This window comes from Clostridium sp. MSTE9, from assembly GCF_000277625.1.
GTDB classification, from domain to species: domain Bacteria; phylum Bacillota; class Clostridia; order Oscillospirales; family Acutalibacteraceae; genus Faecalispora; species Faecalispora jeddahensis.
In genome coordinates this window covers 1-56,195 of sequence record NZ_AKFU01000041.1, presented here as the reverse complement: position 1 = coordinate 56,195, position 56,195 = coordinate 1, and the positions used below count along the sequence as shown (strand labels likewise).

At 51.8% G+C, this 56,195-nt stretch carries 59 protein-coding genes, 3 tRNA genes and 1 rRNA gene (1 of these 63 running past the window's edge); 37 read left to right on the top strand and 26 right to left on the bottom strand.

What is annotated here, in order from left to right; genetic code table 11:
• The 5 genes from HMPREF1141_RS12580 to HMPREF1141_RS12560 all read left to right on the top strand — a co-directional run.
• Positions 1–686, top strand: the 3' portion of a protein-coding gene (locus HMPREF1141_RS12580) for an ATP-binding cassette domain-containing protein (RefSeq protein ID WP_009064875.1). It extends 280 nt beyond the left edge of the window; the window shows 686 of its 966 coding nt (coding positions 281–966); the start codon falls outside the window, past its left edge; the stop codon is at positions 684–686.
• A complete protein-coding gene (locus HMPREF1141_RS12575) occupies positions 683–1,387 on the top strand; it encodes an ABC transporter permease (protein WP_009064873.1) in 705 nt (234 codons plus the stop codon). Before HMPREF1141_RS12580 ends, HMPREF1141_RS12575 begins: the two co-directional genes overlap by 4 nt.
• 16 nt (positions 1,388–1,403) lie before the next feature.
• Positions 1,404–3,137 carry a Gldg family protein gene (locus HMPREF1141_RS12570; RefSeq protein ID WP_009064858.1) on the top strand — a complete coding sequence of 578 codons (1,734 nt, stop codon included), beginning with the start codon at positions 1,404–1,406 and terminating at the stop codon, positions 3,135–3,137.
• Positions 3,138–3,139: 2 nt separating this feature from the next.
• Positions 3,140–4,615 carry a DUF4340 domain-containing protein gene (locus HMPREF1141_RS12565; protein WP_009064869.1) on the top strand — a complete coding sequence of 492 codons (1,476 nt, stop codon included), beginning with the start codon at positions 3,140–3,142 and terminating at the stop codon, positions 4,613–4,615.
• A 136-nt stretch (positions 4,616–4,751) separates the two neighbouring features.
• Positions 4,752–5,291: a GNAT family N-acetyltransferase gene (locus HMPREF1141_RS12560; protein ID WP_009064912.1), complete on the top strand. Its 540-nt coding sequence runs from the start codon at positions 4,752–4,754 to the stop codon at positions 5,289–5,291.
• Positions 5,292–5,418: 127 nt separating this feature from the next.
• Here HMPREF1141_RS12560 and HMPREF1141_RS12555 read toward each other — a convergent pair whose 3' ends face one another.
• Both HMPREF1141_RS12555 and HMPREF1141_RS12550 read right to left on the bottom strand, forming a co-directional pair.
• Complete coding sequence (locus HMPREF1141_RS12555) at positions 5,419–6,072, bottom strand: lysozyme inhibitor LprI family protein (protein ID WP_035317102.1); 654 nt, start codon at positions 6,070–6,072, stop codon at positions 5,419–5,421.
• Between the two features lie 126 nt (positions 6,073–6,198).
• A complete protein-coding gene (locus HMPREF1141_RS12550; RefSeq protein WP_009064932.1) occupies positions 6,199–7,041 on the bottom strand; it encodes a M14 family metallocarboxypeptidase in 843 nt (280 codons plus the stop codon).
• A 248-nt stretch (positions 7,042–7,289) separates the two neighbouring features.
• On the opposite strand from HMPREF1141_RS12550, the gene HMPREF1141_RS12545 reads away from it, so the two are divergent.
• On the top strand, positions 7,290–7,859 hold the full coding sequence (locus tag HMPREF1141_RS12545; RefSeq protein ID WP_009064842.1) for an NUDIX hydrolase: 570 nt from the start codon (positions 7,290–7,292) through the stop codon (positions 7,857–7,859).
• Positions 7,860–8,066: 207 nt separating this feature from the next.
• On the opposite strand, the gene HMPREF1141_RS12540 is transcribed toward HMPREF1141_RS12545, so the two are convergent.
• The 3 genes from HMPREF1141_RS12540 to HMPREF1141_RS12530 form a co-directional block, all read right to left on the bottom strand.
• Entirely contained in the window at positions 8,067–9,212 is a 1,146-nt protein-coding gene (locus HMPREF1141_RS12540) for an aldo/keto reductase (protein ID WP_009064941.1), read from the bottom strand.
• A gap of 271 nt (positions 9,213–9,483) precedes the next feature.
• A complete protein-coding gene (locus tag HMPREF1141_RS12535) occupies positions 9,484–10,815 on the bottom strand; it encodes a TRAP transporter large permease subunit (protein ID WP_009064968.1) in 1,332 nt (443 codons plus the stop codon).
• Between the two features lie 138 nt (positions 10,816–10,953).
• Complete coding sequence (locus HMPREF1141_RS12530; RefSeq protein WP_035317092.1) at positions 10,954–12,546, bottom strand: D-aminoacylase; 1,593 nt, start codon at positions 12,544–12,546, stop codon at positions 10,954–10,956.
• 755 nt (positions 12,547–13,301) lie between these two features.
• Here HMPREF1141_RS12530 and HMPREF1141_RS12525 point away from each other — a divergent pair.
• Complete coding sequence (locus tag HMPREF1141_RS12525; RefSeq protein ID WP_009064904.1) at positions 13,302–14,039, top strand: DUF3870 domain-containing protein; 738 nt, start codon at positions 13,302–13,304, stop codon at positions 14,037–14,039.
• On the opposite strand, the gene HMPREF1141_RS12520 is transcribed toward HMPREF1141_RS12525, so the two are convergent.
• The 12 genes from HMPREF1141_RS12520 to dnaA all read right to left on the bottom strand — a co-directional run bounded on the left by HMPREF1141_RS12520 (position 14,028) and on the right by dnaA (position 26,662).
• The gene (locus HMPREF1141_RS12520) at positions 14,028–14,981 is read right to left on the bottom strand and encodes an alpha/beta hydrolase (RefSeq protein ID WP_242824609.1); all 954 of its coding nucleotides are present in this window, start codon (positions 14,979–14,981) and stop codon (positions 14,028–14,030) included. The two genes, HMPREF1141_RS12525 and HMPREF1141_RS12520, sit on opposite strands and share 12 nt — an antisense overlap.
• A gap of 423 nt (positions 14,982–15,404) precedes the next feature.
• The gene (gyrA, locus tag HMPREF1141_RS12515; RefSeq protein WP_009064945.1) at positions 15,405–17,957 is read right to left on the bottom strand and encodes a DNA gyrase subunit A; all 2,553 of its coding nucleotides are present in this window, start codon (positions 17,955–17,957) and stop codon (positions 15,405–15,407) included.
• Positions 17,958–18,518 carry a YcxB family protein gene (locus HMPREF1141_RS12510; protein ID WP_009064952.1) on the bottom strand — a complete coding sequence of 187 codons (561 nt, stop codon included), beginning with the start codon at positions 18,516–18,518 and terminating at the stop codon, positions 17,958–17,960.
• On the bottom strand, positions 18,515–19,093 hold the full coding sequence (locus tag HMPREF1141_RS12505; RefSeq protein ID WP_009064851.1) for a YcxB family protein: 579 nt from the start codon (positions 19,091–19,093) through the stop codon (positions 18,515–18,517). The genes HMPREF1141_RS12510 and HMPREF1141_RS12505 overlap by 4 nt, the downstream gene beginning before the upstream one ends.
• Before the next feature lie 50 nt (positions 19,094–19,143).
• Positions 19,144–19,782, bottom strand: coding sequence for a hypothetical protein (locus HMPREF1141_RS12500; protein ID WP_009064937.1), 639 nt, complete (start codon positions 19,780–19,782; stop codon positions 19,144–19,146).
• A 56-nt stretch (positions 19,783–19,838) separates the two neighbouring features.
• Positions 19,839–21,782: a DNA topoisomerase (ATP-hydrolyzing) subunit B gene (gyrB, locus tag HMPREF1141_RS12495; protein WP_009064885.1), complete on the bottom strand. Its 1,944-nt coding sequence runs from the start codon at positions 21,780–21,782 to the stop codon at positions 19,839–19,841.
• Positions 21,783–21,818: 36 nt separating this feature from the next.
• Positions 21,819–22,229, bottom strand: a complete 411-nt coding sequence (locus HMPREF1141_RS12490; protein ID WP_009064930.1) for a hypothetical protein — start codon at positions 22,227–22,229, stop codon at positions 21,819–21,821.
• A gap of 48 nt (positions 22,230–22,277) precedes the next feature.
• Positions 22,278–22,550, bottom strand: a complete 273-nt coding sequence (locus HMPREF1141_RS12485) for an extracellular matrix/biofilm biosynthesis regulator RemA family protein (protein ID WP_009064926.1) — start codon at positions 22,548–22,550, stop codon at positions 22,278–22,280.
• 11 nt (positions 22,551–22,561) lie between these two features.
• Complete coding sequence (gene recF / locus HMPREF1141_RS12480) at positions 22,562–23,665, bottom strand: DNA replication/repair protein RecF (RefSeq protein ID WP_009064962.1); 1,104 nt, start codon at positions 23,663–23,665, stop codon at positions 22,562–22,564.
• Positions 23,662–23,874: an RNA-binding S4 domain-containing protein gene (locus HMPREF1141_RS12475; protein ID WP_009064943.1), complete on the bottom strand. Its 213-nt coding sequence runs from the start codon at positions 23,872–23,874 to the stop codon at positions 23,662–23,664. The genes recF and HMPREF1141_RS12475 overlap by 4 nt, the downstream gene beginning before the upstream one ends.
• 16 nt (positions 23,875–23,890) lie before the next feature.
• Positions 23,891–24,997: a DNA polymerase III subunit beta gene (dnaN, locus tag HMPREF1141_RS12470; RefSeq protein WP_009064971.1), complete on the bottom strand. Its 1,107-nt coding sequence runs from the start codon at positions 24,995–24,997 to the stop codon at positions 23,891–23,893.
• A 339-nt stretch (positions 24,998–25,336) separates the two neighbouring features.
• A complete protein-coding gene (gene dnaA, locus HMPREF1141_RS12465) occupies positions 25,337–26,662 on the bottom strand; it encodes a chromosomal replication initiator protein DnaA (protein WP_009064867.1) in 1,326 nt (441 codons plus the stop codon).
• Positions 26,663–27,296: 634 nt separating this feature from the next.
• Between dnaA and rpmH the strand changes: the two genes are divergently transcribed.
• From rpmH to HMPREF1141_RS12400, 14 genes are all read left to right on the top strand, one after another.
• Complete coding sequence (gene rpmH / locus HMPREF1141_RS12460; RefSeq protein WP_009064849.1) at positions 27,297–27,431, top strand: 50S ribosomal protein L34; 135 nt, start codon at positions 27,297–27,299, stop codon at positions 27,429–27,431.
• A gap of 83 nt (positions 27,432–27,514) precedes the next feature.
• Positions 27,515–27,850, top strand: a complete 336-nt coding sequence (rnpA, locus tag HMPREF1141_RS12455; RefSeq protein WP_009064964.1) for a ribonuclease P protein component — start codon at positions 27,515–27,517, stop codon at positions 27,848–27,850.
• Positions 27,847–28,104 carry a membrane protein insertion efficiency factor YidD gene (yidD, locus tag HMPREF1141_RS12450; protein WP_009064839.1) on the top strand — a complete coding sequence of 86 codons (258 nt, stop codon included), beginning with the start codon at positions 27,847–27,849 and terminating at the stop codon, positions 28,102–28,104. Before rnpA ends, yidD begins: the two co-directional genes overlap by 4 nt.
• A 116-nt stretch (positions 28,105–28,220) precedes the next feature.
• Positions 28,221–29,330, top strand: coding sequence for a YidC/Oxa1 family membrane protein insertase (locus tag HMPREF1141_RS12445; RefSeq protein ID WP_009064857.1), 1,110 nt, complete (start codon positions 28,221–28,223; stop codon positions 29,328–29,330).
• Positions 29,331–29,363: 33 nt separating this feature from the next.
• Complete coding sequence (gene jag, locus HMPREF1141_RS12440; protein WP_009064844.1) at positions 29,364–30,242, top strand: RNA-binding cell elongation regulator Jag/EloR; 879 nt, start codon at positions 29,364–29,366, stop codon at positions 30,240–30,242.
• 77 nt (positions 30,243–30,319) lie between these two features.
• Positions 30,320–31,705, top strand: coding sequence for a tRNA uridine-5-carboxymethylaminomethyl(34) synthesis GTPase MnmE (gene mnmE / locus HMPREF1141_RS12435; RefSeq protein ID WP_009064889.1), 1,386 nt, complete (start codon positions 30,320–30,322; stop codon positions 31,703–31,705).
• Positions 31,706–31,814: 109 nt separating this feature from the next.
• On the top strand, positions 31,815–33,701 hold the full coding sequence (gene mnmG, locus HMPREF1141_RS12430) for a tRNA uridine-5-carboxymethylaminomethyl(34) synthesis enzyme MnmG (protein ID WP_009064900.1): 1,887 nt from the start codon (positions 31,815–31,817) through the stop codon (positions 33,699–33,701).
• Entirely contained in the window at positions 33,701–34,411 is a 711-nt protein-coding gene (rsmG, locus tag HMPREF1141_RS12425; protein ID WP_035317091.1) for a 16S rRNA (guanine(527)-N(7))-methyltransferase RsmG, read from the top strand. The genes mnmG and rsmG overlap by 1 nt, the downstream gene beginning before the upstream one ends.
• A gap of 108 nt (positions 34,412–34,519) precedes the next feature.
• The gene (locus HMPREF1141_RS12420) at positions 34,520–35,344 is read left to right on the top strand and encodes a ParB/RepB/Spo0J family partition protein (RefSeq protein WP_009064905.1); all 825 of its coding nucleotides are present in this window, start codon (positions 34,520–34,522) and stop codon (positions 35,342–35,344) included.
• 613 nt (positions 35,345–35,957) lie between these two features.
• Positions 35,958–36,182: a hypothetical protein gene (locus HMPREF1141_RS17390; RefSeq protein ID WP_009064895.1), complete on the top strand. Its 225-nt coding sequence runs from the start codon at positions 35,958–35,960 to the stop codon at positions 36,180–36,182.
• A gap of 108 nt (positions 36,183–36,290) precedes the next feature.
• A complete protein-coding gene (locus HMPREF1141_RS12415) occupies positions 36,291–37,073 on the top strand; it encodes an AAA family ATPase (RefSeq protein ID WP_009064920.1) in 783 nt (260 codons plus the stop codon).
• Positions 37,070–37,933, top strand: coding sequence for a ParB/RepB/Spo0J family partition protein (locus tag HMPREF1141_RS12410; RefSeq protein ID WP_009064916.1), 864 nt, complete (start codon positions 37,070–37,072; stop codon positions 37,931–37,933). Before HMPREF1141_RS12415 ends, HMPREF1141_RS12410 begins: the two co-directional genes overlap by 4 nt.
• Positions 37,934–37,978: 45 nt before the next feature.
• Positions 37,979–39,271, top strand: coding sequence for a serine--tRNA ligase (gene serS, locus HMPREF1141_RS12405; RefSeq protein WP_009064960.1), 1,293 nt, complete (start codon positions 37,979–37,981; stop codon positions 39,269–39,271).
• Between the two features lie 125 nt (positions 39,272–39,396).
• Positions 39,397–40,125, top strand: coding sequence for an acyl-ACP thioesterase domain-containing protein (locus HMPREF1141_RS12400; RefSeq protein ID WP_009064910.1), 729 nt, complete (start codon positions 39,397–39,399; stop codon positions 40,123–40,125).
• Positions 40,126–40,217: 92 nt separating this feature from the next.
• Here HMPREF1141_RS12400 and HMPREF1141_RS16915 read toward each other — a convergent pair whose 3' ends face one another.
• Entirely contained in the window at positions 40,218–40,931 is a 714-nt protein-coding gene (locus tag HMPREF1141_RS16915; RefSeq protein ID WP_009064928.1) for a hypothetical protein, read from the bottom strand.
• A 238-nt stretch (positions 40,932–41,169) separates the two neighbouring features.
• Between HMPREF1141_RS16915 and HMPREF1141_RS12390 the strand changes: the two genes are divergently transcribed.
• The 8 genes from HMPREF1141_RS12390 to HMPREF1141_RS12360 all read left to right on the top strand — a co-directional run bounded on the left by HMPREF1141_RS12390 (position 41,170) and on the right by HMPREF1141_RS12360 (position 43,759).
• Positions 41,170–41,246, top strand: a tRNA-Met gene (locus HMPREF1141_RS12390).
• Positions 41,247–41,248: 2 nt separating this feature from the next.
• Positions 41,249–41,323: transfer RNA gene (locus tag HMPREF1141_RS12385), tRNA-Glu, on the top strand.
• Between the two features lie 44 nt (positions 41,324–41,367).
• Positions 41,368–41,444 (top strand) — tRNA-Val (locus tag HMPREF1141_RS12380).
• 146 nt (positions 41,445–41,590) lie between these two features.
• On the top strand, positions 41,591–42,100 hold the full coding sequence (locus HMPREF1141_RS12375) for a hypothetical protein (protein WP_009064902.1): 510 nt from the start codon (positions 41,591–41,593) through the stop codon (positions 42,098–42,100).
• Between the two features lie 11 nt (positions 42,101–42,111).
• A complete protein-coding gene (locus HMPREF1141_RS17385; protein WP_155863628.1) occupies positions 42,112–42,336 on the top strand; it encodes a hypothetical protein in 225 nt (74 codons plus the stop codon).
• 171 nt (positions 42,337–42,507) lie between these two features.
• Positions 42,508–42,921, top strand: coding sequence for a DUF1801 domain-containing protein (locus HMPREF1141_RS12370; protein ID WP_035317089.1), 414 nt, complete (start codon positions 42,508–42,510; stop codon positions 42,919–42,921).
• Complete coding sequence (locus HMPREF1141_RS12365; protein WP_009064855.1) at positions 42,918–43,205, top strand: DUF1905 domain-containing protein; 288 nt, start codon at positions 42,918–42,920, stop codon at positions 43,203–43,205. The genes HMPREF1141_RS12370 and HMPREF1141_RS12365 overlap by 4 nt, the downstream gene beginning before the upstream one ends.
• Before the next feature lie 83 nt (positions 43,206–43,288).
• Entirely contained in the window at positions 43,289–43,759 is a 471-nt protein-coding gene (locus HMPREF1141_RS12360) for a VOC family protein (protein ID WP_009064882.1), read from the top strand.
• A 54-nt stretch (positions 43,760–43,813) separates the two neighbouring features.
• Here the strand turns inward: HMPREF1141_RS12360 and HMPREF1141_RS12355 are convergent, their stop codons facing one another.
• Positions 43,814–44,278 (bottom strand): DMT family transporter, encoded by a 465-nt coding sequence (locus tag HMPREF1141_RS12355; RefSeq protein WP_009064924.1) that lies wholly within the window; start codon positions 44,276–44,278, stop codon positions 43,814–43,816.
• A gap of 16 nt (positions 44,279–44,294) precedes the next feature.
• A complete protein-coding gene (locus HMPREF1141_RS12350; protein ID WP_009064881.1) occupies positions 44,295–44,717 on the bottom strand; it encodes a DMT family transporter in 423 nt (140 codons plus the stop codon).
• Positions 44,718–44,811: 94 nt separating this feature from the next.
• Here HMPREF1141_RS12350 and HMPREF1141_RS12345 point away from each other — a divergent pair, with 94 nt between their 5' ends.
• The 6 genes from HMPREF1141_RS12345 (at position 44,812) to HMPREF1141_RS12320 (ending at position 50,148) form a co-directional block, all read left to right on the top strand.
• Complete coding sequence (locus tag HMPREF1141_RS12345; protein WP_009064897.1) at positions 44,812–45,486, top strand: cyclic nucleotide-binding domain-containing protein; 675 nt, start codon at positions 44,812–44,814, stop codon at positions 45,484–45,486.
• 172 nt (positions 45,487–45,658) lie between these two features.
• Positions 45,659–46,252: a TetR/AcrR family transcriptional regulator gene (locus tag HMPREF1141_RS12340; RefSeq protein WP_009064950.1), complete on the top strand. Its 594-nt coding sequence runs from the start codon at positions 45,659–45,661 to the stop codon at positions 46,250–46,252.
• Positions 46,253–46,309: 57 nt separating this feature from the next.
• On the top strand, positions 46,310–46,948 hold the full coding sequence (locus HMPREF1141_RS12335) for an alpha/beta fold hydrolase (protein ID WP_009064939.1): 639 nt from the start codon (positions 46,310–46,312) through the stop codon (positions 46,946–46,948).
• Positions 46,949–47,026: 78 nt separating this feature from the next.
• The gene (locus HMPREF1141_RS12330) at positions 47,027–47,542 is read left to right on the top strand and encodes a hypothetical protein (RefSeq protein WP_009064935.1); all 516 of its coding nucleotides are present in this window, start codon (positions 47,027–47,029) and stop codon (positions 47,540–47,542) included.
• A 794-nt stretch (positions 47,543–48,336) separates the two neighbouring features.
• Complete coding sequence (locus HMPREF1141_RS12325) at positions 48,337–49,614, top strand: MFS transporter (RefSeq protein ID WP_242824608.1); 1,278 nt, start codon at positions 48,337–48,339, stop codon at positions 49,612–49,614.
• Positions 49,615–49,722: 108 nt separating this feature from the next.
• Complete coding sequence (locus HMPREF1141_RS12320; RefSeq protein WP_009064891.1) at positions 49,723–50,148, top strand: EamA family transporter; 426 nt, start codon at positions 49,723–49,725, stop codon at positions 50,146–50,148.
• Between the two features lie 40 nt (positions 50,149–50,188).
• On the opposite strand, the gene HMPREF1141_RS12315 is transcribed toward HMPREF1141_RS12320, so the two are convergent.
• Positions 50,189–50,773 carry a SpaA isopeptide-forming pilin-related protein gene (locus HMPREF1141_RS12315; protein WP_009064914.1) on the bottom strand — a complete coding sequence of 195 codons (585 nt, stop codon included), beginning with the start codon at positions 50,771–50,773 and terminating at the stop codon, positions 50,189–50,191.
• 1,148 nt (positions 50,774–51,921) lie between these two features.
• On the opposite strand from HMPREF1141_RS12315, the gene HMPREF1141_RS12310 reads away from it, so the two are divergent.
• Positions 51,922–52,452: a hypothetical protein gene (locus tag HMPREF1141_RS12310; protein ID WP_009064871.1), complete on the top strand. Its 531-nt coding sequence runs from the start codon at positions 51,922–51,924 to the stop codon at positions 52,450–52,452.
• A 105-nt stretch (positions 52,453–52,557) separates the two neighbouring features.
• Here HMPREF1141_RS12310 and HMPREF1141_RS12305 read toward each other — a convergent pair whose 3' ends face one another.
• The 5 genes from HMPREF1141_RS12305 to sleB form a co-directional block, all read right to left on the bottom strand.
• Positions 52,558–53,112, bottom strand: coding sequence for a hypothetical protein (locus tag HMPREF1141_RS12305; RefSeq protein ID WP_009064887.1), 555 nt, complete (start codon positions 53,110–53,112; stop codon positions 52,558–52,560).
• Positions 53,113–53,150: 38 nt separating this feature from the next.
• Positions 53,151–53,666: a hypothetical protein gene (locus HMPREF1141_RS12300; RefSeq protein WP_009064853.1), complete on the bottom strand. Its 516-nt coding sequence runs from the start codon at positions 53,664–53,666 to the stop codon at positions 53,151–53,153.
• Between the two features lie 187 nt (positions 53,667–53,853).
• A complete protein-coding gene (locus HMPREF1141_RS12295) occupies positions 53,854–54,039 on the bottom strand; it encodes a hypothetical protein (RefSeq protein ID WP_009064877.1) in 186 nt (61 codons plus the stop codon).
• 186 nt (positions 54,040–54,225) lie between these two features.
• Positions 54,226–54,516 carry a hypothetical protein gene (locus HMPREF1141_RS12290; RefSeq protein WP_009064860.1) on the bottom strand — a complete coding sequence of 97 codons (291 nt, stop codon included), beginning with the start codon at positions 54,514–54,516 and terminating at the stop codon, positions 54,226–54,228.
• Between the two features lie 344 nt (positions 54,517–54,860).
• Positions 54,861–55,616, bottom strand: coding sequence for a spore cortex-lytic enzyme (gene sleB / locus HMPREF1141_RS12285; RefSeq protein WP_009064918.1), 756 nt, complete (start codon positions 55,614–55,616; stop codon positions 54,861–54,863).
• Between the two features lie 494 nt (positions 55,617–56,110).
• Here sleB and HMPREF1141_RS12280 point away from each other — a divergent pair.
• A 16S ribosomal RNA gene (locus HMPREF1141_RS12280) occupies positions 56,111–56,195 on the top strand; the annotation flags it as partial.

Sequence of the window (56,195 nt, the reverse complement as noted above, 5' to 3'; positions counted from 1 at the left end):
ACCTGAATTTTATGTACGAGCTGAAAAAGGTATCTTTGCCGCGCGAAAAACACATCAAAGAAATCTGTGCTCTCGTGAAGATTGAGGATGTGTATTCCCGGCTGATTGGCAACCTGTCGAAGGGCTACCGCCAGAGAGTCGGCATTGCACAGGCGCTTCTGGGGAACCCGCCCGTACTGATTCTGGACGAACCCACCGTCGGGCTTGACCCCAAGCAGATCATCGAGATCCGCAATCTGATCAAAAAGCTTGGCGATAATCACACCGTCATTTTGAGCTCGCATATTCTTTCTGAGGTGCAGGCTGTGTGCGAACGCATTCTGGTCATCAACCAGGGCCGCATTGTGGCGGACGGCTCGCCCGACACGCTTTCGCACCAGATGACCGGCAACCACAAGCTGCTGGTTCGCCTGGAGGGCCGCGAAGCCGAGCTGAAACAGGGCTTGAAAACGCTGCACAAGGTCAAAGAGGTTCAGCCGCTGGGCGAAAAGGAACCCGGCGTATTTGAATTTACCGTAGAGGGCGAGCCAGGGGCCGACCTGCGCCGCGACCTGTTCGCGCTGGCCTCTCGAAAAGGCTGGCCGATTCTTTCACTGCGCACGAACGACCTGACCCTTGAGGAGGTCTTCCTGCGCCTGACCGACGGACAGGCCGCGGCCGCACAGAAGGAGGGAGAAAGCGCATGAGAGCAATTTTCAAGCGGGAGCTGAGATCGTACTTTTCTTCTCCCATCGGCTATGTGTGTGTGGCGGTGCTTCTCGCGTTGTTCGGATTTTATTACGCGATGGTGATGAATTCCCGTTCCAGCTCTTATATTACCAGCGTTTACGGCACCATGTTCATCTGGTGCATGATGATCGTCCCGATTCTGACGATGCGCTCCATGAGTGAGGACCGCCGCAACAAAACCGACCAGGCATTGCTGACCGCCCCCGTGGGCGTGACAGGCATCGTGATGGGCAAATTCCTGGCCTGCGTGAGCGTGTTCGGCATTGCGCTGCTCGGCAGCCTGCTGCCCGCTCTCGTCATTTCGTTTGTGTCGTCGCTCAACTGGGTCACGGTGCTCGGCACGGTATTCGGTGCGCTGCTGTACGGCGGCGCCATGATTTCGATCGGCGTGTTCATCTCGAGTTTGACCCAAAGCCAGATCATCTCCGCAATCGGCACGTTTGCCGCTTCGATGTTCCTGCTGATCGTCGACCAGCTTTCCGGTTCCGTTTCGAATGCGGTCATCGCCAAACTGATTGGCTGGATTTCGTTTAACAGCAGATACACCCCCTTCACCACAGGGGTATTCAATGTATCCAGCATTGTGTTTTTCCTGAGCGTTGCAGCGGTATTTTTGTTCTTTACCGCACGGCGCCTCGAAAGCCGCCGCTGGAACTGAAGGGAGGCCGATCGGAATGAGTGAAGAAAAAAAGACTCCGCAGGACGCGGAGGAAACCATAGAGCAGGGCACCCCGGCAGAGGAGACACAGATTCCTGCACAGGAGGCCGAATCCGCTCCAGAAGCGGAGCAGCAGCCGGAAGAGCAAACCGCAGAAGAGGCCGTGATGACAGAGGATGCGGCCGAAGACGAAGCAGAACCGGAAGAAGATGCCCTTTCCACAGAAGAGGAGCAGAACGAACCCCCGCGGCATACCTTCGGCAACGTGCTTTCGTCGCAGAAAATACGCCGCCGCGGTATTTCCACCGTGTTTACCGCTGTGTTCCTTGCGGTGATCATCCTGCTCAACGTGATTGTATCCATGCTGAGCACGCGGTTCCCCTCCATCAACCTCGATCTCTCCGCACAGAAAACCAACTCTTTGACGGAAGACGCGCTGAAAGTGGTCGACGCGGTCAAACTGCCTACCACCATCACAATTCTGGGGCCGGAGGCCGATGTGCGCGACAACGTGCTGTATTCCGGCTACGGCTTCAATTACAGCCAGGTCGCCGTGCTGTCCGATAAGATCAAGGAGCGCAACTCCAATATTACAGTCAAATACATTGACCTCGACAAGAACCCGACCTACGCTTCGGAGCTTGGCGAAACGAACCTGACAGCTGGCTGTGTTGTCGTCAGCACCGAAAAACGCCACCGCGTGCTGCAGATCACCGATCTGTTCAGCCAGCAGACCGATTACACCACCGGGGCTGCCAGCACCTATTCCATGGTGGGCACCGCGCTCGCCTCGGCAATCAGCCAGGTGAACAGCGAGAAGCTTCCGGTCATCGCCTTTGCGACGGGCCACGATGAAATTTACGACACCACGGCTCTGCAGAGCGTGCTGAAAAACGCCAGCTTTGAAACCGTGAGCTTCAATATGCTGACAGACGAGATCCCCGCGAATGCCCAGATGGTGATGCTGGCGTCACCCGCGACCGACTACACGCCGCAGGAGCTGAAAAAGTTGGATACGTTCCTTGAGAACAACAAGCTGGCCGCCGACCGCTCCCTGCTGATCACCTTCTACCCCAGCCAGGAGGCCCTGCCGAATCTTTCCTCCTTCTTAAAGGAATGGGGGATTGAGGTTCCCCGCGCAATGGTCGTCGAACGCGACCAGAGCCACGTTGCGCAGTCCGATGTTTCCTTCATCCTGACACAGACCAATGTGGATTCTACCATCACCCTGAATTCCCAGTCTACGCAATACGACAACGTCGTGATGCCGCAATCCAGCCCGATCAATCTGCTGTTCACCTCGCGCGACGGCGTTACCACCCATACGCTGGCACAGTCGTATGACACCTCGTATCTGGTGGATTCCAGTTCGACCGAGGAAACCGTGAAAAACGCAAAGCAGCAGGCTTATACCACGGTGGCGCTGGCACAGAAGAATTTGTCGCTGGACGGAACGATCTATAAGCAGAACGTGATCGTTGCGGGCAGCTCGCCTATGTTTGCCGAGGGAGTCATCAACGCTTCGGCCTACGGCAACGGCAAATATGTCACCGATCTGGCTCGCTACGCCACGGGAGAAACCGATTCCAACACCGGGATTCTCGTCACGCCGGTGCAGACGAATCAGGTGGATATCAACCTTTCACAGGCCGCAAGCGTGATTCTCGGCTTCGGCGTGTTTACCATTCTGATCCCCCTCTGCGTTCTGGCGGCGGGCTTCGTCGTTTTCCTGAAGAGGAGGCACCTGTAAATATGAAACACACTACTAGAAATCTACTGGTGACGGCGGCGGTGCTCGTCGTGCTGGGCGGCGCCTTCGCCGCTTTGAAGCTGACCGAGAAGGAGCCGGAAACGGCTTCTTCCGCAGCCGACGATACCGCGATCAGCCTGCTCTCCAAACAAATTGAGGACGTGCAGTCGATGCAGGTCAAAAATAAAAACGGCGGCTTTGTGATCGTACCCAAAACGACGACCGAAAGCGCCGCCTCCGGCACCTCCTCCACCCACACCACCTATACGGTGCAGGGGCTGGAGGGCCTTCCCCTGTATGAAACCGCGGCAGAAAACGTGGTAAAGGACGGTTTCAGCCTGGTCGCGTCCAAAAACGTGGGTTCTGTAAGCAGCCTTAAGGACTATGGCCTGGATAACCCCACCGCTGAGGTACAGGTAAATTTTAAGGACGGCACGAGCTTCGATTATCTGCTGGGCAATGAAGCAGCCGGTTCCGATGGCTACTACATGGCCGGGAAAGACTCCGACAACGTCTATGTCGTATCCGTTGACGGCGGCATGTTCAACGGCGTCAAGGATTTTGTGCAGAAAGAGCTGTACTCCCTCACGGACGCCAGCAGCGGGCAGGAAACCCCCGCCATTGACTTTATTTCACTCAACAGTACCCATCTGGGCGAACAGCTGAACATTACCAGCAAAAACAGCTCGGTCACCGTTTCGGACGGGAAACAGAGCGTATCGGTGGACGATACCCAGTATTCTACCCTGGCCACTGCCATCTCGACCGTAACGGCGGATGAGGTAACGGCAATTCACCCCACAGCAGAGCAGATCAAGCAGTACGGATTGGATACGCCCTCCATGACGCTGTCGTTTACAGCCGACAAACACTCGCATACGCTGAAGGCCGGCAACACGGAAAACGGGATGCGGTATATCATGGCCGACAACATCGACGCCATCTTCGGCATCAAGGAGGAGACCGCTTCCATCTGGGCTACGGCGACGCTATTCAGTCTGCGCAGTAAATTTGTTCAGATCCCCAACATTATCGATGTCAGCGGACTGGACGTAACAGCGGACAGCAAGACGTATACGTTTGAAAAGGCCCGTACGAAAAATACCTCAAAATCCACCGAAGACAGCGAGGTCTACGATTATACCGTCACCTGCAACGGCAAGGCGGTCACGTATGAGCCGAACTTCCAGAAGTATTACCAGAACGTTGTGGCGGTGCAGCTTCTGGAGGAGGCAAATGCGGATTCCGACGGCGTGGCAAACGCCATGAACGGCCAGCCGGCCTACACGGTGCGCTTCCGCTTTTACGATGCTGCCAAAAAGCCGGTCACGGTACAGTATTATATCGTCGGCGACCGGCGTTACCTGGCGGTTGTAGATAACGTTCCCCTGGGGCTTGTAACCGAGACAAACGTCACCGGCCTGATCGCAGACACCGCCACCGTTGCCGAAAACGGCGTGGTGCAGGCAGGGCTGTAAGCGCAGAAAACGGATCGTTCCTTCACTTGGAAAGCAATTTGATGCTGAAATGTTTGTTTGGTGCCCATTTTTAAAAAGGAATCAGACAAATTGCCTTCTTTCCGCAACATTCCTAATAAGGAAGGGAGCTGCCGCTATGGAGTTTAGAAAAGCGCGGGCAGGGGATTTTCCCAGCGTAAAAAATCTGTACACAGAGGTTATCAATGAGCTTGACAGAACCATCAATTACCCAAAGTGGGTAAACGGGCTGTATCCCTCCGAACCCCTTTTCATTGGGGCAATCGAAAAAGGTTGGCTGTTTTTACTGACCGACAGGGAAGACGTGATCGGCTCCGTCATTTTAAATTGTTTCCCTACCGGCGAATACCCTACCATCACATGGCAGCGGGAGCTTGCGCCGGAACAGGTTCTGAATATTCACACGTTTGCTATCCATCCCCATTTTTCCGGCAAAGGCGTGGGCAGCAAAATGATCGGGGCGATCAAGGAATACGCGAAGCAGGACGGGTATCAATCCATTCGGCTGGAGGTATTTCGGGGCAATGATCCGGCAAGGCGCCTGTATGAAAAAAATGATTTTGCTTTTGTTGATACGGTAGATATCGGAGACAGCATTTATCGGCAGCTCGGAATCAAAGACGTCAATATCTTCGACCTTTACGAGTTCGTTTTATAATACAAAAATTATTTTTCTGCTGCTCGTAAAAACATTCTGCTGATGCAGATTGGCTGAGACCCACAAAAAAACCAGCCTGCGGTTTGTTCTCTTCACCGCAGGCTGGTTTTTTATATAAGGAAAGAAATTACTTTTTCGCGGAATAGGCATAAGTGAATTTTGCGTCATGTGTATACAGGTTCTTGTAGATCGCGGCGGCGCGTTCCCTGTAGAATTCCATGGTCTCGCCGGAAGCCTCCAGTTGTGCCATCGCTCCCGCGCTCTGTGCCTTTTCAGTGATTTTTTTCAAATCATCAGGCGTGCCCTTTACCCATTTTTCCTGGCGGTTCTGGTAGCTCTTCTTTTTACTATCGGGAGCCTTTGCCAGCAGCTTCTTGTAGCCGGAATCGATTTCCGTCTGCCAGAGCTTTGTGTACTTTTCATTGACCTTGATCATGTCGGCGGTAGAGGTAGCCTTTTCCATCTCGGCCAGATACGCCTTGTCGATCGGGTTGTTTACGAACAGCTTGTTGAACTCTTTGTTGCTCGTAACGATATTCTTCAAAGAGGTCGCCTTATCATCCGGGCCGGACGACGCCGCAGACGATGTGCCGGACGACGACGATGCTGCCGAAGACGGGGAACTGGACGACGCTTTTGACGGCGCCTGAGATTCCGGCGCAGACAGCGTCGGTTCCGACGCGAGGGACGATGTGTCCTCCGGAGTCTTATTACACCCAAAAAATACCGAAAAAACCATTATCGAAGCGATCAGCAATGATGCTGTTTTCATTTTCTTCATCACCATGACATCCTTTCCAAAGTAAATTTCCAAACGCTTCTCGTTTTGGTGGCAAATTTACTTTACCATAACATCCTCTATCTTGCAATCACACAAACCTGAAAAAAATCTTACTAGAATCTTAAGCTACAAATGGAGCGCCAAAACCAGCATTGGTTCCAGCTGTTGATAGATCGGCTCAAATTGTTCAATCGGCAGCGGATTTTCGCCCATGCCAACCTCCACCGTGAACGCGGGGCGCCGCAGGCAGTCGATAAACCAGTCCTTAAAGCCGCCGCCCACTGCCAGACCCTCCGGCTTTGCCACCTGGTATCTCGCCGCGTCGGCCATCCTTTGCGCCATCTCCAGCGAGCAGGGTGGGGTATGTTCTCCAAAATCATAATAAATCACTTCGCCCTGGCTGTGAAACGCCAGCGCCTGGCAAAAGCAATGCCGTCGGCACAGATGGGTCATCGCGGCGGTTTCCGGTTCGCTTTCCGGGCAGGGTCCGCCATAGCGCGTAGGACCGGGCCCAGTGATGCCGGATTCAATCTCCAGCTCGCGCAGTTCACACCATCCGGCATCAAAATTGTGGTTGATGTCTACGCCGCGGGCGTTGGCCTGCCACCGCTTTTCCGGATTGCACAGCTGAATCGCCACTCCGTCGGGATTCACGCAGGGAATGATGCAAAGCCCTCGTTTCTGCAGCAGCGCTGTCACGTCTTCGCCGGCCAGCGGTACGTGGTCACGCAGCGCCTCACATAATCCGCGGGCAAACCGCAGCAAAATCATCGTGGTGATCCATTCCATTCCGTGAAACGCGCCCGCAAACAGTACCCTTTCCGCAGAGGTACCGACCGAAAACGAAAAAATCTGCCGGCTGCACACGCTGCATCCAATTGAACCCACCCTCGCAAACGGAAATCTTCCCAGCTCCTGCATTTGCTGCTTTAAAATACAATAATCCGGCGGCATGAGCTGCTGCTCCATCGTATGACCCCCTTTTTTCTGGTAATTCCAGTATAAGCGACGCTCCGCCAAAAACTTTGTCGCAGGCAGGCCGATCAGATTTGATTCTATGGAAAAGATCCGCTATAATAAAAAGAAAGTTCTTCGCGGCTGAGAGAGCATGATAAGCACATGTATCAAGTGTTTTTTAAAAAGGATCTTCGCAGCCATTATCATGCTATCATCAATAGAAAGTACAGGCGCCAAACAGGCTATGGAGGGATTCATCAATGAAGCTTTCAGAAAAAACCTTACAGCAGGAATATCGCTATCGGGGCAAAATCGTCAATCTGCGGGTTGACCAGGCTCTGCTCGAAAATGGCGCCACCGCGCTGCGCGAGGTAGTGGAGCATCCGGGCGGCGTATGCGTCGGCGCGCTGACGGAGAAAAATGAGCTGCTGTTTGTACGGCAGTTCCGCTACCCTTACGGAGAGGTGGTAACGGAGCTCCCCGCCGGAAAGCTGGAACGCGGAGAAGACCCTTTGGAAGCCGGGAAACGGGAGCTGCTGGAGGAAACGGGAGTCATTGGAAAGGATTACCAGTTTCTGGGTGATTTATACCCGTCGCCGGGCTACTGCGATGAAATTATCCGGCTTTATTTCTGCCGTGTGGATACCATCGGGCAGAGCCGCCCGGATGAGGGCGAGTTCTTGGAGGCGGAGCGCATTCCGCTGGAGCAGGCCGTACAGCTGGTGCTGGAAAACAAGCTGCCCGACGCGAAAACCCAGACGATTATTTTAAAGATCGATGCGCTGCTGCGCGCCGGAAAACTATCATACCAATCTAAAATCGAAAGCTGAAAGGTCAAGCCTGTTTTCCCCGCCTTCGGCGGGGAAAACAGGCGATTCACAATTCCATTCTTTTATATAGAGACCTTCATCAAACAAAAAAGTTTTCCACGAAACCCGGGTAATTCGTGGAAAACTTTTTCGTTTCTTTATTCTGTTTCGCTTCTATCGCAGAAAAAACTGCAAGGAATTGCTACGTCTGCGTTTTGCTTGCCGTATTTAAGCAGATTGTGTTTCAAACACATTCGCTACCTTCCGCAGCCACTTTGTGATCTCGATATGCTGGGGACAGCTCTGCTCACACTTCTTGCACCCGATGCAATCCGAGGCTTTGCCGAAGGTTTTGGTCATGTTGGTATAGTACAGCTCGTTGATCGTCCACCGGTTGGGATCACCGGTGCGGAGTTTCTCACGGTTATCCATATTATACATGGAAAAGTATTTGGGAATCGCAATGTTCTTGGGACACCCTTTCACACAGTATTCGCAGGCCGTACAGGGGATCGCGATCGTTTCCTGAATGGATTTGACCACCTGATGCAAAAGTGCCTGCTCGTCCTCGCTCAGCGGCTCGAAATTCTGCATATAGCCCGTGTTGTCGAGCAGCTGCTCCATGTTGGACATTCCGCTCAGCACCATCATTACACCCTCCAGGCCGGCGGCAAAACGAATAGCCCACGACGGCAGCGACTGCTCCGGTTGATGCTCCTTTAAAAGCTGCTCCGCCCGCTCCGGCAGCGCGGCAAGCATTCCACCCTTCACAGGCTCCATGACGATGACCGGCTTGCCGTGCTTTCGCGCTACCTCCCAGCACCGACGTGACTGGACGCTCTGGCTTTCCCAGTCCATATAGTTGATCTGCAGCTGAACAAACTCAGTCTCTGGGTGCGCGGTCAAAATTTCATCCAGCAGCTCCGGCGTATCGTGGAAGGAAAATCCCATATGACGGATTTTCCCTTCTTCCTTTTTCTTTTGGACAAACGCAAAGCTGTCGAACCGTTTGACCGCCTCATAATAGGATACGTTCAAATTGTGCAGCAGATAATAATCAAAATACTCCACGCCGCAGTTTTCCAGCTGTTCCTCAAAAATCCGCTCCTGATCGCCCTCGTTTTTCAGGAACATGGACGGCAGCTTTGTCGCAAGAGTAAATTTGCTTCTGTCGTGCCGTTTCACCAGCGTTTCGCGGATTGCCTTTTCACTTTGCCCGCCGTGATACATATAAGCCGTATCGAAATAAGTAAAGCCTCTCTCCAGAAAAGCGTCCACCATCTGATTCACAGCGTCCAGGTCGATGCTGGCCGGATCGTTTTGGTCCTTCAGAGGCAAGCGCATTAATCCAAAGCCCAGTTTTTTTGTAGCCATACGAACAACCCCCTGTTGATTTTCTGATTCCAAGGAGGAAGGCGCACCGGAACACCGTGCCTGTCTTCCGCCTGTTTTTGTGATTGTAACCTCAGTATACTATATAGAGTGTACTCTAAGTCAAGTATTGTGAAAAAGGAATTTTGCGATGGGCTGAGCCTGTACGCCCATCGCGCAGCGGCAGACGAAAGAGCCGCGGGAATGATCCCGCGGCTCTTCCTGTAGGAGAAATTTTTAGAATGGCTGTTTTGAACCATGAAAAGGAATCGGCTTATGTTAGAATCATCGGCCCGATAAACGCCCAGATCAGGATGAACACCACAACGGTCCCCGAAGCGATCCACGAGGCCTGGAGCATCTCTTTGGTGTTGTTGGAGTGCGCGATGCCAAGCTGGCCGATCATATTGGTGGTGGGGTACACGGAGCCGGTCAGGCGGGTTGCCGCCAGAATCGAGATTGCGAACATGCTCATCGGCAGGCCCGCAGAGATTGCCGCCGCGCCGAACATCTCGGCGATGATCTTGATTTCCGCCACGGCTGCCGCTTCAATCCCGAAGCCGCCGACAACGGACGCGATCAGCATGACCGCAGTGGGGCTGTCGCCCGCGACATTGCCCAGCAGATTCGAAAGCGCGTCAAAGCCGCCGCCAAGCGTTACCAGGTTCAGCAGGACATCGATGGTGACGAACACAACAAACATATGCGCCTGGCTCGCGATGCCCTTACACAATGAGCCAACGGCATGGTCGATGTCGATGCGCGCGAACAAGCTGATGACAACCGCCAGCAGGATCATCACGATCAGAGCGTAGTTGGTTCCCTGCTTGGTCATGATTCCGTACGCGACCAGCAGCACAAAGGAAGCCAAAAACGCGATGGTGGTCAGGCGCTCTTTGGGGGTGATCACGATATCGTCCAGATTCGTGATGCCGTCGCCAAGCTCATATTTTTCTTTGCCCTCGGTGCGCTTCTGGGTACGCTTTACCGCAAACCACATGCCGCCCAGCCAGAAAAGGGAGAATGGAATCGCCGCGCCGATCATCAGCTGGCCGTAAGAAAGGTTTGTCACTTCCATCGTGATGAGGGTCACGCCGGTCAGCGGCCCTAACATCAGGCCGATTTCACCGGATACCTTAAACAGAGCTGCCACCACGGTAGGGGTGATGCCGAGCGACGCCATAACCGGGATCATGATGGGGGCGATGACCGCATTACCGCCGCCGAGTGTTCCCAGCAGGCCGCAGATGAGAATGGAACAGATGATCAGTGCGATTTTTGCCTTCGTCTGCGTGTTCACGCCGATGCCCTTGACGATCCAGTACACCAGCGTGTGGGTGACTCTGGTTTCCGTCATCAGCACACCAAGCCCGGCGCCGGTCATGATGATGACACCGATCAGCGCCGTGGTCGAGCCAAGGCTTTGCGCAAAGGCTGCGGCCAGCATTTTCAGGTCCTGGCCCATCATGATTGCCGCGATGGCAATACCCACGATGATACCAGAGGTGTTGTCTTTCCCCATGAACACCATTACGATGTAAATGACCAGGGGAATCAGTGCCAGCAGGGATGGGGCGGAAAACAGTGCCCAACTACCCATTTCCATAAAATATACCTCCTTCTATTCTGATGCCATATCGGCAATGGATGGAATGAGAAAAAGCAGGATGGTCGCTTTCAAACCATGTTAACAATGGATAGGGTTCTGAAACGAACAGAACGCTTCTTTACCGCAATACCATATTTATGTTGTGTGCAGAAGAATTTTTCCGGATTTGGAAGCGGTGCGTTCACCATTTTTCAGGGCCGGAACGCCGCCGACAATCACATGGGTAATCCCTGCCGGCTTTTGAATGGAATCGAGATAGGTACAGCGATCCTCTACGGCGTTTTCGTCAAAAACGGTAATATCCGCCGCCTTGCCCGGCGCGATCACGCCGCGGTCGGTAAGGCCGAGGATTTCTGCAGACAGTCCGGTCATCTTGTATACCGCGTCCTCCAGCGGCATCAGCCGATGCTCTCGCACCGTCTGGAGGAAACGGGGGAAGGTGCCATAGCTGCGTGGGTGCACCTTCACATCCATTACAGCGCTGTCGAACGGATAGTTGACGCCGTCGCTGCCCACCGCGATACGCATATCCTTCATAATACGGAGCATATCCTCCTGGTTCAGACAGAAATAGTTGCAGGCCACGGTGCCCTGGCTCTTTACCAGGCAGCGGGCCGCCGCTTCCTCGGGCGGGCAGCCCAGAAGCTTTGAAAGCTCTGCCAGATTTCTGCCGTTGGCTTCGGGCATACGGTCCATGGTAGAAACGATCATCACCGCCTCGGCTCCACCGCGATTCTCCATTTCGGCGCGGATTTCGGAAAGAAGCTGGGGAGTCGGCTCCACAAGCCGCTCCACCAGCCTTTGCACGCCGCCGTCGAACGCCCACTTGGGGCAAAGCGCCGTTAAACTGGTGGATGTGGCGGTGTACGGGTACTGGTCGCAGGTGATGGTAAGGCCCTCTGCGCGGGCATCCTCCAGTTTTTGGAGCAGCTCTTCCGCGCGCCCCCACTGCGGTTTTCCCATCAGCTTCAAATGTGAAATCTGCAGGTGTACGCCGGAGCGGCGGGTCATCTCGAGCATTTCGTCCACGGCCTCAAAGATCCGCGGGCCCTCACTGCGCATATGTACCGAAACAATGCCGTTGTGACGTTTTACGACCTTGGCCAGGGCCGCCATTTCATCTAGCTTGCCAAAGCTGCTCGGCGGGTAAATCAGCCCCAGCGACATGCCGAATGCACCTCGCTCCATCTCGCGGTCGAGCACCTGCTCCATCTGTTCCAGCTCCGCCGGTTCGGGATCGCGTAGTCCAAAGCCCATTACGCTGCCGCGCAGCGTACCGTGGCCAATGAGCATGCCGTAGTTGATCGACGGCGGCGCCTGTTCGGCCCGTTTGGCCACATCCGAAACAGAATCCTCGCGCAGCTCAAGGGCTCCCATCGGGACTGCCAGAGCCCCCTGATAATAGCGATTGATTTCTTCGCGGTACCGGTCGTTGCTCGGGATGGTGGAAATCCCGCAGTTGCCGGTAATTTCGAGCGTCACCCCCTGGAACAGCTTTGCCTGCGGCTCAAAATCCTGAATCAGCGGGCTTGCGTCGGAGTGCGTGTGAATATCGATAAACCCGGGCGCGACAATTTGCCCCTGTACATCCAGCACTTCCTTTGCTTCGCCCTCGAACCGCTCGCAGACAGCTACGATCACCCCGTCCTCCATGCAGATATCCGCCCACTTCGGTTTGGCACGCGTACCGTCTGCCAGTATCCCGTTCTTGATCACCAGATCATACAAAACCAAAACACCTCCTGTCAATTGTTTGGCGTCGGGCTTTCGCACCGCACGCCTGATCCCGCACAAGCAAGCTTATTAAAAAAGGCTAAGCTCTATTCCTTGCCGGGTTGGATGGTCCAATGTTCCCTCAGGCATCGAAAATTTTGTCTTGCTTTGTGCCGTGGGGTTATTATCATGGCGGCATGCCAGGATATTCCAAATAAGAACGCAAAAGGACCCTAACAGTTACAAAATAAATTGCAACGCATTAGGATCCTTTTTACTTTGAAACCGGGGGAAACCCGATCTCTGTAAATCAAATCATTTGCCTTTTTCAGTCATGATTTAGTTGTGTGTGGTTTGCCGTCCATCCGAAAAAACTCAAACCGAAAAGGTTGTTTCGGACTCCTCATTCCGAATGGGCGGCAGGAGCGTGGAAAAAATTTTTCAATAGAAGTCTTGCATATATTAATACCACAGTTGAATCACGCCGTCAATACTTAATCAATCATTTCGTATGAAGTATCAATAAATTATTGTTAAGCTTCAAAATATAACGCATTTTATCTAAAAAAATCAATATTATTAATCACAACTAACTTTATGACTAATCTATGAATGAATTTTACATTTCTGTAACTTTCATTTCGCGTGCTGACAGCGCTGTTCAGAATGCCCTGTGCGGCGATTGACTTTGCCCCTTTCATATGCTACCCTAAAAGCAGTTTAGGCCCGTAAAGCGTTCACAGGCGGCCATTTGAAAGGCAGGGAACAGGATGAAAAAAACCAACGGCCTGGTATACGTAACCGGGGTGGCAAGACCTACGCCGGAAAATCCGATTGCCGTTAATTACGACCGGCTTCTGGTGATTTTGATCTTTGAACCGGAAACCGGCGAGATCGTAGACGCAGAGGTAAACATGATCTGCAGTACCACCCGCAATTTTATAAAAAGCCTGCTCGTCGGCTACTGTTTGTATTCAGACATTCCGCAGATCATGGAAAATATTCAAAGCCGGTACTGGGGCCTTTCCCGCCGCGCGCTGATCGTATGCATGAAGGACGCGCTGGCAAAAGTGACCGACCGGCTGCGGCAGATGGGCCGTGAGGATCTTTTAAAAGGGAACGAAGGAAAGAAGGGAATCGTTGTGCAGCACAGAGAAGACACGATCTGCGTAGTGGGTTTTTCCAAAGCCGTCAATAAGAACCCTATTGTCATCGGCAACCAGCTTCTGATCGGCTCATTCCTGATCAAAACGACCACCGGTGAGATTCTGGACGTGCAGTTCAACACCATCTGTCCCAAAACCTCTGAATTTTTATCGCACCTGATTCTGGGCCTGAGCTTTTACACAGAGCTGGAGGAGATGATTCGGCGGATTCAGGACCAGTACTGGGAGGATTCCAACCGCGCAGTGATTACGATTCTGCGGGACGCGAACAATAAAGTGCTCAACTGGAAGCTGGAAAACGAAAAGAAGCGAGCAGGGCTCTCTGTGGATTCAACCCGCTGATAGAGATTTGCATGCAGACAGAAATACATCCGGATGTTCATAGTGAATATCGTGCCCGGACTTTCTATTGATTCTCTTGCAATTTGCGACCATGCTCTGAATCTGGTTGGCATCCTCATCGGTGTTGGCCGCATATAAGACGCCATCCTTTCCGTACTGTGTATTCGCCTTGAGATAGAGCACAGGGCACTTGATGCTCCTGAGAATGCTTTCCTGATCGATTCCCTCCAACCATGAGCCATCGTAAAACGTATCGCCAAATTTCGGATCATAGTTGTCCATATACAGCAGCATACGCAGCCATGTGTGCGGAACCCAGGAAATTTTAATCGGCTGGTCGGGATTTTGCTGTCTGTATTTTATTGCAGATCGAACGATTTTCCCCTGCAGACCCCCAAACAGGGAAAGAAGATAGCTGTTTTTCAGATAATAGAGGGGATAATCCGTGATGTCATCCTGACGTAAAAAGCTGTGTGTGATAACATATCCGTCATGCCAGGCAAATGCGCCTTTTCTCTCCTGTATCTCCTCCGGCGTAACACGGAAAAACGGAGGATCTTCCAGTATAAGCCCTTTGACCCATTCAGGCGCATTTGCCGCAATCCAGGCCGCAAGAATCCCACCGGAAGAGTGGCCGGAAAGATAACAGCTCTCTTTCACGACATTCTCTATAAACCAAAGGAACGCTTGCCCGTTTACCCGGCAGGAATACAAATTCGCGTTGTGGCTCGACTGCCCATGGCCGTAACAATCCGCTGCAAAAACATGAAACGATTTTGAAAGCTCCGGCAGTACGGTATCATAATTTTCCCACGCAACCGATTGCCCGTGAATCAAAAGCAGTGCCGGGCCGTTTTTAGGGCCTTCGCCGTAATTGATTACGGAGCCATCCGGAAGCGTAATCCGCTTTTCTTCAAAGCCCGCTTGCCATACTTTTTTCATAAGCCCTTCATCATAATGAAGATTATTGTGAAAATACCTGCTCACACCTAGGCCAGCCGCAGCAATCGTGAAAAAAGCCCCTACGACAGGTGTTTTTTTGCCTCTCTTTATTTTCCCAATCATTTTTCTTTCCTTCCTCAATGTTTGCCAGGCCTCGCAGTCATAAGCAGACATTTTGATCATATTATAAAAAATTTTGCTCTTACAATTTCAGATTTCCTTTGCATAGCTCCTATTTTATCCAATTTCAAGTGCTTTATCTATCGCTGGTATTTCATGATCGCTTTTTGTTAGCTCCTATCACAATACAGCTTTTTCTCTCTTCTTCGGAGAGAAAAGCATAAAGCGCCTGTTCCAGCAGAAAAGTTGGAACAGGCGCTTCTTTTTGTGCGCCCCGGTTTTTATTTGGGGGCGCTTTTTGCTTTATTCTTCCTCAGGAACATCCTCGTCCTCGGGAGCCGCCTCGTCGAGAACCTCTTCTTCCACCAGGTCTTCAGCGCTTTCGGCGGAACCGTCGTCCTCAATCAGGGAATCGTCGGTTTCTTCCTCATCGTCGTGGGGTGCTCTGGCCAGAGTGACCACGCGGTTCTCCACGCCGTTCACACGCATGACACGCACACCCTTGCTCGGGCGGGCACAGACGCGGATCGACGCCGCATGGATGCGGATGATGACGCCGTCGGAAGAAATGATAATCACGTCGTCGTCGGGGTCAACCACCTTGATGGAAGCCACGTCGCCGTATTTCTCCACGTGATAGTTCAGCAGACCCTTACCGCCGCGGGACTGCGTGCGGTAATCGGTGATGGGGGAAAGACGCCCATAGCCGGTTTCGGAAACAGTGAGCACCAATCCACCCTCGCGGATGGTGGAAAGCCCGGTAACGCAGTCGCCTTCCTTCAGCGTAATGGCCTTCACACCGCGGGCTGTACGGCCCATAGCGCGGACATCCGTTTCGCGGAAGCGGATAGACATACCCTTTTTCGTTGCAACAAGCATTTCGCGGTTGCCGTCGGTACGGCGAACCCAGCTCAGCGAATCGCCCTCGTCGAGATCGATGGCGATCACGCCGCCCTTGCGGGCTGTATTGTAAGCACTGAGCACGGTGCGCTTGATGATGCCGTTTTTCGTGACCATGACAAGGTAGCTTTCCTCGTCAAACTCCGGCACACGAACCATCGAGGTGACGCTTTCACCGGAGGAAAGCGGCAGCAGGTTCGCAATATTGATTCCCTTGCTGGTGCGGGAACCCTCCGGAACCTCGTAGCATTTCAGGCGGTACACACGGCCCAGATTCGAGAAGAACAGCACGTAGTCGTGGCTGTTGATGATGAACATTTCGGTCGCCACATCCTCCTCGCGGCGGGTCATGCCCGAAACACCGCGGCCGCCGCGGCGCTGAATGTGATACGTATCCACCTTCTGGCGCTTGACGTAGCCGAAGTTTGTCATGGTCAGAACGCACTCTTCCTGCGGAATCAGGTCTTCAATATCGACCTCGCCGCTGATCGTCGCAATTTCGGTGCGGCGTTCGTCGCCGAATTCGGCTTTGACTGCCAAAGCCTCTTCCTTGATGATGGCGAGCTGACGCGGTACATTCGCCAGAATATCTTCCAGATCGGCAATCTTGACCATCAGCGCGGCAAGCTCGTCCTCCAGCTTCTGGCGCTCGAGACCGGTCAGGCGGCCCAGCGGCATCTGTACGATGGCCTGGGTCTGGATGTCGTCCAGCTCAAAGCGCTCCGTCAGGCGCTCTTTCGCCATCGGGATGGACTTGGAGCTGCGGATGATGGAAATAACCTCGTCGATATTATCGATGGCAATCTGCAGACCGCGCAGAATATGGGCACGCTCCTGCGCCTTGCGCAGCTCGAACTGCGTGCGGCGCACAATGACGCTCTCCTGAAAACGGACATATTCCTGCAGGATTTCCTTGAGTGTCAGGGTCTTCGGCTCGCCGTCCACGATCGCGAGCATGATGACGCCGAAGGTGGTCTGCATCTGGGTGTAGGTATACAGGTGGTTCAGCACGATCTGCGGCGACGCGTCGCGCTTGACGTCGATCACGACGTGCATGCCGTTGCGGTCGGAGTGGTCTTCAATATTCGAGATACCCTCGATCCGCTTGTCCTTCACCAGATCGGCGATGGTTTCAATCAGCCGGGCCTTATTGACCTGATACGGCAACTCGGAAATAACGATCTTGAAGCGGCCGTTCTTTTCCTCTTCGATCTCGGCGCGGGCGCGCACGATGATGCGGCCGCGGCCGGTACCATATGCCGCGCGGATTCCGCTGCGGCCCATGATGATGCCGCCGGTGGGGAAGTCCGGCCCCTTGATGTGCTCCATGAGCTCTTCCATCGTCGCGTCGGGATTATCGATCAGCGCACACAGGCCGTCGATCACCTCGCACATGTTATGGGGCGGAATGTTCGTCGCCATGCCGACGGCGATACCGGTAGAGCCGTTGATCAGAATATTCGGGAACCGAACAGGCAGAACGACAGGCTCTTTCAAACGGTCGTCGTAGTTCGGACGGAAATCGACCGTGTCTTTTTCAATATCGGTGAGCATGCGCACGGCGGGCTTGCCGAGACGCGCCTCGGTATAACGGTAGGCAGCAGGCGGGTCACCGTCCACAGAGCCGAAGTTTCCGTGACCGTCTACCAGCATGTAGCGCATCGAGAAATCCTGTGCCAGACGCACCAGAGCGTCGTAAACCGACGCATCACCGTGCGGATGATACCTAGCCAGCACGGCGCCGACCGTATCCGCGCATTTGCGGTAGCCCTTTTCCGGCATCAGGCCGTTTTCAAACATGGTGTACAGAATTCTTCTGTGCACCGGCTTGAGGCCATCGCGCACATCGGGCAGCGCACGCGATATAATTACCGACATGGAATAATCCAGAAAGGATTGTTTCATCTCTTTTTCCAGGTCAACGTTAATCACCCGGTTTGTTTGCATTTCCTCCATTTATCGGACACCTTCCCGCTTGTAATTTTCGTTCCGTTTCAAAAGCTCCCGAACCTTCACCAGGTCCCAGGGGGGCAGCGCCCGCTTGGGCAGAACCCAAAGCTCGTTTTGTCCTGTATATAGTAAAAACATCTTTCCATCCTCATACACCTGGTACAGGTACGAATAGGGCAGCTGAACCCGGTACCGGTCTGTCTGGATGGACATGGTTTCTTCGTCAAATATCATTGTCTGGGCCAGCATGCGCTCCCCGTGCGTATCGTAGTACCGCTGCGCCTGATGCCGGATCAGCGCGGGCTGCCAGCTATCGATGGCAAAGCCGATCGCCGTGCCCAGCAGCACCATCAGGGTGGAAAGGATCCGGCTGTACCCGTTCACCGCGAAAAAGACACGCAGTACAATGCCGGTAACTACCAACAGAAACCCGGCCCAGCGAAGAAAATGAATTTCTGCCGAACGGCAGGCCGCACGCGCCGCAGCCTGCTTGCTGTTTACATAATCCTCCCGGGTCATCAGAAAGCTGACCACCGCCTGGTGGCCGCCCTGCTCCCGCCGGGTCATCGGAATCTCCCGCCGTTTTCCAGGTGGCAGCGCCCGGCAAACGTACTCCTCAGGTGTGCGCTCAGGCGCTCAGCCTGCTCGGGGGAAAGCACGCTTTTTTTCAGAATCAGCAGCGGACGGGAGATGCCGCCCCAAAGCACATAATACGCGTGCCCTTCCACACAGCCGGAAAAATCGGTCCAGAATTCACTCAGCGTTTCCGCATCGTTTTCCAGCACAATTCCGTTCTGATAAACCGAAATCTTGCCGGGAAGGCGCAGCAGCCTGCTGCTGCAGAACTGCAGCACCGAGCCGTGAAGACGCCGGCGTGGCTGCTCCCGCCAGAAATACAGCGCGAGCGCTAAAAAGAATACAATCGCACAAATCGGAACAACCGCCGTGGCGAACTGTGACAAATACCACGGGATCGCCGACGCTACCAGCACGGCGGCGCAAATACAGATGCCCGCCCGCACCCAGTACCGGCGAAAAGGGAACAGAGTATTTTCATACAGCAAAGCCGCCTGTGCGTAATCTTCCGCACTGAGCTGCTGCTCCAGAACCAAAACCGGGGCCTCGCGTGAAAGCTCCGCCATTTTCGCCGCCTCCTTTTCCAAAAATCAAATCTTTAACCAGATGATTTTGTTCATTCATATTTCTGCGTGCCGGCTGTGAGGATCGCAAGCACATCCGCACGGATCGCCGGGTCGATGCTGCGCTGGGGAATTACCAGGCTGCGCCCTTCACTGTGCAGCAGGATCAGCTGCTGGGTCAAATCCATCTTTGCCGTATCGTCCAGCGGTATGTTCCAGTGGTTGGTTCCCACCGCAATGGCAACCTCATCCGGATAAACAGCCACATTGACCTCTTCTCCCGTTGTCAGCTGTTTTGCCATTCCGTTCATGCGCAAACGCGGCGAAATCCAGACGAAAAAGCCTGCCAGTGCGCCCAGAAGCGCAATCCGGAGCAGCCGTCCGCCTTCCTCCGGCATAGCGATTCCCAGAACCAGGCAAACCACAACCACAGCGCCGACCAGCATCAGCCAGCGGATCTTCTTTTTGTAAGCGGGGCTATGACTCTCCTGTCGTCTGAGCGCCTCGTAAAATTCCTCGCGCCGAAGAACAAATGAAAAGCGCACACCTGTCTGCTGCTCCTCATACTCAGCGGCATCTTCATCCGCCACCAGGTTCAGCGTTTGAGAATTGCCCGGCTGCGAAGATTCCGGAGCTTCTTCCTGTTCCGCCTGATCGATCTCATTTGGCTGTGTTCGATGATTGTCGTCCATCTCTGATTTTCCTCCCGATTTTTGTTTGGCCGGTGCCCAAGCCGGGCGCCAGCAGGTTAAATATCCAGATTTGAAACAAATCTGGCGTTCTGCTCAATAAACAGTCTGCGGGGCTCCACTTTGTCGCCCATCAGAATGGTGAAGGTTTCGTCCGCTGCCGCGGCATCCTCCATCTCTACCTTGAGCATGGTACGGGTTTCCGGGTCCATGGTGGTCTCCCACAGCTGCTGGGCATCCATTTCACCAAGACCTTTATAGCGCTGAATATCATAGTTGGTACCGCCAAGCTCTGCCATAATGGCATCGCGCTGCTTATCGGAGTACGCATACCGGTGATTTTTTCCCCGGGTAATACGGTACAGCGGCGGCTGTGCCAGATAGATGTGGCCCTGCTCCACCAGCGGCCGCATAAAGCGGAAGAAAAAGGTGAGCAGCAACGTACGGATATGCGAGCCGTCGACATCGGCATCGGCCATGATGATGATCTTGCCGTACCGAAGCTTGCTCAGATCGAATTCCTCGCCAAGGCCGCAGCCGAGCGCGGTGACAACGGGCATCAGCTTTTCGTTGCCGTACACCTTGTCAAGGCGGGCCTTCTCCACGTTGAGCATCTTGCCCCAAAGGGGAAGAATCGCCTGGAATTTACGGTCGCGTCCGCCCTTGGCGGAGCCGCCCGCGGAGTCTCCCTCAACGATGTAAATTTCGGTTTCTTCCGGGTTGCGGGACTGACAGTCCGCAAGCTTACCGGGGAGTGCGGCGGATTCGAGCGCCGATTTGCGGCGAACCAGCTCCCTTGCCTTTTTGGCAGCCTCACGCGCTCTGGCGGCGGATAACGCCTTCTCAAAAATCGCGCGCGCGACGGAGGGGTTCTCCTCAAGATAGGTCGTCAGCTTATCGCTCATCATCTGCGAAACAAGACCGGCAATTTCCGTATTGCCAAGCCGCGCCTTCGTCTGGCCTTCGAACTGTGCTTCTTTCAGCTTGACGCTGATGATGACCGTCAGGCCCTCGCGCACATCCTCGCCGGAAAGATTTTTATCGTTTTCCTTTAGGATATTATATTTGCGGGCGTAGTCGTTCATGATTCTGGTTAAAGCACGCTTAAATCCGTCCTCATGCGTACCGCCGTCCGTGGTGTGAATATTGTTCGCGAACGACAGCATCAGCTCATTGTAGCTGTTGTTGTACTGCATCGCCACTTCGGCAGTGGCATTGTCGTCGGCCGCGACGGCGTCAAAGTAGATCACGTTCTCGTGAATGACCTCAAGGGAACGCTTTTTGTTCAGGTACTCGACAAAGCTGCGGATACCGCCTTCGTACTGGTACACATTGTGAACCAGGTGCTCCGGGTTACGGTCGTCGTCCAGCTCAATGTGAATGCCGGCATTCAAAAAGGCCTGTTCACGCAGACGATTCTGCAGAATATCGTATTCGAATTCGATGCTTTCCTGAAAAATTTCCGAATCCGGCTGAAAACGCACCACTGTACCGGTGTGATCGCTGTCACCCGTTCTCGTCAGCTCCGTCACAGCCACACCGCGCTCAAAACGCTGGCTGTAAACGCCGTCTTCGGTGAAGACTTCAACCTCCAGCCATTGGGAAAGCGCGTTTACCACCGACGCGCCGACGCCGTGCAGGCCGCCGGATACCTTGTATCCGCCGCCGCCGAATTTGCCGCCGGCATGCAGGATGGTAAATACGACCGTAACCGCAGAGATACCCGTTTTATGCTCGATTCCCACAGGAATACCGCGGCCGTTGTCCTCAACGCTGATGATGTTGCCCGGCAGAATCTTGACGATGATGCGATCGCAGAAGCCGGCCAGCGCCTCATCGATGGCGTTGTCCACAATTTCGTACACCAAATGATGCAGACCGCGCGGCCCGGTGGAACCGATGTACATACCGGGGCGTTTCCGGACTGCTTCGAGGCCTTCGAGAACCTGTATTTGATTTTCGTCGTAATTTTGGTCAGTTTGAGTGATTTCGCTAAACTCCAAGTAGAACCCTCCTATATATCAACAGATTGTAATCAGTTAAAAGCGTCTGAAAGAATGATTTTCATCGGGACCCTGACCGGAACGATTGCCCGGAGGATACGGCGGCGGTGTACCGGGCCGCGGCGGAGCCGGGGGCCGCTTGCGCATTCCCGGCTTTCTCAGCCGGACAAGGAACGGGGCGGCGAGAAAGAACAGAGCATAGGGGAGCGCCATGAGCAGCACCCCGTAAAACGGCAGGCCGCCGGTGACCAGGCGGAGCACCAGAAATACCACAACCGAGATGACCACTGCGATAGAGCCGAACATCGGCGCCGCGGTACTCAAAAACACACCGGAAAATCCGCCGCAGTTCGGGCAGCGGTATTCTCCCTCCTGCTTTAAAAACCAAGCTCTCACATAACCGACCTTCTGCCCGCAGTGGGGGCAAACCGGCAATTGCAGCTTCATAGGCCTTCGCCATTCCTTTCCTGTTTTCTTCCGCCCTCCGGCATTTTGCTACACATTCGAAAGGTTTTCCATAAACCTGCTTCGCTTAAGCAGCGTGGTGGAAGAAATCTGCGAAATATAGACCGTTATTTGTTCCGCTCTGTCACAGCAAAGCACAAAGGATTTCGGCATTTCCATACTGACGTTAACCACTTTGCCTTCCTTTTCCGCCTTTGCGAGGTATTCGCGGGTATATTTTGAAATCGTGGAATTTTCAAGATCGAAAATCCCGATGATGTCTTTCGTTTGAATGACGGTGTCCTGCCCCAGGTGGAGATACATAAAACACATCCTTACTGCCGGACGGTCAGCCGTCCCTGCTCCATCTCAAATCTTCCGCCGCCGGAATAGCGGGCTGCTGTTTCGGGGTCGCAGCACGTTAAAAACACCTGCTTTTCCCCAAGCTGATGCAAAAGAAAATCCTGCCGGCCGGAATCAAGCTCACTCATCACATCGTCAAGCAGAATCACCGGCGCTTCCCCGGAAAGAGTCTGCAGAAGCTCCGCCTCCGCCAGCTTTAACGCCAGCACACAAGAGCGCTGCTGGCCCTGCGAGCCGAAACTTCTCGCCTGCCGTTCATCCACCCGGATCTCCAGGTCGTCCCGGTGCGGGCCGACCGTCGTAAAGCCCGCGGAAAGATCTTCCCTGCGGGAGCGACCGAGCAGGTCGAACAAATACTGACGCCACTGCTCCTCTGTCTGCGGCTCTTCGCCGGAAACCGTGCGGTAACAGATAGAAAATCGCTCTCGCGCGCCCGAAATCCCTTCATAAACCCGCCGGGCCGGTTCGGAAAGCAGGCGGACATATTCACTTCGCTCCATAATCAGCCGCGCGCCGCGCTGGGCAAGCTTTTCATCCCAAATTTCAAGCGTATCGAGCAGCTCGGCGTGGCGGGGAATATCTTTCAGCAGCGCGTTTCTCTGTTGAAGCACCCGGTTATACTGGAACAAAAGCTTTGCGTACACCGGGCGAAGCTGGCACAGCGCGCCGTCCAGAAAAGAACGGCGCAAAGCGGGGCCGTCTTTTACCAGCGAAAGATGCTCCGGCGAAAAAATCACTGCCCGAAATTTTCCCACCAGCTCCATGACACCGCCATATTGTACACCGTTGATGGCGGCGGAGCGTTTTTTGTTCTGAATCGTCAGAACCGCGCTCTGGTCGCGCTCTTCACTAAAAAAATCGATCTGCAGCCGCGCGGCGTCCTGCCCAAAGGCAATCAGCTCGCTGTCGCGCGAGCCGCGGAACGATCGGCCGCCCGTAAACAGCCATAGCGCTTCGAGCAAATTGGTTTTTCCCTGCGCGTTCTGTCCAAAAATCACATTCATGCGTGGGTCAGGGAGAAACTCCCCCTCACGCAGATTGCGGTAGTGTAAAAACGAAAGCCGGCTGACGATCACAGGGTCTTCACCTCGTAGATATTTCCCTGATATTCCGCCCGGTCGCCCCCGCGCATTTTTTTACCGCGCATGGTGCAAACCTCGCCATTGACCAGAACCTCTCCGTTCTGAACAGCCAGCTTGGCATGGCCGCCGGTTTCCACCGCGCCCGCCAGCTTTAACAGTGCATCCAGACGGATAAACTCCGTATCAATTGAAATAATTTCCATAATTCCTCCTAAGCACTCAAACGCCGCTCTTCAATCGAACCGGCAAAACCAGGAACAAAAAGCTGTTGCCGTCCTTCGGGACGACCTTCATGGGGCTGAGCGCTCCGCTGAGCTGAATTTTTACCTCGTCGCATTCGGTATTGCGCAGCGCATCCAGAAGATACCGGTTGTTAAAGCCCATTTCGAGTGTTCCGCCGGTGCTCTGCGCTTCCAGTTCATCGCTGGCGCGGCCAATCGCCGTGGAGCAGGAGAGCTGAATCCGGCTTTCGTCGAACACGCAGCGCAGCGGGCTTTTCAGGCGGTCTGTAATCAGGAGCGAAACGCGCTCCACGCTGTCGATAAAGGTTCTGGTTTTTACCAGGATCTCTGTTGTGTGGGAAGCCGGAATCGCCGCCCGATAATCGAGGAATTCACCCTCGAGCAGGCGGGAAATCAGCGTATAGCTGCCAATCTGGAACAGGATATGCCTGCGACCGATCGACAACGCCAGATTTTCCTCATTTTCAGGAAGAAGCTTTAATACCTCGGAAAGGGTTTTTCCCGGAACAACAAAACTGGTGTCCTGATCACACGCAATCGGCTCCTCGCGAACCGCAAGACGGTAACCGTCCACAGAAATCAGGCGGATTTGATTTTCACTCAGCTCGAACAGCGTTCCGGTATGTACTGGTTTCATATCGCTTTCAGAAACAGCAAACAGAGTCTGGCGGATCATACTTTTCAAAATCCCATTCGGCACCTCGATCGAGGTTTCGCTCGAAACAGAGGGCAGCTCAGGATATTCTTCCGCCGGAATGCCCGCAATGGAGAATTCGCTGGCTCCGCTGATAATGGAAGCGACGTTCTTTTCATCGACCGAAAGCGAAACATCGTCGCCCGGTAAGCGACGCACAATGTCACCGAACAGACGGGCGGAAAGCACCACGCTGCCTGCTTGCTCAACCTGAGCCGGCAGGGTTGTCGTCATACCCAGCTCCAAATCATAGCCACACAGAAATAAATCAGACCCTTTTGTTTGCAAAAGGATTCCTTCCAGGGCTGGAATGGAGGATTTAGAGGAAACAGCCCGCTGAATATTCAACACTGCTTCCACCAATTCCTTGCGGTCGCATATTATCTTCATCGTTCTTACCACCTTACGTTATTTAGAGTAGAAATGATAGATATGATTTAGCGGTAGTAGTAGGGGATTCTGAAAAGTGGAAAAGCTGTGAGAAGTCAGAAGCACCAAGGAGCAAAGACCATTTTGTTTTCCAGAATCCATTGTGGAGTATTTGTTGAGAGTATTGAGAGATTTTTTGAGTTTTAACAGGCTGTTGAAAACTCTGTGGGGAATGTTGAAAAGAAGTTTAAAAGATTTCACAGAGAAAAATCGAGTTTTCCCCTGATTTGTGGAAAAGTGGAGGTGTTCTCCACTTTTTAGATTATACTATTTGTAATAATACAGTGAGTAATCACACTGTTATCGGTCGCGGATGTTTTTGATGATGTCCTGAACGGTGTCACGCGTTTTCGGATCGCGGCCGATATTCTTTTCGACCTGCTGGATCGCGTAGACTACAGTAGAGTGATCGCGGCCGCCGAACGCCTCGCCGATAGAGGTCATGGGCAGCTGGGTGATCTCGCGCACCACATACATGGCAATCTGCCGCGCGGAGGAGATGTTGGCCGAACGCTTCGGTGAACGAATATCCTCGGGGGAGGTGCCGAACGTGCGGGCCACCTCTTCGATGATTTTTTCGATCGTCATCGGCGCGGGCTGGTGATTGTTGATGATATCGCTGATTGCTGCCTGTGCGGTGGAGATGCTCAGCGCCTCGCCGGCCAGCAGATAGTACGCCTTCATCTTCTTGACGGCGCCCTCAAGCTGACGAATGTTGTTTTTCAGGCGGTTCGCAATATATTCGGCCACGTTGTCGGGCAGATCAATTTCGAGCAGCTCTGCTTTTCTTTTAATGATCGCGATACGCGTTTCAAAATCCGGCGGCTGCACATCGGCGGTCAGGCCCCATTCAAAACGGGTCAGCAGCCGTTCCTCCAGCGTTGCGATATCCTTCGGCGGCCGGTCGGATGTCAGCACGATCTGTTTTTTTGCTTCATACAGCGTATTAAAGGTATGGAAGAACTCTTCCTGTGTCGAATCCTTGCCTGCGATGAACTGAATATCATCCACGAGGAGGATGTCCGCTTTGCGGTAGCGCTGGTGGAACTCGACGGTGGTACCGCGGCGGATCGCTTCGATCAGCTCGTTGGTAAATTCGTCCCCTTTAATATAGATAATGTTCATCTGGGGGTAATTCTTTGAAATTTCGTTGCAGATGGCGTACAGAAGATGCGTTTTGCCAAGGCCCGAGTTTCCGTAAATGAACAGGGGGTTGTACAAAACCGCAGGCTTCGTCGCCACCGCCATGGAGGCCGCGTGCGCGAATTTGTTGGACGGCCCTACGATAAAGGTATCGAAGGTGTACTCATAGTCGTCTTTCGAGAGCGGTACGGCGTCCGGCTTTTTGTTCTGCACCAGCTGTTCGGGGGTACAGAGCTGGATCTGAATGCCTTCGCCGAAGATTTCGTTGAATGCTTCCTGAAGAAGAGAAGTGTAGCACCGGGTCAGAGTTTGAAGGTGAAATTCGTTCGGAACCTCCAGCACGGCAATTCCCTTGTTAAAATCCAGGCTGACAGGGCGGATCCGGTGGATCCAGGTGGTGTAGGCCACCTCTGTGATGCGGGCTTTGCAGAAATCGCAGACAAGGCCCCAGGCTTCGGTAAAGGATTCCATAAAAACAATCATACCTTTCGGTGAGATAAAAAAATAAAGAAAAACCGAGCTGCCGCCTGAACAGATCAGACAAACACAACGTGCGAAATGCAAACTCGGTTATACACGGATAATTAACATAATAATAGCATAAAGATCAAAAATTTTCAAATCATTTTAAACACCTTATCAACAGGATTGTGAAAAACTTTGCGAAAATATTGGCGCTGACTCTGACTTTTCACAACATGTTGGGGTACTGTGGATATTTTTGTTTTTTAAAACCATAGTAAATTTCATCCAGAATGGATAAGATAAGATTTCTATCAAGGGGAAAGCCGCTAAATGAAATATGTTCTTTCTTTTTTTCTACTATTTTCTTGTATTGATCTTTGATCTGCCTGATTAACTGATCCCAATATTGCTACGAGGATGACCTATAATTTTGTTGATGCTTTGACGGCAGCAGCCATAATAGATGAAGTAGATTGGTTAGAAAAAAAATACCATTAAAATTTATAGCAAAATCGCTTTCTTTTTGGGCTGTTGTATGGTATGATGATGCAAAAGCGGAATCGGGCGGATTTGTATTTTTTTATTGACAGTTTGCCTGTGATTAGGCTATAATGCTAAATTGCAAGGTTTGTACCCGAAAGGAGGGTTTTTCATGCTGAGAACTTATCAGCCTAAGAAGCTCCACAGAAAAAAAGAGCATGGGTTCAGAAAGAGAATGTCCGATAGAAACGGCCGCAAAGTTTTGGCGCGCCGCAGGGCCAAGGGAAGAGCGCGTTTGTCTTACTGAAGCTTTGAAAGGGCCACCGCAGTGTGGCCTTTCTTTGTTTTGTTTTTCAGAAAGGCCGGATATGGGGAGGTTGAGGTTTCACAATGAGCGAAATAGTCCCGATTTGTGAAAACAGCAGCTTTCGCCGCGCTTACGCGAAGGGCAAGTCCTTTGTGTCGCCGATTCTGGTCACTTATGTTCTGAAAAATCGCGCGCACTGTATTCGGGTGGGCATTACCACCAGCAAAAAAACGGGAAACGCGGTCAAACGCAACCGTTCCCGCCGCATCATCCGCGAAGCGGCCCGGCAGCTGATGCCGGAGCTTTCGGGTGGGTATGATCTGATTTTTGTGGCGCGGGCGAAAACACCGTTTGTCAAAAGTACGGACATCCTCTGTGATATGCGAAAGCATTTGTCTCAGTCTGGTGTTTTAAAATGAAGCGCATTTTTATTGCAATGATACAGGGGTACCAGAAATGGATTTCCCCAATGAAAAGGCAGCCAAGCTGTCGCTTTGTTCCCACCTGCAGCGCCTACGCGATTCAGGCGATTGAACGGTTTGGTGTGATTCGGGGAACTCTGCTGGCCATTTGGCGTATTCTTCGCTGTAATCCGTTTCACCCCGGGGGATACGATCCCGTTCCGGAGCGGGGAGAAAGTCTGCTCGGCAGACTTTTCAGCAAAAGAAAATAACGGCGTACTGCAATAGTGCTTCGTGCGATTTTGCTGTTTGCCTTTCGTATAGCTCCATCACGTGGCGCTCCCGCACGGGGAGTGCAGATTGAAATTTGATACAGAGAGGTTTTTATATGGTTGGGATAGGCAATTTTTTCGGCAGCTTTCTGGGGTATCTGCTGTGGATTTTTTATCAGCTTTTTAAGAATTATGGCGTAGCGATCATCTTATTTACCATTGTTCTTAAAATCGTGATGTTCCCGTTCTCCATCAATCAGCAAAAATCGATGGCGGCCAACTCGAAGCTTTCTGCAAAGCAAAAAGAGCTGCAGAAAAAATACGGCAACGACCGTGTAAAGATGAACGACGAAATGCAGAAGCTGTATGAAAAAGAGGGGTACAACCCCGCCAGCGGCTGCTTGCCCATGCTGATCCCTTTCCCGATCATGATCGGTTTGTACTACACCGTGATCAATCCTCTTTCGAACGCATTGCACCTTGGGAAAGAGGCCGTAACCCAGGCAGTTTCGATTTTGCAGACTGTTCCCGGCATCAGCGGCTCGTTTACTTACCAGAACGGTTTTTACAATGAAATGGAAATTGTTCGTCATTTCTCCGTACTTCGTCCTTATTTGACGATGTTCACGGATGACGAGCTTTCGAAAATACAGTCGCTCAGCTCCGGCTTTAACTTCTTGGGGCTGAACCTCTTGGGTACCCCCACAGACACCTCGGTTACCAGCTTTTTTGGAAAGCTCGTATCCATGTTCCAGACGAATCTGTGGCTGATTCCCGTTTTGTGCCTTGTTTCTTCTATCATTACTCAGGTAATTACGACTCGTCTGCAGCCTGCAATGCAGCAGCAGCAGGGCTGCATGAAGTGGATGCTGTATGGCCTGCCGGCGATTTCTGCCGTATTTGCCATGTCCGTTCCCGCGGCGGTAGGTTTTTACTGGATTATTTCTACCCTCACCAGCCTGATTCAGGTGCTTTTGGTTCATGCGTTTTTCAGCCCGGCGTCCCTGACTGCAAAGGCGGAGGCACAGCGTGTTGCGCTGCTGGAGCTGGAAGAAGCGGCATTAGAGCCGCTGCCATCGCATCTTCGCCAGTATCCCGGGGAAAAATTCGTTCCTCAGGAGAATCGGAAGGACGAGCAGTCTGCGGTGAAAAAAGAATCCGGCCAGAAAAAGAAGAGCGGAAAATCCACAGGTGGTCAAGACAGCTACCTTGGGAAGAAAAAATAGCGGTTTTCTGATTCAATATTTGGAGGTGCGAAGGTGGTTAAAGAAGCGATTGCAACGGGAGATTCCGTGGAGCAGGCGTTTGAAGAGGCCTGCAAGCTGCTCGGAGTAGAATCACATGAAGCGGAATTTGAAATTTTGGAGCTCCCTGAGAAAAAGAAATTCGGCCTTTTTGGCGGCGCACCCGCGAAAGTACGCGCATTCATCAAATCTGGTCCCGCAGAGGCGGCCGCAGATTACCTCAAACAGGTTCTGGGGCAGATGGGCATTCCCTCGGTAGAGATTACGATCGCCGAGCAGGAGAATGGTGCCCTTTTGACTCTCACCGGCGACGACATCGGCTTTATCATCGGCCACAGAGGAGAAACGCTCGATTCTCTTCAGTATCTTTCCGGCCTGGTGGCAAATCATGTGGAGGATTCTTATTACAGAATCACGCTCGACATTGGAAATTACCGCGAGAAGCGGAAAGAAACACTCGAAGCACTCGGCAAGAAGATGGCTGCAAAAGCACTCAAAACCCAGCGCAACTGCTCCCTTGAGCCCATGAACCCTTACGAGCGCCGCATCATTCACACGGCGGTGCAGGAGGTTGAGGGTGTCAAATCCTGGAGTGAGGGAGAGGATCTGGCACGCCATGTGGTAATTGGGCCCGAAGGCGGCGAGCGCCCCGCGTTCCGCCGGCCGAATGACCGTTCTTCGCGCGGCGGCAGGGATTTCCATAAAGACCGCGGCGGACGGCCGCAGGGCGGCAATAAGAACTTTGGCGGACGTTCCCCTTCACGCGATTCCAGAGACAGACGGCCTGCGCAGCATGATCAAAGAGACTCTTATTCGCAGCCTGCAGATAGCCGTCCGGTGAAAAAGGGCAACAGCCCTCTGTACAGCAAGATTGAAACGAAAAAGGAAAATTGACTTTTTCGCAAGGATAAGAACGAAAGAAAAGCGGTTCGTAAAACGAGCCGCTTTTTGTGGTACAAAAGGAGAGAATCATGGAACAGAAAGCTTCCGCCATTGCGGCGATTTCGACTGCGCAGGCTCCCGGCGGAATTGGTGTTATCCGGATTTCCGGCCCCGGTGCGCGGCAGATTGCGGGCCGCGTGTTTGTTTCGGCCAGGGGACAGAAAATAGAAGAAATACCCGGCTATACCGCTTTATATGGATGGGTTTGCCGCTTTGGCAGCCAGTCGAAAGAGCGGATCGATGAAGCGGTGGCCACCGTGTTTGTTGCGCCCCACAGCTACACCGGTGAAGACGTCGTGGAGCTTTCGTGTCACGGCGGGCTGTACCTTTTGCGCCGTGTGCTCGATTCCGTTCTGGCTGCGGGCGCTTCCCCGGCCGGGCCGGGTGAATTTACCCGCCGCGCGTTTCTGAACGGAAAAATGGATCTGACCCAGGCTGAATCGGTGATGCAGCTGATCGGCGCACAGGGCAGCCAGGCGCTTCGCACCGCGCGTGCGGGCCGGGAGGGCGCTCTTTATCGCCGGATTCAGGGAAGCCGGGAACAGCTGCTCACCGTCGCAGCCCATCTTTCCGCGTGGGCAGATTACCCGGAGGAGGATATTCCCCAATTGGATGAGTCCTCTCTCAAAGCTTCCCTGCAAAGTGTGCAGGATGATCTGACTCGGCTGCTCAACCAGTTCGATGCCGGGAGAGTGCTGCGGGAGGGGGTCGATACGGTGATCGTCGGCCGGCCGAATGTCGGCAAATCGACTCTGATGAACCTGCTGGCGGGGTGTGAACGTTCCATCGTGACGGAGTATGCCGGCACCACGCGCGATATTGTGGAGGAAACAGTGCTGCTTGGCGGCGTTCCTCTGCGTCTGGCAGATACGGCGGGCCTGCGCGAAACAGATGACCCGGTGGAGAGCATTGGGGTTGACCGCGCCAAAGATCGCCTAAGTACCGCGCAGCTGGTGCTGGCGGTGTTTGACTCCTCTTCACCGCTGACGGAGGAGGATCAGGAGCTGATCTCTCGTTTATCTGGAACGCCGGCGGTTGCGGTGATCAATAAAAGTGATTTGGAACAAAAAATTGACACTGAGTATATTCAAAATAAATTTCAACAATACGTATATATTTCTGCAAGAAGCGGCGACGGTCTTGCTGAGCTGCAGCGGGCGGTGGAACAGCTTCTCCATACGGCGGATTTGAATCCCTCCGAGGGGATCCTGTTCACCGAACGCCAGCGTGATACTGCCCGCCGCGCAAAGGAACGCCTGGAAGAAGCGATGGATGCTTTAACCGGCGGCATGACGCTGGATGCGGTGACTGTTTCGGTAGAGAGCGCTGTTTCTGCTCTGCTGGAGCTGACAGGGGAGCGCGCGACCAATGAGATCGTTGACACGGTGTTTGCACATTTCTGTGTCGGTAAATAAAGATGTTGTGATGATGAACCTGCCATGAGCAGAACAGGCTCGTAGAAATAATGGGGAAATTTTCAGGAAACCGCCTGTGGGGCGGAAAGGAATCAGGTGCGAAATAACAATGTATCAGGCAGATCAATATGATGTAATTGTGATCGGCGCGGGCCACGCCGGAATTGAAGCGGCCTTGGCCTCCGCGCGGCTGGGCTGCCGTACGGTGGTCTTTACCATCAATCTCGACGCGGTAGGCAACTGCCCTTGCAATCCCTCCATTGGGGGAACGGCAAAGGGCCATCTTGTGCGTGAGATCGACGCGCTTGGCGGTGAAATGGGCAGGACGGCGGACGCCTGCACAATCCAAAGCCGAATGCTGAATCTGGGCAAGGGTCCGGCGGTGCATTCCCTGCGTGCGCAGATCGACCGGCGCGAATATTCGAAGATCATGAAACACAAGCTTGAGCTTCAGCCGAACCTGCAGCTTAAGCAGGGTGAGATTGTGGACTTGTTCCGCAATGAAGACGGTTCCTGGCAGGCAGTGACGCGCATGGGTGCGGGCTATACCGCAAAATGCGTTGTGCTTGCCACGGGAACCTATCTCAGCGGTAAAATCTACGTGGGCGATGTTGCCTATGAGAGCGGGCCGGACGGCCTGTTTCCGGCATCGTTTTTATCGGATCCGCTGCGAAAGCTGGGGGTGAGCCTGCGCCGCTTTAAAACGGGAACGCCTGCGCGTGTGCTGCGCTCGAGTATCGATCTTTCCGGCCTGGAGGTGCAGGAGGGGGACGAACCGGTGGTTCCGTTCTCTTACGATACCGCCGAACTCCCAAAGAATCGGGCGGTGTGTCATATTGCCTGGACAAACGACGCCACCAAAGAAATTATTCTGAAGAATATTCACCGCTCGCCGCTGTATGCGGGGAAAATCGAGGGCGTGGGGCCGCGCTACTGCCCCAGTTTTGAAGATAAAATCATGCGTTTTACCGATAAGAAGCGTCACCAGCTGTTCATTGAGCCCTGCGGTATGGATACGGAGGAGCTGTATTTGCAGGGGATGTCATCCTCTCTTCCGGAGGAAGTACAGCTTGCTTTTTACCGCACGATTGCGGGTCTGGAGCACGTGGAAATCATGCGCTGCGCCTATGCCATTGAGTATGATTGCGTCGACCCTTTGCAGCTTGATCCCACACTCGAATTTCAGGATTTACCCGGCCTGTATGGCGCAGGCCAGTTCAACGGCAGCTCCGGCTATGAAGAGGCTGCCGCACAGGGGCTTTTGGCGGGAATCAACGCCGCGCGGCGTGCACAGGAAAAAGAACAGATCATTCTCGACCGTGCGGGCTCGTACATCGGCACGTTGGTAGATGACCTTGTCACCAAGGGCGTCAGCGACCCTTACCGTATGATGACCTCGCGTTCGGAATATCGCCTGGTACTGCGGCAGGACAACGCGGACGAGCGTATGACTCCGCTGGGACATGAACTCGGTTTGATCAGCGATGAGCGCTTTGCGCGCTTTCAGGAAAAGCAGACACTAAAGGAGCAGGAGCGGAAACGCGCCGAACAGACGGTGCTTTCTCCCACAGAGGAGCTGAATCAGATTCTTGTTTCACGTGGAACATCACCGGTTTCTACCGGCGTACACCTGATCGACCTGCTGCGCCGCCCGGAACTGAATTATGAGGTACTGGCCCCGGTAGATTCTGGACGACCCCAGCTTCCGGCTGCCGTGCTGGAAAATGTAGAAATCGAAATCATGTATGAAGGATATATTCGCCGCCAAAAAGCGGATATTGCAGAGATGCGCCGCCTGGAGCAGCGCCTGCTCCCGAAGGGCCTTGACTATACCGGGATCACTGGCCTTCGGCTCGAAGCACAGGAAAAACTGCAGAAGATTCGCCCGGCGAGTATCGGGCAGGCTTCCCGTATTTCTGGGGTGAGTCCGGCAGATATTTCGGTGCTTCTGATTTGGCTGGCCCGGCAGGAAGGGAAGGAGGAAGCTGCTCTGTGATGAATATGGAACAGCAGCTGATCGAGCTTTCTGCACGGTATGGCCTTTCTATTAGCGCACAGCAGGCGGCGGCCTTTCAAACCTATATGGAACTGCTGCTGGAATGGAATGAAAAAATGAATCTGACTGCCATCACGGAACCGCAGCAGGTAGTGGAAAAACATTTTCTAGACAGCCTGCTGCTCCTAAAGGCCGTTGAGATTCCTGAGAATGCAAAAGTGATCGACGTTGGAACCGGCGCCGGTTTTCCGGGAATCCCTTTATTATTGTACCGGACGGATATCCGTCTGACCCTGCTCGACAGCCTGCAGAAGCGACTGAATTTCTTACAGGCTGTGTGTGATGCACTGGGGCTTTCCGCTGAGCTGATCCATGCGAGAGCAGAAGAGGGTGGCCGTCAGCCGAAGCTGCGCGAACAGTTTGATTTAGCGTGTGCGCGCGCCGTTGCGCCGCTGCCGATTCTGTGTGAATACTGTCTGCCGTTTGTGCGCCGCGGCGGTGCCTTTGCGGCAATGAAGGGTCCGGGTGCGGCAGAAGAGTCGGTTGCTGCAAAGAAAGCGATTTCAATTTTGGGTGCGCGCACAGAAAGCACGCAGTCCTTTACTCTACCGGACGGCAGCGAACGGAATGTGATCATCTGTCGCAAAACAGCGGCCATGTCCGACAAATATCCGCGCCACGGCTCAAAAATTGCGAAATCTCCCCTTTAACAGCCATAAATCTAAGCAAAAAATTATTTGTACAAGTCATAATTCAACAGAACATTCGCCGTCTCCTGTGCTATTCTGAAAAAAACAGACAAGCAGGGGGGCGGCGCTTTGTTATTCTTTCAGGAAAAGAAGCGGGTGAATGATATCCCGCTCAATCAAATCCGGCCCAATCCGTCACAGCCGCGCCGCATCTTCGCGCCGCGAGAGCTGCAGGAGCTTTCCGACAGCATCCGGGCCAACGGTCTGCTGCAGCCGCTGACGGTACGCAGGGTAGCGGGCGGGTATGAGCTGATCGCCGGGGAACGCCGGCTGCGCGCCTGTTTTATGGCCGGGATGAAAACCGCGCCGTGCATCTTGGTAGACTGCGATGAACAGCAGTCTGCGATTTACGCGATCCTAGAGAATCTTCAACGGCAGGATCTGCAAATCTTTGAAGAGGCCGAAGGAATACGCCGGTTGATCGAAGAGTGGGGCGTCACGCAGGAGGAAGCGGCTTCCCGGCTGGGGAAGAGCCAATCCGCAATTGCGAACAAGCTTCGGCTGCTCCGTCTTTCAGAAACTGAGCGCACCATGATCTCTCACGCGGGTTTGACCGAGCGCCACGCGCGTGCGCTGCTGAGAATCGAAAGCGAAGAAATTCGCACTCGGCTATTAAACAAAATAATCAATGAGAATCTGAATGTTCGTCAGACAGAGGAGCTCGTGAATGAAGAAATAGAACGGGCCACGCAGCCACAGGTCGTAAAAAATAAACGCACGTTTGTAATTAAGGATGTACGGCTATTTTTGAATACGATCCGGCACGCGGTAGATACCATGCGTCAATCTGGGATCGACGCGGTAGAACAGAACCGCGAAACAGAAGAATTTATTGAGTATGTGGTGCGCATCCCAAAGGAACAGGCAGTCGCGAATAAGCGCAGGCCAGCCTGAATCAATTCAGCTTACAAGGAATTTCCCCATTCCCTTATTTATTTTCCACAGTAAAAGGACGGAGCATTTGCTCCGTCCTTTTACTGTGTCTACGAAAGATTTTAGGCGCTTTCATTTTATAATCGTCTTTCTGTGGTTTCACCATAGAGGAAATTTCAACTGGGGGAGTATCTTGTTTTCCAGGTTGGGGCAGACTGAGTCTGCCTATACATCGCGGGACAGCGGGGAGAAAGGTTTTCGCTTCGTACTCGATTCGTCTCGCATGTGCAAGGCTCTGCCCTCGAAAGCTGTTTGCCTAACGTCGCTCTTTTACGAAAGCAAGTGCCCGCCCCGACACGAGGAGCACGGTCTGCATCGGCGGGCAAGCTGCGCGCCTGTGCGCACATCGAGGGAACCCCCCAGAGAAAACAAACTATTTTCTCGTGGATAAGGATCTTCGTAGGGCGGAGGAAAGACTGGATTTTGGACTGATGAGCATATGCTCTATGTCAACGAGAACTATATAGAGAGAGTGAATAAAGGGATTCGGTCTTTTTTACATAGTTAAAAGGATATAAGATTGCAGAGAACCCGATCAAAGTCTTCTGTTGAAAACTTTTCTGCGAAGGAGGAGATGAAATTTTCCACCTTTGCAGTTGAAAATGGCATACGCAAATATCTTTCAACATTCACAGGCTTTCCACAATTGAGTGGAAAATCGGTGAGAAAACTCCAAAACATTCAGATATTAGTTAAACAAGCTGTTGTTCCACGTGAAACAAGCACTTTTTACCTAAAAAGGCTTTATCTAATAAAAGAAGAGTGCTATAATATTTTACAGTGCAGCTTTGGCGGCTGAGAGAACATAGATCATCGGTTTTATAGGGAAAGGCCATATCAATGGTTTTGAACGCCGATTTTCATGTTGATCTCATAAATCATGTAAGAGAAGCGGGGAACGAAGGGTATGGGCAAAATCATTGCGATTGCAAACCAAAAGGGCGGTGTGGGGAAGACAACCACCGCAGTCAATTTGGCGGCTTCTCTTGGCAGTTTGGGGAAGAAGACACTCCTGGTCGATATCGATCCGCAGGGGAATTCCTCCAGCGGCGTAGGGGTAGACCGCCGAAAGCTGAAAAATACTGTCTACGAAATCCTGCTGGATGAGGCAAAGCCAAGCGAGGTTTTGATCCATACAGGCTTTCAAAATCTGGATTTGATTCCCTCCAGCATGGACTTGGCCGCGGCCGAGCTGGAGCTTGTAAACCTGAAGAACCGGGAATCCATCCTGCGGCGCGCGATTTTGCCGCTGCGTGCAGAGTATGATTACATTATTATGGATTGTCCGCCTTCGCTGGGAATCATCACGACGAACGCGCTTTGCCTTGCAGATACGCTGCTGGTACCGGTTCAGTGTGAATATTATGCGCTCGAGGGCCTTTCGCAGCTGATGAATTCGGTGCGGCGCGTCAAGCGGCAGTACAACGAGCAGCTCGATATAGAGGGTGTACTGCTCACTATGTACGATGGGCGCCTGAATCTGACCCAACAGGTTGTGGATGAGGTGAAGCGGTATTTCCCCCGCAAGGTGTTCGCCACCGTTGTGCCGCGCACGGTGCGGTTGTCCGAAGCGCCAAGCTTTGGCAAGCCGGTGCTGTATTTCGACCGCGCATCAAAAGGCTCTGCTGCCTATGAAGCGCTGGCTATGGAAATCATTCAGAATAATCAAGGAGAGGGGCGTACGGAATGAAAAAAAGAGGCGGTCTTGGAAAGGGCCTGGACGCCATCTTTGCGGAAAACGATACGGAGAATCAGAATTCCTCCATCACGCTGCCTCTGCGCGAGATCGAGCCGAATCGCGCTCAGCCCAGAAAGCAGTTTGACGAGGGCGCTTTGGCCGAACTGGCGGATTCTATTTCTCAGCACGGAATTTTACAGCCGCTTCTGGTCAGGCCGCTCGTCAGCGGGGGCTACCAGATTGTGGCGGGCGAACGCCGCTGGCGCGCGGCGCGGATGGCCGGGCTGACCGAAGTACCCGCCGTAGTGCGCGAAATGTCCGACCAGCAGGTGATGCAGCTCGCGCTGATCGAAAATTTACAGCGTGAGGATCTGACCGCGCTCGAAGAGGCGCAGGGATATCAGACCCTGATGGAATCCTACGAGCTGACGCAGGAGGAAATCGCGAAGATTGTCGGCAAATCACGGCCCGCCGTGGCAAACGCTTTGCGTCTTTTAAACCTGCCGCAGGCCGTTCGTGAGCTGGTTGCAGAGGGGAAGCTCTCCGCCGGGCATGCAAGGACGCTGCTGCCGATCGAATCGGCGCAGGACATGCTCGAAATGGCGCAGCTGACGGTAAAGCATGGTATTTCTGTCAGAGAATTGGAAAAAATGGTAAAGAAATTCCTGTCGCATGAAACGGAAACGGAACCGGCTTCGCCCAGAAAAAAGAAGCCCCGTTATTTTGAAGAGGTAGAGCTTGCGCTCAATACCCATCTGGGCCGCAAGGTGAAGGTGGAAGGCGGCAAAAACAAAGGAATACTGCAAATTGAATTTTATGGCGAAGAGGATTTGGCAAATCTGGTCAACAGTCTGCGCTTTCACACAGACTGAACCTGTACAGAGTCCCCGCACCAAAAATAAAGGAGAAGAACTCACATGTTGGATATTAAAGTAATCCGGGAAAATGCGGATCGAGTCAAAGCGGCGATGAAAAGCAGAAATATGGATGCAGATCAGGTGATCGAATCCATTTTGCAGATCGATGTGGACCGCCGCCGCGTCACCGGTGAAACGGAAGCTCTAAAGGCCCAGCAGAATGCGGATACCAAGCAGATTCCGATTCTGAGAAAAGAGGGGAAAGATACCACCGAGCTGATGGCTCAGCTCAAGAAGCTTTCCGACCAAATTAAGGAGAAGGATGCGCAGCTCAGCGAGCTGGAAGAAAAGCAGCGCGGTCTGCTCCTGACCCTGCCGAATATTCCGGCGGCGGACGTGCCTTTGGGTAAGGACGATACAGAGAACAAGGAGCTGCGCCGTTGGCACGAGCCCACTCAGTTTGATTTTGAACCAAAAGCGCACTGGGATTTGGGCAAAGAGCTCGGGATCCTCGACCCCGAAACGGCAGCAAAAGTCACGGGCGCGCGCTTCCATTTTTATAAAGGACTCGGTGCCCGTCTGGAGCGCGCCATCATCAACTTCTTCTTGAATACACATATCGAAAACGGGTACACCGAAGTGTTCCCGCCCTTCATGGTCAACCGCGCGTCTATGACCGGCACCGGACAGTTGCCGAAGTTCGAGATGGACGCATATAGGGTGATCAATAAAGATACCGCCGAGGATTACTTTCTGATCCCCACCGCGGAAGTGCCGGTAACGAACATGCACCGCAGCGAGATTCTGGAAGGCGCCAGCCTGCCGATCAAGTACTGTGCATACTCCGCCTGCTTCCGAGCGGAGGCCGGTTCCGCCGGGCGCGATACCCGCGGCCTGATCCGTCAGCATCAGTTCAACAAGGTGGAGCTGGTCAAGTTTGCAGATCCCGCAAATTCCTATCAGGAGCTGGAATCCCTCACGAATGACGCCGAGCGCGTTCTGCAGCTTCTGGGCCTGCCGTACCGCGTGGTTTGCCTCTCCACCGGCGATTTGGGCTTCTCCTCCGCCAAAACCTACGACATTGAGGTCTGGATGCCTTCTTACAATCGCTATGTTGAAATTTCCTCTTGCTCGAACTTCGAGGATTTCCAGGCACGCCGCGCACAGATCCGCTTTAAGGCGACCCAGCGCGACAAGGCGCAGCTGGTGCATACCCTGAACGGCTCCGGTGTAGCGGTCGGCCGCACCGTTGCAGCGATTCTGGAAAATTACCAGAATGAGGACGGCAGTATCACCATTCCGGAGGTTCTGCGTCCGTTCATGGGTGTTGATGTCATCAAATGCCCTGAATAAGCTGTTGCGGCTTACTCAGCCGGTAAAACGAACCGATCCCCGTTTGAAACAGAAACGGGCGGAACAGTAACTTTCAATCCGCCCCGGGAGTGTTCCCGGGGCGGTTCTTTCAAAGGAGCGTAGAGATGGGTCTGAATCCGAAATTGAGCGAATACACACAGCAGGTAAAGCTGACGACATACGATATGGATGCAAATAATACCCTGCGTCCGTCTGCAATGCTGCGCTATTGTCAGGAGGCTTGCGAGCTGCACCTGGCCTGCTACGGGCTGACGCACGAAAAGATGCAGGGCGACGGGATTATTTTTGTGTTTACCCGCGCAGGCGGAGTGGTACATCGCTGGCCGCGCCAGCACGACCCCATCACTATAGTTACGCGGGCGCGCGGAGTGGTCGGCGTGCAGTTCTACCGCAGCTTTGATTTCTACTGCGGCGATGAGCATCTGGCAGAGGTTCTGCAGGCTTCCGTTGTTGTCAGTACGCAGGAACATAAGCTGCTGCGTCCGAAGGTTTTTTTGGATTACGGAGTGGGCGCAGGGGAGAACAGCGGGCAGAAGCTGGATCGTATGAATTTACCCAAAGAAATGCCCATTGTCGGTGAGCGCGAAGTGAGATATTCCGATCTGGATTACAACGGACACGTGAATAATTCGGTTTACAGCGATATTTTCTGTGATTACGTGCCGGGCGGCATGCATGGACGCGCGCTGCGCGAGTTTCAGATTCATTATGTGATGGAAAGCCGCGAGGGCGAGGTGCTGCAGATTCAGCGCGAGGAGCGTGATGGCCAGATTCTGATGCGCGGCGTGAATCCGCGCGGCATCAGCTTTGAATATCAGGGCCGGGTGGAATGATCGCCTGATCAGAAAACCGGCGCGCAGGAAGTGCACCGAGACGAAAAAGAGCCGGAGCAAGGCGAATGCCCTGCTCCGGCTACGCGGAGAATCTATCCTTTTGTATCCAGCAGTGTGCCGGGAGCAGTGTCGGGAGAAGAGCCGCTGGCTGTCTCAGAGCTTGAGCCGCCGTAAGCTATCGCGCTTGAGGTCTCATCAAAGGCCGGGCCGAAAGAGTGGCTCGAAAGTTCTTTCCACGCCAGCCCCGAGATCAGATATTTGTCGTTGCGCCCGCCCTTAATGACGAGCGTTCCCGGCTTATCGTACAAGTCGCTGCCGCGCGTGAGTCGCCGGTGTTCATATGGCTTGCGCTTTTTCACACGCAGCAGAATGGCCCGGGCGTACAGGCCGGAATCGTGCTTGCGCAAAAAAGACAGGTCAGAGGCCGGAACCTTGTCGCCCGCGAACACGCGCTCCGAAATCTCGAAACAGAGCTTTTCGATGCGCTCTCTTTCGCGTTCTTCCTCCGCTTTTTCAGCCATATCGGCCATTTGCTGCCGCATCTGCTCCAGAGCGCGATTTCTCAACTGTACCTGCTGCTCCATCTCCTCCTGAAGCGACAGCCTGCGTTTGGGGATGAAGGATGCGCATTGTGGTGTAATCTGCTTTTCCGGTGGCTCAGTTGCCGAAATTTCCTTTTGCGGTGTGGTTTCCGTTTGTGGAGCCTTTTCTGAGTTCGGGGCTGATTTCGCTTCTTCTGCATCCTTTCCCTGCTCTGTTCGCTGGCCGGCCGAAGAGAGGGACCAGATTCCGCTGTCTATCCGCATGTGCGATCCTCCTTCCACATTCTTTCTGCGACTGCTTCTTACTTGATACTTCGGCAGAAAGAGTGAAAAATGAAAGGAGGATTAAAAATAATTTCTCATCCGCGCGGCGTCAGCCTTGAAAATCTGGCTGGATAGAGTGATTCTTTCTGATATAAAAATATATTTTCGTTTTTTGTATTGACAACAAGGACAAGTATATAATATAATTAATAACGCTCCGCTTGTGCGTTGTTCATATGGCGGCATAGCTCAGTTGGCTAGAGCATTCGGTTCATACCCGAAGTGTCGATGGTTCAAGTCCATTTGCCGCTACCAGCGGCCCGGTCGTCAAGTGGTTAAGACACCGCCCTTTCACGGCGGGTTCACGGGTTCGAATCCCGTCCGGGTCACCACACAAGCAGCATTCCCCCGGATCTCTTCGGGGGAATCGTTATTAGGACGCATAGCTCAGCTGGTTAGAGCGTTCGCCTCACACGCGAGAGGTCGTGGGTTCGAGTCCCTCTGCGTCCACCAAAAAGAGATAGCTTTCTATTTAAGAAAGCTATCTCTTTTTTTATATGTAGATGTATGATAGTATGAGGGTAGCATTAGCATATTAGCAGAGATAAATTGGCTATTGATCGAGACGATGATTTATATAACCGGAGGTGGACCATAAGTTGAGTGTATTCACATATCTTGCAAGTAATCATCCCCTGGAAGAGATAGAAAATCCGCATGTGCGGCAGCTGTCCATACATCAGGCATTAGAGCTTGGAGTAAAGGTTCCTGATTTTTTGCTGGAGCCAGACCTCGACAGAGAAAAACCGGATGTAATATTATTCGTGGATGATGAGAAAAATTTTGGCGAACTGTCGATTCATACCTTTCAGCGAAAGAATATTTACGATGATATTTATACCGAAAAGAAATATTTTGCGTATCTAGAATGGGAGTATACAAGAAACAGGGCGGAAAATCTGATTCAGTATATCCATCGGCATTTGATGGAGGCTGATGAAATTGAACTCAGCCAAATATGGTTAGGCAGTGGGTTTGATGAACAATTGCCGAAAATGAAAACCTATCCTATTCTTCTGAACGAATTAACCTGCTTTGACTTAGAAAGAGTCTTCAAGAACAAGCCTTTTGAGTACCCGGAGCGCATCATCGTATCACGGCCAAAATGATTACAACCTGAATGGATGAATTTCAATTTGTTGATCGATCCCTTCGCAATATATTGGATGTTTGGAAAATCTTTTCCTGCGGTTACTTCAAAAAAACAAAGTACGCCCCTTGCGGATGGGCTTTGTTTTTTTCTTTTACGGGACTCAAAATAAAAAAAGTTGGAGCGTTAAGAAAATATGTCTGGGGCATATTTTTAGCGGGTGTGGAGCGACGGGTTGTGCCGCAAGGCCAATAATGGTGAAATAACATTGGTAAGCTCCCTTGTGTTCATTCATTGAAATTCTTTTGCCATATGGATATAATAAAAGAAAGCTGACAATCAGGGAATCAATTTCTTTGTTTTTACCTGATCAGGCGGGAAAGAAAGACGTTTCTAAAAATGGAATTCGGAAAGCGGTGAAAGCATATGTGGGAATGTCCGAAGTGCGGACGTACGTTCAATCATACAAATCAAGATCACTATTGTGAGCAGATTACTACAATCGACGAATATATCGCCGTGCAGTCTGAGGATGTTCAGCCGCTTCTGCAGCAGGTGCGTAAAACAATCCGTTCCGCCGCGCCGCAGGCCACAGAGAAAATCTCGTGGCGGATGCCCACCTTTTGGCAGGGCGAAAATCTCATTCATTTTGCTGCGTTCCAAAAGCACATTAGTATTTTTCCAGGCGGCGAGGCCACAGAAGTGTTTTCAGAAAGGCTGGCTGGATACAAAACGTCCAAAGGAACGATACAGTTTCCGTTGAATAAGCCGATTGACTATCAGCTCATTGCCGACATCACGCGTTGGAGGATCAAACAGGCGGGGGAAAAGCGGAAATGAACTCCAAAACCTATGAATTTGATGCAATCATTCATAAAGTCCCTGATATAGACGGCGCGTATGTCAAATTCCCATATAACGTGAAAACGGAGTTCGGGAAAGGGCGTGCCAAGGTTCATGCGACTTTTGACGGCATACCGTATGATGGAAGCGTTGTCAATATGGGCATAGAGAATGCCGACGGCTCGGTCTGCTACATCATCGGTCTGCGCAAGGATATTCGCACGAAAATCGGGAAGCAATCGGGTGACAGCGTCCACGTCACAATACAGGAACGCGATTGATTCGGATCACCCCAACAGCGCAGCAGAAAAAGACTTTGTGATCATCGACGGGTTCACTATTTTAGAAAGGGAGCGGGATTCAAATGTTTCGCTATGTTCATACCAATATCATCGCTAAGGATGCAAATAAGCTGATTTCCTTTTATAAGGAGGTGTTTCATTGCAAAAGCATCAATGAAACACGCGATCTTCGTGGGGAATGGGTAGATCGGCTTACCGGTTTACATCAGGCCCATATCACCGGGGAACATTTGCTTCTGCCCGGTTACGGAGAGGATCATCCGACGCTTGAAATCTTTTCTTATGACACGCTGGAAGAAGCCATACCCGCAGAGATAAACCGCCCCGGTCTTGCCCACCTCGCTTTTGAAGTGGACGATGTGGAAGAAACCTTAATGAAAGTGATCAGCAAAGGCGGAAGCCGTGTTGGGGAATTGATCACCGCAGAATACCCGAACGACCTGGAAGCGGTATTTGTTTATGCCAAAGACCCGGAAGGCAATATTGTTGAATTGCAAAGCTGGAGACAAAGAAAAGAAGCCGCATCAAAATGATGCGGCTTCTTGATTCATGATGGAAGTACCGCTGAGCGGCCGGGCATTTCCTTTTTACTCCTGCTCCTTCAGGTGTGTCTCCGTACTCCGGCCCGTAGCCATCTGATCGAGGAAAATACCTGCGATCACAATGAGAAGGCCAAGCAGTTTGAGCGGGACTACTTTTCCTGCAGCAATAGCGTCCAGAATAAAGCCGGTGCCCAGCTGACCCGCCAGCAAAATAATGGTTGAGTACGAAATGCGTACCCGTTCCATCGCGATGACTGTCAGAACCATCGCCACAAGGCCGAAAACGCCGCCCAGCAGGTTTACCAGCGGAACCGCGGACCAGTGAGAAAGATCGGCAAGGCGGCTGTCACCGAGCAGAAGGACAATCACAAGAGAAATCACGGTCGCCTCTAAGTAATTGATCAGAGTTCCGTTTATTGTGCCAAGCGATTTTTTGGCTTCCAGATTGATCATCTTATTGATAATCGTGACAAAACCGTTGACCGCGGCGAGCAGGACAAAGAACAGCATACATTTCCTCCTTCTCTTATGAGAAAATCATCAGGAGCAGACCGGTCAAAATGACCGCAAAGGCCGGAACCCGCCGCCAGCTGAATTTGTTGACTGGAACACGGAACCATCCAAAATGGTCTACAACAGCGGAACCCACCAGCTGTGCGGTGATGGAAAGCACCATGGTCAGGGCTGCGCCGATGTATGTGGTGCTCAGGCTGGTCATCACGATAATCGCAACGCCCATAAATCCCACGAAATACACGTAGCGCGGGGCGCCCAAAAGCTGTATTTTTTCTTTTTGGATCAGCTTTGCGGCGGCCAGCAGCATCACCGCCCCGATCAGGTGAACCAGAAAGCTGACCTCAAACAGGTTAAAATCGGCAGCGAGTCTTCCGTTCAGGCTGACCATCAGCCCCAAACAGATACCGCTCACAAGCAAAAGGAAAAAGTTCATCGAAAAGCCCCTCCGCGCTTTGATTTATGGTATTATTATTGCACAGAATCTGCACAGGCAGTTATGACAGATGTCATAGAAGGAGAGAAATCCGATGAAGTATCTGGAGCTTGGGCAAAAGCCGGAATTGATGGAGCAGGTGCGCAGCGTTCAGTCGGAATTGTCTGACGCGGCGTTCCGGTGTTTTCGTTTATGCCGGTTTGACACGGGGGAGTTTTTGTACACGGAGGGGAAACAAGCCGGCTGCTTTCTGATTCTGCTCACCGGCAGCTGCAAGGTATTTAAAACACTCGAGAACGGCCGCACAGTACTGTTATGCCTTTACGACGACATTCAGGTGATTGGGGAGTTTGAGCTGTTCGGTGATCCCATCGCCAAAACGAATGTGCAGGCGCTCACGGAAACATACTGTCTCGCAGCCTTTGTTCAAGATCAGCGGGAGCGGCTGCTCGCCGACAACTCCTTTTTGCAGTTTGTGTGCCGCCAAACCTGCGCCAAAACGGATCGCAACAACTCGAATATTGCCATCAACCTGCTGTATCCGCTGGAGCAGCGGCTGGTGGGGTATGTGCTTGTCATGCAGAAGAACGGTGTGTTCTCGGCCAATTACACGCTGCTGGCCGAATCCCTTGGCTGCAGCCTGCGGCATCTGCTGCGCACCTTCCGCAGTCTCTGCGACAAAGGCCTGCTGCAAAAGACAAAAGCCGGTTACCGGCTGGCAAATATCGCGGCGCTGGAAAAGATTGCGGGAAATGTTTACCGTCAGTAGTTTCACATCCTGTGAACTTTTTCAACATATCATCTGTTTGGCTCTTCGCGCTGCGAAGAGCCTTTTTGCTTTGTCTTGACAAGGCGGAGAAATAGTGGTACTCTCTTTTTACGACCAAAATAAAAATAATAGTCGCTTTATTTTGAAAGAACAGTCGTAAAGGGAGGACTCCATGGCGCCGAAAAAATTTGACTGGGAGGAACGGGAAGAGGTTCGGGGGCAGATGCTGGAAGCAGGCTACGATCTGATCCGGCAGTACGGCATGACCCATACGTCGGTAGAAAAGGTAACGGCTGCCGTAGGTCTTGGCAAAAGTACCTTCTATAATTTTTTCCCGAGTAAAGAACGCTTTGTCTATGAAATGATGGGGTATCTGCGTACTCAGCTCATGGATTATTTTCAGCAGCTTCTGGACGGGCGGGAAAAGCTGCCGATCCCGCAGGCAAAGGAGTTCTTGAAAAAGATCATTTTCAGTGAACGAAGCATCTACCAGTATTTGACCGCCGAGGACGAGGAAAAGCTGCGCGCCGCCCTGCCGCCGGAATGCTTTTTCGATGCACAGCATGAGTCGCAGGTGATGATGCGGCTGTTCAGGAGGATGGAGGGTGTCCGCGTCGATCTGGATGAACATTTGGTGGCCAATCTGCTGAAGATCATGGCGCTGGCCCAGATCAATCAGGCCCAGCTGCACGCCGACGCGCTGGAACGCACGCTGCAATCAATGTATGAGCTGCTGTTTTCCTGTATCTTTACGGAGGAGGGCTGAACGGCCCTTTCTTTTGCATATGTGTTATATAAAACTAACAAAGGAAGAAGGCCAGTTATGCGAATGGATACCTACGGCTCAAAAGAAAAGCCCTGCATATTGCTGCTGCACACCATGTTTACCACCGGTACACTGTTTGAGGCCCTGATTCCGGCGCTGGTACAGGATTATTTTCTGGTGATCCCCACACTGGACGGGTATGACCCTGACGAAAAAGCGGAGTACCCCGGGGCCGATGAGGAACTGGAGCGGATCGAAGCCTATTTGAAGGGGAAACAGATTGGGGAACTCGCAGCCGCTGCAGGCAGCTCTTTGGGCGCGATGCTGGCCTGGAGGCTGTGGCAGCGCCGCCAGATTCCGATTCACCGCCTGGTGCTGGACAGTCCGCCTTTTGGCTGGGGCGCCGTGCAGGCCGCGGAAAATACAGAAAGCTTCTGGCAGTTGGTTCAGGCGGTGCGGGCTGCTCCGGAGACGCCCAGTGTGTTTGATGCGCACTACGGGGAATGCGGCGCTCCGGCCGGAACCTCACTCGGGATACGATCGGCCGTTCCTGTGAAACGTGCTTTGGCCCTCAGCTGCCGCAGCATATTCCGGGCTGTGGCACAAAAATCATTCTGGTTTACGGCGGGGAGGACCCCAATTACCAGTACCAGAAAGAGAATCTGGAGAATCGGCCGGATATTTCCCTGGTGGTAAAACCGGGCTATGGACACTGTGGTTTCTTAATGCAAAGCCCGCTTGAATTTGCCAAGTTGCTAAAGGAGGAATGAAACGATGTCGCCTGTACTGTCTGCTGTTTTGGAGGGCCTGGTCTGGTCCGCTTTGTGGATCATTATGCTGATGTGCCTGTTCTACCGGTATCCTTGGCTTTTGGTGCACGATTATCCGCCGGATGCCCGCGCGGCGGCCCGCCTACCGGAGCCTTCGCCCGCACAGCGCCGGAACGGAATCCTGTTTACCGTATGCTGCTATATCATTTTGATCGGTACGCTGCTCGCAGCGGGGCTGGTTCACTACGCCGCCGCTCCGGTATCGTTCGGTACAGTGCTTTTGCACCTGTGGATCATCTGCATGGCCTGGAATGTGGTGGACCTTCTGGTGATGGATTGGCTGTTGTTCTGCACAATTACCCCAAAGAGCTTTATCTTACCCGGTACGGAGGGCTGCAAGGGGTATAAGGATTATCGGTTCCACCTGGTCGGTTTTGGGAAAGGGTGCATTTATATGACGCTGTTTGCCCTGATCTTTGCCGCCATCGATTTTGCAATCCTGAAATTCCTTCTTTGGTAAGCATCGGAACAAACAGTTCGGGAACAGTTCTTTCACGCCCGGATGAGAATACATAAGCGTTTGACAGAGAGAAAAGTGCCCGATCACCGCACCGTGTTCTGAGGAGAACCCTTTACAAAGATGGCTGGAAATGGTATTATCTGAATAAGAATAAAAGAAAGGATACGACAGAAAATGGGAGTAATCGGAAGTGCAGACGGCCCAACTTCTATTATCGTGTCTCAGGAACCTTCAGGTATGAGTATGCTCGGTATTTTAGCCATTGCTGCTATTGCAGTCGTAATCGTAATTATCGCTTTGGTAGCATGGGCGCTTACCAGACACGGGCGGGAATAAGAAATGAGCTTCGGGTAAGGGGCTTTCTTTTGCTCGGCCTTTTGCCGGGGGACAGATGGATCCAACAGAAGCAACACAAATGAAAAGCGTTTGAATCCCTATCGCAAACAAGGATCTTCCTTGTTTGCGATTTAGCTTTCAGAAAAAAGATTGAACATAGAATCGGGCGGCAAATGTAACGGTAATTTTGCCTCTGTTTGGTTGTCTGCCGCGTGCTGCGGACAGAAATGGAACGAATCCCATTTGAACCACATGGCCGAGGCAGTTTTTACCCTTTAAAGCTCACATTGCGTGGTTCTTTCGTTTTACAGGTGTTTTGTACGATTGGCTTAGGAAGAAACTTTTAGTGAAATTGCAGTCACGCCTTGTGTTTTCCCGTTGATGCGGCAAGAGAAAGCGAAACGTGAAATGCAGCATCGGCGGGGTCGGAAAGATCCGGCTGTTCCGAACGGGGGGTCTTGACAATATCGAATAACAAAGCTTCCGTATTTTTTAAAACAACATTCCGGGCGCTCCAATATCGGGATTTCAAGCTGTTCTATTTTGGACAGTGTATTTCTCTTGTCGGAACCTGGATGCAGCGAACGGCACAGATGTGGCTGGTTTATACCGTTACGAAATCTCCGCTGATGGTCGGCCTGATCGGAGTGGCCCAATTCACTCCACTTTTGCTGTTCTCTCTTTTCGCGGGCGTCATTGTCGACCGGCTTCCAAAGAAAAAGCTTTTGATTGGCACACAGGCTCTGTTCATGCTGCAGGCGGTTCTGATGACGGTTCTGACGTATACCGAGCAGATTCAATACTGGCATATCGTGGTGCTCAGCTTTCTGTTTGGCCTGACACAGACGATCGATATGCCCACACGTCAGTCCTTTTTCATTGATCTTGTGGGGCCGAAAGATTTGACAAACGCCATATCGCTCAATTCCACCATTGTCAATCTCGCCAAGATCGTCGGGCCAGCATTTTCCGGCATCGTGATGGTAAAGTTCGGGATGACATTCTGCTTTTTCCTCAACGCGGTCAGCTATATTCCGGTGATGATCGGGATTTTTTTGATCAGCGCCAAGGGGATTTCCGCGAGGGGGAAGGGAGAAAACCTGATTCAGCAGGTCGTGGAGGGGCTGAAGTATATCCGGCAGAGCCGGGTGCTGGTGATTAACGTGTTTGCCACCGCGGCCGTGTGCACCTTTGCCATGAACAACGACGTCATCATCCCGGTTTTTGCGGGCTCTGTACTGCGGCAGGGATCGGACGGCTATTCTCTTTTGCTCTCTATGGCGGGGCTCGGTGCCTTTGTGGCTGCGGTGATGATGGCATATCTGAGCAAAAACGGAGTGAAACGAGTTCTTCTTCCGATCAGCGGGATCGCTTCTGCGCTGCTGCAGGTGCTGACCCTCGTTACCCGGCAGTTTGCCGTGTGCGCCCTGTTGATCGGACTGGTGGGATTTTTTAATCTTCTCTTCGTCAATACCTCCAATTCTCTTTTCCAGACGAATTCCTCAAACGAGTTTCGCGGCCGCGTGATGAGTGTGTATTCTTTTCTGAACCTCGGTTCCACTCCGATCGGGAACTTTCTTGCCGGCTCGGTGATGGAAAGCGCCGGAGGGGGCTTTGGATATGTGTTTTGCGGCGGCATGACACTCATGCTGCTTCTGGTTATTTTCGCGGTGCAGCGGGAAGAAATTTTGAAATGGTTCTCTCCTTCCCGGGAGAAAGTACCGCAGAAAGTGTAAATTTTCGGGCTTGCCGGGAATTGCCGATGTACGCGCCGACAGGTCTGTTGGCGGATACCAGATCGCAAACGAGGAGGCTCCTTGTTTGCGATTTTTTCAGGAGGATGTATGTGGAATTATATTTGGCCGATTTTAATGGTGGTTGGAGCGAATGCGCTGTACCATGTATGTGCAAAGTCAACCCCGCTTACCGTGGAGCCGCTGGCTTCCCTTACCGTTACCTATCTGACGGCTGCGGTCTGCTCTTTGATTTCGTTTTTCCTGGTGGGAGGAAATAAAAATCTGCTGCAGGAGGTTCATAAGGTCAACTGGACAAGCTTTACATTGGGGCTTTCGATTGTCGCACTGGAGCTGGGGTATCTGTTTGTATACCGCGCTGGGTGGAAGGTCGGCATGGGCTCGTTGGTTGCAAATGTAGGGCTTGCGTGTGTGCTGCTCGTGATCGGCTTTGTCTTTTTTAAAGAGAGCTTCTCCGCCCGCCAGCTGGTGGGTATGGGTATCTGTGTGCTGGGCATCTTCCTCATAACCAAATAAAAGGGAAGGGCCGGCATTTTGCCGGCCCTTTTTGCTGTGATTAGGGAGTAACCAGATACAGGTTGTAGTTCGAGCCTTCCAGGCCATATTCCGCATAGTTTGTGTCGGTAAGGGTAATATCCAGTGTACCCTGAACAGACGGTGTATTGGGAACGCTCTGTCCCGCAGTCTGACCAACATCAACCTCAACGTCATATTCTGTGGTATTTGCCTCATACCCGTCGGGAGCGGCTACCTCTGTCAGCTGATACGTCTGCGGGGTGCCGGTAATGGACATCACGTTCGGGAACGTAAGGGTTCCGGTGCTGTCCGTGGGAGAAGAAACAGAAACCAGGGGTTTGCCGTTGCTGTCTGTAAGCTTAAAGGTCGCACCCGGCAGCACATAGTCGGGGAACCCTGCAACGTGCTTTGTCACCGTGATGGTGCCTGTCTCTGTCGGTGAATTGGTGCGGTCCTCCTCTAAGGGAGTTGCACTGGAAATAGTGATCGTATATTCTGTGGAATCCTGGGTATAGCCCGTCGTAGCGCCGGTCTGCACGTATTTATAGGTTCCGGGCGGCAGACCTGTGAATGCGGCTAGTCCGTTTTCGTTTGTTAGGGCGCTGCCAATCAGTATATCCGCCATAAAGTAAAGACTCCTTTTGATAAGGTGTATTCGGGGTAGTTTTCGTCCCGCAGAGTAATCAGCAGAGAACCTTCCCCTGTTGTGCGGAATGGGAAAGCCAGGCATTTGGGACAGTTCCTATACAGGCAAGCCCCCAACCCCTGCGCTGCAGGCTGAAAGGGACTGCTGTCCGCTGCCCAAATCCGGTAAAATCCGTCATAGTAAAAAGGGAGGCAAACCATCCCCCAACTGTTTGTTATTCCGCTGCTGACACAGTTTCCGGCAGAGTCCGTAAGAAAGATACAAGCTCTGCAAAGCGGCAGCTGTTCTGTATAACAAAACAAATTGAGGAAACCGATATTTCGACAATGGTTCATAAGGCACGGTCCTTTTCCTTCATTTCGGGAGCACTACCTCCGTTTTAGTATATGTGTTCTTTTGGCTGTGTGTGATGTTTTATCACTCTGCAGGACCCAAAATCAGAGCAAATCTCTTATTTTTCTCAACGGAATACCATAGCGAAAATTTGCATATTTTTTCAAACAGACAAGTTGTTTTACAGAATTTTTTGATTTCAAATTCAGTGGATGAAAGGAACATATATGGCTACGGCTTTGTCGAGTTGGTAAGAGAAAGGGGAGGCCGCCCGGTTGCTTTTTTTCGATGGATACGTTATAATAACCTCACGGCATAAGCGAAAGCAGAGCTTTCGATGCCTGACAGAGCATTGAAACATGATGACATGAATCAAGAAACAACTTTTTATGGATGTAGCGTAATTTGCCCTGGTTATCATGTTATAATAACCACACGGCGTAAGCGAAAGCAGAGCTTTCGATGCCTGAGAGAGCATTGAAACATGATGGCATGAATCAAGAAACAACTTTTTATGGATCAAGTGTAATTTGCTCTGGTTATATGTTATAATAACCACACGGCGTAAGCGAAAGCAGAGCTTTCGACGCCCAAGAGAGTATTGAAACATGATGGTATGGAGCGGGAAAACCGCTTTTTATAGATGAAAAGAAGTTTGTTCCGGTTATCATGTGATAATAACCTCTGAAACAAAACAGAGCGGGTGCTCCTGATCGCGTTGAGTACAAAACGGTATTGCGCAGGGAAAACCTGATATAATAATATTAATAGACAAAAAGAGAGGTTAATCCCCTATGAAAAAATGGATGGCAATGATAGCCGCCGGGCTTATGGCGGTTTCTTTTGCGGGATGCGGCGCAGGCGATGTTGGCAGTGCGGAATATATGGCCAGCAAGGCGGCGGCATCGCAGGCAGCAGCGTCGTCTTCTCAGGCATCGCAGAGCCAGGCTGAGGTACAGTATGAGAACTCCCTGAAGGGCCTGCAGCAGTATATGACGGCTAAGGGAGTGGCGGAAGGCGACCCCATCGCTATGGAAGCCGGCTTGATTGGCGCCAAGGAAGGCGTCAGGTACCGCGGCAGCTACGAGGGCAAAGAGAATATTACGCTGGAATTGTATCGATACGATCCTTCCGATCAGAACGAAGCAGCCCAGAAAGTTCTGGCCGACGTGAAGGAGAAGGGCACTTTCACCATTATGGAGAAGCAGGTTCCCGCCACTCTGAACGGCGACTACCTGATGGTCTATACCGACACGCAGACCGGAGATGTTCACGAGAAGCGTGCGGAAGAAGTCAAAACTATTTTTCTGAATTTTCAGAAATAATCTTTCAATACAGCAGTAAAAAAGCCTTTGCTCCATACGTGAGCAAAGGCTTTTTCTATGTGCGCAGCCGTAAAGCGGGAGACGGGCCTTTTTCAATGGAACCATTCAGGAGCTTGCGTTCAGCAAATCCAGTACGGTCTGGCCGTTATCTTCTTCGGGTTGGCTCGTCCCTTCCTTTAGGTCGTCGGGGATTCCTTCCCAATTCAGAATCACGCGGCCAATGCCGGTATCCAAAGTCGATTTCGAGAAATTCTCGTCGTCTTCCTTGTCAGGGAAAATTTCGTAGATGCCGATCTGGATGGTCGACTCTTCTTCCTTACCCGGGAGCTGATAGGTAACCTTTAACGGGTAGTAATACATTCTTTTCGTGACTTCGATGGGTTCTTTTTTCGGATCGGTAATTCCCCATCTTACAAGCTTTACGTTGGAATTCGCGATAGCTTGAATCAATTCTTTCGTCTGTTCGTTGGAATCTTCGGGATAGTATAAATATGGAACCGTGTAATTTCCGGATTTGCTTTGCAGACTGTCTATAAATACCCCCGCCAATTCGTGTTGAGCAAGACTGCGGTCTGGGGGTTCCTCTTCTTTTGACTGGCAGGAACTGAACAGCATTACAAGAGTGAGACAACTGAATAAAATGAGCATTCTTTTCCTCAATAAAATCACTCCTTCTTTTTCACTCCTTGATTTTGGAGCTACATATCCCACGTTCCATAGTATATTGTGTCGTTTTGCAAATCGATGATTCCAAAGACTGCGTTAGGATACGGCGTATCCATTGAATTGCCGGAGGAAAGCGATGCCTGCGGATTACCGGTGTTTCTAAAGATATAATATCCGTTCTGTATGTTAAAATCAATTTCCTTTACCATGTCAGAAGAGGTGAACGCGTTAACTCTCTCGTTGATCAGGACGGTTAGGGAAGAATCAAGGGGAAGAGGACGCCAGCGGCTGAGTGATTTTTCCTGTAACAGTAAGCTCATTTCTTGCGGCGGAAGCTGATAGATATAGAAACAAAAGCCGTCACCCATTGCCCCGTAATCCCTTTCCGCGAATATAACCTTTGTTTCCGCTGGGAGCGTCAGCCCGAATTCCTCTTGAAATCGCTGAATCCTGCGGTCGGGTTTCATAAAAGCTGCATAGCACAGAATGGAAATAAGTGTAACGGCTGTCAGCACCATGATAAAAGAAAGCTTTCTCTTTGTCCTCATTATCATTTCCTCGTAGAAAGTATCGGCCAATCTATAAAAAGTGTGGATAGGCTGCTGCTATTATATTTGTTTCTATTTCTTGATTGCAAGAAACGAGTAGCTCCATTTCGGTTAGCAGTGAATTTCAATAAGTACTTTAAGCAGTAATAAGGGCCTTTGCCCTGTTACGAGCAAGACCCTTCTAAATCTATTTTTTAAAATAAGCTTCGCGCAGGCAGATAACGAAGCCGGCAATTCCTAAAGCAGAGAACACGAAAAGAGGGAGAAAATATTGCTCCACCAATAATGCGTTTACCACACTGACTAAACTGATAAACAAATAAGCGATCGCTCCGACGACGAACAGCATCATTCCAAATGTACTTTTTTTCAATGAGAGATCCTCCTAACAAAGAAATGCGGAACCGCATTTCTTTCATATAGATATGTTGTCAAGTTCTTATCCTTTTTTTTCAATGTTCAATTTAGAATAGGAGCGAGGACTTTTTCATGTGTCGGAGCAGCTTGTGACTTATTCCTGAAAGAAGATTCCGATAGATACCGGCTTGTGTAGTACTGTTTATTCTGCCTTTTCCTCTTTATGTTTTTCCAGGGTATATTTTTTAGCACATCCTCGGAAATAGATTTCATAAATGCAAATCCATAAGCCTATCAGACCGATCCCGCAGAAAATGATATAAGGCAGAATCAAATGGTTTCCTAACAGAGCGCCCAAAGTTCCGGTGTATTGCCGGGTGGTTTCTCCCATTTGAGTGATATCAAATGGATTTTGGGCCAGAAACAGACTGAGCACAAGAAATCCGATTATTCCAACAAGAAACAGTATCATTCCAAAAGTGGATTTTTTCAAAGTAAATGAATCACCCTTCCGTATGTCTGTCGATTTTGAATTTGAAGAACGGAAATACGCTTAGTACATCCCCATAGAAATAATCATAACAAATAGCATCGCTACAATCTTTCTTATGCTTTCCATTATACAAAATGAAAACTGCATTGTTTAAAAGGGCTGCTCTTTAAATTTTTAAAAAGTTGCAAATCAAAACACTTATGAATATATATTTATTATAAATAACATAAAAATGAAAGTCAATTATATTTTGAATGATTGTTTTTGTAGCATATAAAAAAGATAACAACAAAAAACCGGAGCTGTAATCCACAGCCCCGGCCTTTCCGGAGGAATCAAATATTTTAGATCGCAAAGCGATGCTTGCCGATTGTTGTAATGACCTTGCGGGAGAAAATCCACTTGCTTGTTGATTTTTCGGGATTATAATAGTAGATTGCTCCACCGGACGGATCGGAGCCGTTGATTGCGTCGCGCGCTGCCTTATAGGCAGAATCTGCTACCGGCGCGTTAATGCCGCCGTCGTTCAGGCACGAGAACGCTCCCGGCTGGTAGATCACGCCTGCAAGCGTGTTGGGGAACGAAGGGTGCGAAATGCGGTTCAGGATAACTGCGCCCACGGCAACCTGGCCCGCATACGGCTCACCTCGCGATTCCGCGGAGATGACGCGCGCGAGAAGGTCGACGTCGCCGCTGCTATATTGTCCCTGTCCGCCGCCGGAGCCCCCGGAGGAAGATGAGGAAGAAGAGATCCCCATCGCTTTGAGGGTCTGCGGCCCTGCGACGCCGTCTGCCGTCAGATTGTTCTTTTTCTGAAAGCTGATGACCGCCTGCTTCGTCTGTTCGCCGAAGATGCCATCCACATTTCCTTTGTAATAGCCCCAGTTTTTCAGCTTGGTCTGAATCTGCTTGACCTCATCGCCGCGCGAACCGACTCTCGAAAGCGTCTCTACGGACGTGCCGCCGCGCAGGCGTATGACGGCCTGTTCGCCTACGCCGCTGACAATGGAGATCATCAGCAGGTTCACAAGCAGAATCATCATAATGCGCCAGATGTATTTTCCGAATTCTTTATACTCTCTCTTTTGAGCATGTTTCATTATTATCACAACCCATTCTTTCAGTCCTTAAGAAAAGAATTCCCATACAAAGCGGATTTATTCGGAATCAAAAAAGCCTTTCATCAGGTGAAGGCAAAATTCTTTTTCACTTGAAAAAGTCGAAAAATGGCTTAAAACCTGGAAAAACAGGTCGAAAAACAGATAATTTTAAAAAAAGATGAAAAAACTTCAAAAAAAGCATTGACAATAGTGGAATGGTTTGGTATTATAGTCAAGCGCCTTACGAAACGGCGCACGAAACGAAAGGCCGAAAAGCCCGGTAGAATCGGACAGGACCTTGAAAATTAAACAACGAGAAAGACAAGAAGGAACCCGTAATTTTTGAGAGAAAACTTCTTGGAAACGAGAAGTGAGTACTTCCGGATAAGAGTTCTCAGAACTCTATAAAAACTGAGAAACGCGAAAGCGTACTAATTGAGCAGATAAAATGCTCTAAAATTAGATTAGATCGGCTTTGGCCGTTTTAATACAATATTTTAGAGAGTTTGATCCTGGCTCAGGACGAACGCTGGCGGCATGCCTAACACATGCAAGTCGAACGGAGTAAGAGAGAAGCTT

Bases quoted from the DNA above. Each gene is read 5' to 3' on its own strand.
- HMPREF1141_RS12355 (WP_009064924.1), bottom strand. From the start codon at position 44,278: ATGCTGTTCTTTGTCCTGCTCGCCGCGGTCAACGGTTTTGTCACGATT.
- HMPREF1141_RS12510 (WP_009064952.1), bottom strand. From the start codon at position 18,518: ATGACCCGGCGGGAGCAGGGCGGCCACCAGGCGGTGGTCAGCTTTCTG.
- mnmG (WP_009064900.1), top strand. From the start codon at position 31,815: ATGTATCAGGCAGATCAATATGATGTAATTGTGATCGGCGCGGGCCAC.
- HMPREF1141_RS12345 (WP_009064897.1), top strand. From the start codon at position 44,812: ATGAAGTATCTGGAGCTTGGGCAAAAGCCGGAATTGATGGAGCAGGTG.
- HMPREF1141_RS12370 (WP_035317089.1), top strand. From the start codon at position 42,508: ATGTGGGAATGTCCGAAGTGCGGACGTACGTTCAATCATACAAATCAA.
- HMPREF1141_RS12400 (WP_009064910.1), top strand. From the start codon at position 39,397: ATGGGTCTGAATCCGAAATTGAGCGAATACACACAGCAGGTAAAGCTG.
- HMPREF1141_RS17385 (WP_155863628.1), top strand. From the start codon at position 42,112: ATGGATGAATTTCAATTTGTTGATCGATCCCTTCGCAATATATTGGAT.
- HMPREF1141_RS12500 (WP_009064937.1), bottom strand. From the start codon at position 19,782: ATGGACGACAATCATCGAACACAGCCAAATGAGATCGATCAGGCGGAA.
- HMPREF1141_RS12350 (WP_009064881.1), bottom strand. From the start codon at position 44,717: ATGAACTTTTTCCTTTTGCTTGTGAGCGGTATCTGTTTGGGGCTGATG.
- HMPREF1141_RS12300 (WP_009064853.1), bottom strand. From the start codon at position 53,666: ATGAGGACAAAGAGAAAGCTTTCTTTTATCATGGTGCTGACAGCCGTT.
- dnaA (WP_009064867.1), bottom strand. From the start codon at position 26,662: ATGATTGTTTTTATGGAATCCTTTACCGAAGCCTGGGGCCTTGTCTGC.
- HMPREF1141_RS12575 (WP_009064873.1), top strand. From the start codon at position 683: ATGAGAGCAATTTTCAAGCGGGAGCTGAGATCGTACTTTTCTTCTCCC.
- rsmG (WP_035317091.1), top strand. From the start codon at position 33,701: ATGAATATGGAACAGCAGCTGATCGAGCTTTCTGCACGGTATGGCCTT.
- HMPREF1141_RS12535 (WP_009064968.1), bottom strand. From the start codon at position 10,815: ATGGAAATGGGTAGTTGGGCACTGTTTTCCGCCCCATCCCTGCTGGCA.
- HMPREF1141_RS12320 (WP_009064891.1), top strand. From the start codon at position 49,723: ATGTGGAATTATATTTGGCCGATTTTAATGGTGGTTGGAGCGAATGCG.
- mnmE (WP_009064889.1), top strand. From the start codon at position 30,320: ATGGAACAGAAAGCTTCCGCCATTGCGGCGATTTCGACTGCGCAGGCT.
- HMPREF1141_RS12505 (WP_009064851.1), bottom strand. From the start codon at position 19,093: ATGGCGGAGCTTTCACGCGAGGCCCCGGTTTTGGTTCTGGAGCAGCAG.
- HMPREF1141_RS12555 (WP_035317102.1), bottom strand. From the start codon at position 6,072: ATGAAGAAAATGAAAACAGCATCATTGCTGATCGCTTCGATAATGGTT.
- sleB (WP_009064918.1), bottom strand. From the start codon at position 55,616: ATGAAACATGCTCAAAAGAGAGAGTATAAAGAATTCGGAAAATACATC.
- HMPREF1141_RS12360 (WP_009064882.1), top strand. From the start codon at position 43,289: ATGTTTCGCTATGTTCATACCAATATCATCGCTAAGGATGCAAATAAG.
- HMPREF1141_RS12310 (WP_009064871.1), top strand. From the start codon at position 51,922: ATGAAAAAATGGATGGCAATGATAGCCGCCGGGCTTATGGCGGTTTCT.
- HMPREF1141_RS12485 (WP_009064926.1), bottom strand. From the start codon at position 22,550: ATGTATCTCCACCTGGGGCAGGACACCGTCATTCAAACGAAAGACATC.
- yidD (WP_009064839.1), top strand. From the start codon at position 27,847: ATGAAGCGCATTTTTATTGCAATGATACAGGGGTACCAGAAATGGATT.
- dnaN (WP_009064971.1), bottom strand. From the start codon at position 24,997: ATGAAGATAATATGCGACCGCAAGGAATTGGTGGAAGCAGTGTTGAAT.
- rpmH (WP_009064849.1), top strand. From the start codon at position 27,297: ATGCTGAGAACTTATCAGCCTAAGAAGCTCCACAGAAAAAAAGAGCAT.
- HMPREF1141_RS12475 (WP_009064943.1), bottom strand. From the start codon at position 23,874: ATGGAAATTATTTCAATTGATACGGAGTTTATCCGTCTGGATGCACTG.
- HMPREF1141_RS12365 (WP_009064855.1), top strand. From the start codon at position 42,918: ATGAACTCCAAAACCTATGAATTTGATGCAATCATTCATAAAGTCCCT.
- HMPREF1141_RS12560 (WP_009064912.1), top strand. From the start codon at position 4,752: ATGGAGTTTAGAAAAGCGCGGGCAGGGGATTTTCCCAGCGTAAAAAAT.
- HMPREF1141_RS16915 (WP_009064928.1), bottom strand. From the start codon at position 40,931: ATGCGGATAGACAGCGGAATCTGGTCCCTCTCTTCGGCCGGCCAGCGA.
- HMPREF1141_RS12570 (WP_009064858.1), top strand. From the start codon at position 1,404: ATGAGTGAAGAAAAAAAGACTCCGCAGGACGCGGAGGAAACCATAGAG.
- HMPREF1141_RS17390 (WP_009064895.1), top strand. From the start codon at position 35,958: ATGAAATTTTCCACCTTTGCAGTTGAAAATGGCATACGCAAATATCTT.
- HMPREF1141_RS12335 (WP_009064939.1), top strand. From the start codon at position 46,310: ATGCGAATGGATACCTACGGCTCAAAAGAAAAGCCCTGCATATTGCTG.
- gyrA (WP_009064945.1), bottom strand. From the start codon at position 17,957: ATGGAGGAAATGCAAACAAACCGGGTGATTAACGTTGACCTGGAAAAA.
- rnpA (WP_009064964.1), top strand. From the start codon at position 27,515: ATGAGCGAAATAGTCCCGATTTGTGAAAACAGCAGCTTTCGCCGCGCT.
- serS (WP_009064960.1), top strand. From the start codon at position 37,979: ATGTTGGATATTAAAGTAATCCGGGAAAATGCGGATCGAGTCAAAGCG.
- HMPREF1141_RS12415 (WP_009064920.1), top strand. From the start codon at position 36,291: ATGGGCAAAATCATTGCGATTGCAAACCAAAAGGGCGGTGTGGGGAAG.
- HMPREF1141_RS12540 (WP_009064941.1), bottom strand. From the start codon at position 9,212: ATGGCTACAAAAAAACTGGGCTTTGGATTAATGCGCTTGCCTCTGAAG.
- HMPREF1141_RS12520 (WP_242824609.1), bottom strand. From the start codon at position 14,981: ATGAAAAAAGTATGGCAAGCGGGCTTTGAAGAAAAGCGGATTACGCTT.
- HMPREF1141_RS12550 (WP_009064932.1), bottom strand. From the start codon at position 7,041: ATGGAGCAGCAGCTCATGCCGCCGGATTATTGTATTTTAAAGCAGCAA.
- HMPREF1141_RS12565 (WP_009064869.1), top strand. From the start codon at position 3,140: ATGAAACACACTACTAGAAATCTACTGGTGACGGCGGCGGTGCTCGTC.
- HMPREF1141_RS12490 (WP_009064930.1), bottom strand. From the start codon at position 22,229: ATGAAGCTGCAATTGCCGGTTTGCCCCCACTGCGGGCAGAAGGTCGGT.
- HMPREF1141_RS12340 (WP_009064950.1), top strand. From the start codon at position 45,659: ATGGCGCCGAAAAAATTTGACTGGGAGGAACGGGAAGAGGTTCGGGGG.
- HMPREF1141_RS12545 (WP_009064842.1), top strand. From the start codon at position 7,290: ATGAAGCTTTCAGAAAAAACCTTACAGCAGGAATATCGCTATCGGGGC.
- HMPREF1141_RS12315 (WP_009064914.1), bottom strand. From the start codon at position 50,773: ATGGCGGATATACTGATTGGCAGCGCCCTAACAAACGAAAACGGACTA.
- HMPREF1141_RS12525 (WP_009064904.1), top strand. From the start codon at position 13,302: ATGAAAAAAACCAACGGCCTGGTATACGTAACCGGGGTGGCAAGACCT.
- HMPREF1141_RS12445 (WP_009064857.1), top strand. From the start codon at position 28,221: ATGGTTGGGATAGGCAATTTTTTCGGCAGCTTTCTGGGGTATCTGCTG.
- HMPREF1141_RS12330 (WP_009064935.1), top strand. From the start codon at position 47,027: ATGTCGCCTGTACTGTCTGCTGTTTTGGAGGGCCTGGTCTGGTCCGCT.
- HMPREF1141_RS12410 (WP_009064916.1), top strand. From the start codon at position 37,070: ATGAAAAAAAGAGGCGGTCTTGGAAAGGGCCTGGACGCCATCTTTGCG.